Source organism: Pseudomonas sp. FSL R10-1339, from assembly GCF_009600545.1.
Taxonomy (GTDB): domain Bacteria; phylum Pseudomonadota; class Gammaproteobacteria; order Pseudomonadales; family Pseudomonadaceae; genus Aquipseudomonas; species Aquipseudomonas bubulae.
Genome location: NZ_WIVQ01000021.1, coordinates 1 through 54,652 on the forward strand (window position 1 = coordinate 1; position 54,652 = coordinate 54,652).

The 54,652-nt window shown below is 58.3% G+C and carries 54 protein-coding genes and 1 pseudogene (1 of these 55 cut by a window edge); 28 read left to right on the forward strand and 27 right to left on the reverse strand.

Translation table 11 applies throughout. The features are described from left to right. Nucleotides 1-209 precede the first annotated feature (209 nt). Nucleotides 210-860, reverse strand: a complete 651-nt coding sequence (gene yihA / locus GHO03_RS09065; protein ID WP_094999674.1) for a ribosome biogenesis GTP-binding protein YihA/YsxC — start codon at nucleotides 858-860, stop codon at nucleotides 210-212. 190 nt (nucleotides 861-1,050) lie between these two features. On the opposite strand from yihA, the pseudogene GHO03_RS25525 reads away from it, so the two are divergent. The 7 genes and pseudogenes from GHO03_RS25525 (at nucleotide 1,051) to GHO03_RS09100 (ending at nucleotide 7,262) form a co-directional block, all read left to right on the forward strand. Then, nucleotides 1,051-1,298: pseudogene (locus GHO03_RS25525) on the forward strand (cytochrome c5 family protein). 46 nt (nucleotides 1,299-1,344) lie between these two features. Further along, entirely contained in the window at nucleotides 1,345-1,965 is a 621-nt protein-coding gene (locus tag GHO03_RS09075) for a cytochrome c (protein ID WP_094999673.1), read from the forward strand. A 200-nt stretch (nucleotides 1,966-2,165) separates the two neighbouring features. Then, the gene (locus GHO03_RS09080; protein WP_016782754.1) at nucleotides 2,166-2,804 is read left to right on the forward strand and encodes a thiol:disulfide interchange protein DsbA/DsbL; all 639 of its coding nucleotides are present in this window, start codon (nucleotides 2,166-2,168) and stop codon (nucleotides 2,802-2,804) included. Between the two features lie 15 nt (nucleotides 2,805-2,819). Further along, nucleotides 2,820-3,698: an endonuclease/exonuclease/phosphatase family protein gene (locus GHO03_RS09085; RefSeq protein WP_094999672.1), complete on the forward strand. Its 879-nt coding sequence runs from the start codon at nucleotides 2,820-2,822 to the stop codon at nucleotides 3,696-3,698. Continuing rightward, nucleotides 3,695-5,677 (forward strand): diguanylate cyclase, encoded by a 1,983-nt coding sequence (locus GHO03_RS09090; RefSeq protein ID WP_153399662.1) that lies wholly within the window; start codon nucleotides 3,695-3,697, stop codon nucleotides 5,675-5,677. Before GHO03_RS09085 ends, GHO03_RS09090 begins: the two co-directional genes overlap by 4 nt. Nucleotides 5,678-5,948: 271 nt before the next feature. Continuing rightward, the gene (locus GHO03_RS09095) at nucleotides 5,949-6,350 is read left to right on the forward strand and encodes a hypothetical protein (protein WP_094999670.1); all 402 of its coding nucleotides are present in this window, start codon (nucleotides 5,949-5,951) and stop codon (nucleotides 6,348-6,350) included. Between the two features lie 132 nt (nucleotides 6,351-6,482). Next, nucleotides 6,483-7,262, forward strand: coding sequence for an N-acetylmuramoyl-L-alanine amidase (locus GHO03_RS09100; protein WP_095026808.1), 780 nt, complete (start codon nucleotides 6,483-6,485; stop codon nucleotides 7,260-7,262). Nucleotides 7,263-7,266: 4 nt separating this feature from the next. Here GHO03_RS09100 and GHO03_RS09105 read toward each other — a convergent pair whose 3' ends face one another. After that, on the reverse strand, nucleotides 7,267-9,057 hold the full coding sequence (locus tag GHO03_RS09105; RefSeq protein WP_094999668.1) for an ATP-binding protein: 1,791 nt from the start codon (nucleotides 9,055-9,057) through the stop codon (nucleotides 7,267-7,269). A 7-nt stretch (nucleotides 9,058-9,064) separates the two neighbouring features. Next, a complete protein-coding gene (algB, locus tag GHO03_RS09110; RefSeq protein WP_094999667.1) occupies nucleotides 9,065-10,411 on the reverse strand; it encodes a sigma-54-dependent response regulator transcription factor AlgB in 1,347 nt (448 codons plus the stop codon). A gap of 537 nt (nucleotides 10,412-10,948) precedes the next feature. Here algB and GHO03_RS09115 point away from each other — a divergent pair. The 4 genes from GHO03_RS09115 to GHO03_RS09130 all read left to right on the forward strand — a co-directional run bounded on the left by GHO03_RS09115 (nucleotide 10,949) and on the right by GHO03_RS09130 (nucleotide 14,744). Further along, nucleotides 10,949-11,233 carry a hypothetical protein gene (locus tag GHO03_RS09115; RefSeq protein WP_094999666.1) on the forward strand — a complete coding sequence of 95 codons (285 nt, stop codon included), beginning with the start codon at nucleotides 10,949-10,951 and terminating at the stop codon, nucleotides 11,231-11,233. Nucleotides 11,234-11,315: 82 nt separating this feature from the next. Next, nucleotides 11,316-11,480 carry a DUF1328 domain-containing protein gene (locus GHO03_RS09120; protein ID WP_019828122.1) on the forward strand — a complete coding sequence of 55 codons (165 nt, stop codon included), beginning with the start codon at nucleotides 11,316-11,318 and terminating at the stop codon, nucleotides 11,478-11,480. Between the two features lie 610 nt (nucleotides 11,481-12,090). Next, nucleotides 12,091-13,410, forward strand: coding sequence for a glutamate/aspartate:proton symporter GltP (gene gltP / locus GHO03_RS09125; protein WP_094999665.1), 1,320 nt, complete (start codon nucleotides 12,091-12,093; stop codon nucleotides 13,408-13,410). Between the two features lie 104 nt (nucleotides 13,411-13,514). Further along, nucleotides 13,515-14,744, forward strand: a complete 1,230-nt coding sequence (locus GHO03_RS09130; protein WP_094999664.1) for a nucleoside recognition domain-containing protein — start codon at nucleotides 13,515-13,517, stop codon at nucleotides 14,742-14,744. Between the two features lie 102 nt (nucleotides 14,745-14,846). Here the strand turns inward: GHO03_RS09130 and GHO03_RS09135 are convergent, their stop codons facing one another. The 8 genes from GHO03_RS09135 to GHO03_RS09170 all read right to left on the reverse strand — a co-directional run bounded on the left by GHO03_RS09135 (nucleotide 14,847) and on the right by GHO03_RS09170 (nucleotide 22,977). Next, complete coding sequence (locus GHO03_RS09135) at nucleotides 14,847-15,476, reverse strand: bifunctional 2-polyprenyl-6-hydroxyphenol methylase/3-demethylubiquinol 3-O-methyltransferase UbiG (RefSeq protein WP_095017892.1); 630 nt, start codon at nucleotides 15,474-15,476, stop codon at nucleotides 14,847-14,849. A gap of 41 nt (nucleotides 15,477-15,517) precedes the next feature. Next, nucleotides 15,518-16,162 carry a methionine ABC transporter permease gene (locus GHO03_RS09140; protein WP_094999662.1) on the reverse strand — a complete coding sequence of 215 codons (645 nt, stop codon included), beginning with the start codon at nucleotides 16,160-16,162 and terminating at the stop codon, nucleotides 15,518-15,520. Further along, nucleotides 16,152-17,273, reverse strand: a complete 1,122-nt coding sequence (locus GHO03_RS09145; protein ID WP_153399663.1) for a methionine ABC transporter ATP-binding protein — start codon at nucleotides 17,271-17,273, stop codon at nucleotides 16,152-16,154. The genes GHO03_RS09140 and GHO03_RS09145 overlap by 11 nt, the downstream gene beginning before the upstream one ends. Nucleotides 17,274-17,275: 2 nt before the next feature. Continuing rightward, the gene (locus GHO03_RS09150) at nucleotides 17,276-18,067 is read right to left on the reverse strand and encodes a MetQ/NlpA family ABC transporter substrate-binding protein (protein ID WP_094999660.1); all 792 of its coding nucleotides are present in this window, start codon (nucleotides 18,065-18,067) and stop codon (nucleotides 17,276-17,278) included. A gap of 113 nt (nucleotides 18,068-18,180) precedes the next feature. Then, nucleotides 18,181-19,542, reverse strand: coding sequence for an LLM class flavin-dependent oxidoreductase (locus GHO03_RS09155; RefSeq protein WP_153399671.1), 1,362 nt, complete (start codon nucleotides 19,540-19,542; stop codon nucleotides 18,181-18,183). Then, entirely contained in the window at nucleotides 19,542-20,738 is a 1,197-nt protein-coding gene (locus tag GHO03_RS09160; protein WP_094999658.1) for an SfnB family sulfur acquisition oxidoreductase, read from the reverse strand. Before GHO03_RS09160 ends, GHO03_RS09155 begins: the two co-directional genes overlap by 1 nt. A 14-nt stretch (nucleotides 20,739-20,752) precedes the next feature. Then, a complete protein-coding gene (locus GHO03_RS09165; RefSeq protein ID WP_095023164.1) occupies nucleotides 20,753-21,994 on the reverse strand; it encodes an SfnB family sulfur acquisition oxidoreductase in 1,242 nt (413 codons plus the stop codon). Between the two features lie 173 nt (nucleotides 21,995-22,167). Beyond that, nucleotides 22,168-22,977 carry a hypothetical protein gene (locus tag GHO03_RS09170; RefSeq protein WP_095024835.1) on the reverse strand — a complete coding sequence of 270 codons (810 nt, stop codon included), beginning with the start codon at nucleotides 22,975-22,977 and terminating at the stop codon, nucleotides 22,168-22,170. A 488-nt stretch (nucleotides 22,978-23,465) separates the two neighbouring features. Between GHO03_RS09170 and GHO03_RS09175 the strand changes: the two genes are divergently transcribed. Both GHO03_RS09175 and GHO03_RS09180 read left to right on the forward strand, forming a co-directional pair. After that, nucleotides 23,466-24,398, forward strand: coding sequence for an SdiA-regulated domain-containing protein (locus tag GHO03_RS09175; protein ID WP_094999655.1), 933 nt, complete (start codon nucleotides 23,466-23,468; stop codon nucleotides 24,396-24,398). A gap of 98 nt (nucleotides 24,399-24,496) precedes the next feature. Further along, entirely contained in the window at nucleotides 24,497-25,411 is a 915-nt protein-coding gene (locus GHO03_RS09180) for an SdiA-regulated domain-containing protein (protein WP_153399673.1), read from the forward strand. 103 nt (nucleotides 25,412-25,514) lie between these two features. On the opposite strand, the gene rpiA is transcribed toward GHO03_RS09180, so the two are convergent. Next, nucleotides 25,515-26,186, reverse strand: coding sequence for a ribose-5-phosphate isomerase RpiA (gene rpiA / locus GHO03_RS09185; protein ID WP_048361307.1), 672 nt, complete (start codon nucleotides 26,184-26,186; stop codon nucleotides 25,515-25,517). Nucleotides 26,187-26,329: 143 nt separating this feature from the next. Here rpiA and ilvA point away from each other — a divergent pair, with 143 nt between their 5' ends. Both ilvA and GHO03_RS09195 read left to right on the forward strand, forming a co-directional pair. Then, nucleotides 26,330-27,844 (forward strand): threonine ammonia-lyase, biosynthetic, encoded by a 1,515-nt coding sequence (ilvA, locus tag GHO03_RS09190; protein WP_153399675.1) that lies wholly within the window; start codon nucleotides 26,330-26,332, stop codon nucleotides 27,842-27,844. Between the two features lie 40 nt (nucleotides 27,845-27,884). Beyond that, nucleotides 27,885-28,313 (forward strand): DUF2269 family protein, encoded by a 429-nt coding sequence (locus tag GHO03_RS09195; RefSeq protein ID WP_095017898.1) that lies wholly within the window; start codon nucleotides 27,885-27,887, stop codon nucleotides 28,311-28,313. A 109-nt stretch (nucleotides 28,314-28,422) separates the two neighbouring features. Here the strand turns inward: GHO03_RS09195 and GHO03_RS09200 are convergent, their stop codons facing one another. After that, nucleotides 28,423-29,079 (reverse strand): HAD family phosphatase, encoded by a 657-nt coding sequence (locus tag GHO03_RS09200; protein WP_094999651.1) that lies wholly within the window; start codon nucleotides 29,077-29,079, stop codon nucleotides 28,423-28,425. A 143-nt stretch (nucleotides 29,080-29,222) separates the two neighbouring features. On the opposite strand from GHO03_RS09200, the gene GHO03_RS09205 reads away from it, so the two are divergent. Then, nucleotides 29,223-29,702, forward strand: a complete 480-nt coding sequence (locus GHO03_RS09205; protein WP_019828104.1) for an RNA pyrophosphohydrolase — start codon at nucleotides 29,223-29,225, stop codon at nucleotides 29,700-29,702. A gap of 21 nt (nucleotides 29,703-29,723) precedes the next feature. After that, a complete protein-coding gene (gene ptsP / locus GHO03_RS09210; RefSeq protein WP_094999650.1) occupies nucleotides 29,724-32,003 on the forward strand; it encodes a phosphoenolpyruvate--protein phosphotransferase in 2,280 nt (759 codons plus the stop codon). 57 nt (nucleotides 32,004-32,060) lie between these two features. Here ptsP and GHO03_RS09215 read toward each other — a convergent pair whose 3' ends face one another. Beyond that, nucleotides 32,061-32,807 (reverse strand): NRDE family protein, encoded by a 747-nt coding sequence (locus tag GHO03_RS09215; protein WP_095017900.1) that lies wholly within the window; start codon nucleotides 32,805-32,807, stop codon nucleotides 32,061-32,063. A gap of 129 nt (nucleotides 32,808-32,936) precedes the next feature. Here GHO03_RS09215 and GHO03_RS09220 point away from each other — a divergent pair, with 129 nt between their 5' ends. Genes GHO03_RS09220 through GHO03_RS09230 form a run of 3 tightly spaced genes read left to right on the forward strand, consistent with a single transcriptional unit; the run spans nucleotide 32,937 to nucleotide 35,560 of the window. Next, entirely contained in the window at nucleotides 32,937-33,719 is a 783-nt protein-coding gene (locus tag GHO03_RS09220; RefSeq protein ID WP_095020617.1) for a sulfite exporter TauE/SafE family protein, read from the forward strand. A gap of 12 nt (nucleotides 33,720-33,731) precedes the next feature. Then, nucleotides 33,732-34,535, forward strand: a complete 804-nt coding sequence (gene lgt / locus GHO03_RS09225) for a prolipoprotein diacylglyceryl transferase (RefSeq protein WP_094999647.1) — start codon at nucleotides 33,732-33,734, stop codon at nucleotides 34,533-34,535. Nucleotides 34,536-34,588: 53 nt separating this feature from the next. Further along, on the forward strand, nucleotides 34,589-35,560 hold the full coding sequence (locus GHO03_RS09230) for a thymidylate synthase (RefSeq protein WP_095020616.1): 972 nt from the start codon (nucleotides 34,589-34,591) through the stop codon (nucleotides 35,558-35,560). A 51-nt stretch (nucleotides 35,561-35,611) separates the two neighbouring features. On the opposite strand, the gene GHO03_RS09235 is transcribed toward GHO03_RS09230, so the two are convergent. Both GHO03_RS09235 and GHO03_RS09240 read right to left on the reverse strand, forming a co-directional pair. Beyond that, nucleotides 35,612-36,277 (reverse strand): fumarylacetoacetate hydrolase family protein, encoded by a 666-nt coding sequence (locus GHO03_RS09235; RefSeq protein WP_094999645.1) that lies wholly within the window; start codon nucleotides 36,275-36,277, stop codon nucleotides 35,612-35,614. A 31-nt stretch (nucleotides 36,278-36,308) separates the two neighbouring features. Then, nucleotides 36,309-37,703 (reverse strand): FAD-binding oxidoreductase, encoded by a 1,395-nt coding sequence (locus GHO03_RS09240; RefSeq protein ID WP_094999644.1) that lies wholly within the window; start codon nucleotides 37,701-37,703, stop codon nucleotides 36,309-36,311. A gap of 206 nt (nucleotides 37,704-37,909) precedes the next feature. Here GHO03_RS09240 and serA point away from each other — a divergent pair, with 206 nt between their 5' ends. Continuing rightward, nucleotides 37,910-39,139, forward strand: coding sequence for a phosphoglycerate dehydrogenase (serA, locus tag GHO03_RS09245; RefSeq protein WP_083369705.1), 1,230 nt, complete (start codon nucleotides 37,910-37,912; stop codon nucleotides 39,137-39,139). A gap of 58 nt (nucleotides 39,140-39,197) precedes the next feature. Here the strand turns inward: serA and GHO03_RS09250 are convergent, their stop codons facing one another. Continuing rightward, the gene (locus GHO03_RS09250) at nucleotides 39,198-39,635 is read right to left on the reverse strand and encodes a DUF4399 domain-containing protein (protein WP_094999643.1); all 438 of its coding nucleotides are present in this window, start codon (nucleotides 39,633-39,635) and stop codon (nucleotides 39,198-39,200) included. A gap of 139 nt (nucleotides 39,636-39,774) precedes the next feature. Here GHO03_RS09250 and GHO03_RS09255 point away from each other — a divergent pair, with 139 nt between their 5' ends. Continuing rightward, the gene (locus tag GHO03_RS09255) at nucleotides 39,775-40,416 is read left to right on the forward strand and encodes a transporter substrate-binding domain-containing protein (RefSeq protein WP_094999642.1); all 642 of its coding nucleotides are present in this window, start codon (nucleotides 39,775-39,777) and stop codon (nucleotides 40,414-40,416) included. A 107-nt stretch (nucleotides 40,417-40,523) separates the two neighbouring features. Here the strand turns inward: GHO03_RS09255 and GHO03_RS09260 are convergent, their stop codons facing one another. From GHO03_RS09260 to GHO03_RS09270, 3 genes are read right to left on the reverse strand one after another with little or no spacing between them, the layout of a single operon-like run. Further along, a complete protein-coding gene (locus GHO03_RS09260; protein ID WP_095026757.1) occupies nucleotides 40,524-41,774 on the reverse strand; it encodes a cytochrome c in 1,251 nt (416 codons plus the stop codon). A 12-nt stretch (nucleotides 41,775-41,786) separates the two neighbouring features. Next, on the reverse strand, nucleotides 41,787-43,571 hold the full coding sequence (locus GHO03_RS09265) for a GMC family oxidoreductase (protein WP_094999640.1): 1,785 nt from the start codon (nucleotides 43,569-43,571) through the stop codon (nucleotides 41,787-41,789). A gap of 2 nt (nucleotides 43,572-43,573) precedes the next feature. Then, complete coding sequence (locus GHO03_RS09270) at nucleotides 43,574-44,314, reverse strand: gluconate 2-dehydrogenase subunit 3 family protein (protein WP_094999975.1); 741 nt, start codon at nucleotides 44,312-44,314, stop codon at nucleotides 43,574-43,576. A 300-nt stretch (nucleotides 44,315-44,614) separates the two neighbouring features. Between GHO03_RS09270 and GHO03_RS09275 the strand changes: the two genes are divergently transcribed. Then, nucleotides 44,615-45,247, forward strand: a complete 633-nt coding sequence (locus GHO03_RS09275; protein ID WP_150629116.1) for a dual specificity protein phosphatase family protein — start codon at nucleotides 44,615-44,617, stop codon at nucleotides 45,245-45,247. Between the two features lie 6 nt (nucleotides 45,248-45,253). Here GHO03_RS09275 and GHO03_RS09280 read toward each other — a convergent pair whose 3' ends face one another. Further along, on the reverse strand, nucleotides 45,254-47,260 hold the full coding sequence (locus GHO03_RS09280; RefSeq protein ID WP_153399677.1) for a M3 family metallopeptidase: 2,007 nt from the start codon (nucleotides 47,258-47,260) through the stop codon (nucleotides 45,254-45,256). Nucleotides 47,261-47,372: 112 nt separating this feature from the next. After that, nucleotides 47,373-48,419: an aminopeptidase gene (locus tag GHO03_RS09285; protein WP_153399679.1), complete on the reverse strand. Its 1,047-nt coding sequence runs from the start codon at nucleotides 48,417-48,419 to the stop codon at nucleotides 47,373-47,375. 74 nt (nucleotides 48,420-48,493) lie between these two features. On the opposite strand from GHO03_RS09285, the gene GHO03_RS09290 reads away from it, so the two are divergent. After that, nucleotides 48,494-48,910, forward strand: a complete 417-nt coding sequence (locus tag GHO03_RS09290; RefSeq protein WP_153399681.1) for a hypothetical protein — start codon at nucleotides 48,494-48,496, stop codon at nucleotides 48,908-48,910. On the opposite strand, the gene GHO03_RS09295 is transcribed toward GHO03_RS09290, so the two are convergent. Together GHO03_RS09295 and GHO03_RS09300 are read right to left on the reverse strand one after the other, a co-directional pair. Beyond that, nucleotides 48,902-49,147, reverse strand: a complete 246-nt coding sequence (locus tag GHO03_RS09295) for a DUF1161 domain-containing protein (RefSeq protein ID WP_094999635.1) — start codon at nucleotides 49,145-49,147, stop codon at nucleotides 48,902-48,904. The genes GHO03_RS09290 and GHO03_RS09295 overlap by 9 nt on opposite strands. A 147-nt stretch (nucleotides 49,148-49,294) precedes the next feature. Beyond that, entirely contained in the window at nucleotides 49,295-49,726 is a 432-nt protein-coding gene (locus GHO03_RS09300; RefSeq protein WP_094999634.1) for an OsmC family protein, read from the reverse strand. A gap of 215 nt (nucleotides 49,727-49,941) precedes the next feature. Between GHO03_RS09300 and GHO03_RS09305 the strand changes: the two genes are divergently transcribed. After that, nucleotides 49,942-50,946 (forward strand): LLM class flavin-dependent oxidoreductase, encoded by a 1,005-nt coding sequence (locus tag GHO03_RS09305; protein WP_095020613.1) that lies wholly within the window; start codon nucleotides 49,942-49,944, stop codon nucleotides 50,944-50,946. A 120-nt stretch (nucleotides 50,947-51,066) separates the two neighbouring features. Here the strand turns inward: GHO03_RS09305 and GHO03_RS09310 are convergent, their stop codons facing one another. Together GHO03_RS09310 and GHO03_RS09315 are read right to left on the reverse strand one after the other, a co-directional pair. Next, nucleotides 51,067-51,291 (reverse strand): DUF1161 domain-containing protein, encoded by a 225-nt coding sequence (locus GHO03_RS09310; protein ID WP_094999632.1) that lies wholly within the window; start codon nucleotides 51,289-51,291, stop codon nucleotides 51,067-51,069. A gap of 119 nt (nucleotides 51,292-51,410) precedes the next feature. Then, on the reverse strand, nucleotides 51,411-51,626 hold the full coding sequence (locus GHO03_RS09315; RefSeq protein ID WP_094999631.1) for a dodecin: 216 nt from the start codon (nucleotides 51,624-51,626) through the stop codon (nucleotides 51,411-51,413). 154 nt (nucleotides 51,627-51,780) lie between these two features. On the opposite strand from GHO03_RS09315, the gene GHO03_RS09320 reads away from it, so the two are divergent. After that, complete coding sequence (locus GHO03_RS09320; RefSeq protein WP_016782799.1) at nucleotides 51,781-52,107, forward strand: YqjD family protein; 327 nt, start codon at nucleotides 51,781-51,783, stop codon at nucleotides 52,105-52,107. Here the strand turns inward: GHO03_RS09320 and GHO03_RS09325 are convergent. Further along, the gene (locus GHO03_RS09325) at nucleotides 52,104-53,000 is read right to left on the reverse strand and encodes a LysR family transcriptional regulator (protein ID WP_095038472.1); all 897 of its coding nucleotides are present in this window, start codon (nucleotides 52,998-53,000) and stop codon (nucleotides 52,104-52,106) included. The genes GHO03_RS09320 and GHO03_RS09325 overlap by 4 nt on opposite strands. A gap of 113 nt (nucleotides 53,001-53,113) precedes the next feature. On the opposite strand from GHO03_RS09325, the gene trpB reads away from it, so the two are divergent. Together trpB and trpA are read left to right on the forward strand one after the other, a co-directional pair. Next, on the forward strand, nucleotides 53,114-54,334 hold the full coding sequence (trpB, locus tag GHO03_RS09330) for a tryptophan synthase subunit beta (RefSeq protein ID WP_095020612.1): 1,221 nt from the start codon (nucleotides 53,114-53,116) through the stop codon (nucleotides 54,332-54,334). Then, nucleotides 54,334-54,652, forward strand: the 5' portion of a protein-coding gene (gene trpA, locus GHO03_RS09335; RefSeq protein ID WP_133144126.1) for a tryptophan synthase subunit alpha. It continues 488 nt past the right edge of the window; 319 of the gene's 807 nt are visible here — the first part of the coding sequence; the start codon lies at nucleotides 54,334-54,336; its stop codon lies beyond the right edge, outside the window. The genes trpB and trpA overlap by 1 nt, the downstream gene beginning before the upstream one ends.

Here is a 54,652-nt window from a genome sequence, read left to right on the forward strand (position 1 = left end):
CGGGCTTATTCCAAAGAGTTTTTAAGCTCCCGGAACTAAATCTGCCAACACCACTCAGATTTATTGAATGGGTGGTGAAGCCCTTCAAAGCTCCTAATGTTGTGTTAAGTGTTGGCAGATACCTGAACCCCGCCCTAGCGGTTCAGTACTTGAACCCCGGACCTCCTTCCCCCCATGCGAAGTCCGGGGGTTTTTTTGCCTGCGATTTGTTACTCGTCAGCTTCAACCAGTTCTTCGCCTTTGTTCGGCAATTCCATCCAGCGTGCCAGCACGGTGTACGCCTCTTCCAGGCCCATGCGCTTTGGCGTGGAGAACAACTGGATGGTGACGGCATCGCCCCATTGCTTGCGAATGTCCGACTGGATTTTAAGCAGCGTATTTTTTGCAGCGCCGTACGTCAGTTTGTCGGCTTTGGTCAGCAAAATGTGCATAGGCATGCCGCTGGACACGGTCCAATCCAGCATCAAAAGGTCGAAATCGGTCATTGGATGACGGATATCCATCATCAAGATCACGCCCTTGAGGCTTTCACGGCTGCCGAAATATGCTTCAAGGTGGCGCTGCCAGTGCAATTTCAGCGGGATCGGCACCTTGGCATAACCGTAACCCGGCAAGTCGACCAGGCGACGTTCTTCGTCCAGTTGGAAGAAGTTCAGCAACTGAGTGCGGCCCGGAGTTTTCGACGTGCGCGCCAGGCTGGCGTGGGTCAAAGTGTTGAGTGCACTGGACTTGCCGGCGTTGGAGCGCCCGGCAAACGCGACTTCGTAGCCTTCGTCATCGGGGCATTGATCGACTTTGGCAGCGCTGAGCATGAAGGTGGCCTGTTGGCACAGACCGAGAATGGGGTTCTTGAGTTGCATGGGATTTCCGATGTGAGCGGCGTCAGGAATGGACGCGGCGAGCGTGTCGTTTCCGTTTCAGTGACGCCAGTATATAATGCCGCAGATTTTGTGTGCGCTTTGTCCCAGCGTAGGATGAAGAACACGGGAGCAAAAAACCCAGGTTGCGCATTAGAACGCAGCAGGCTCCCAACCCTGAAAAGGTCGTTTTATGACTGCTGGTGACGGTGTCTTGATGCCACGTTACAGCATTCAGGCTACACAGGATCCGGAAGCCGTGTACAACCGCGTTTGTATTGTCTGCCATGCTGGTCAGCTAATAGGCCAAGGTAAGAGCAAGGTATGTAGGCGCTGGTACGACATGTGACCCAGGGTTTCAAGGCGATGCCGCCGCGTGGTTTGTGCATGGACTGCAGTGTCGAGGATTACCGAACTGTCCTACAGTGGATAAGCGAGTGAGCCCGGCCCATAACTCTTTAACCCTTAGCCGTAGTTGGATTAGCTGATGAACAAATTACTCGTGAGTCTGCTGTTGACCTTGGGCGTCAGCGGTATTGCCCAGGCTGCTAGCACCGCTGTGGTAGGTGATGCTGCTGCAGGTCAGGCAAAAACCGCTGTATGTGGCGCTTGTCACGGTCCGGACGGCAATAGCATGGCCCCAAACTTCCCCAAGCTGGCCGGGCAAGGTGATCGCTACCTGCTCAAGCAGTTGCATGAAATCAAGGACGGCAAGCGTCAGGTGCTGGAAATGACCGGCCTGCTGGCGAACCTGAACGATCAGGACCTTGCCGACATCGCTGCCTACTACTCAAGCCAGAAAGGTTCGGTTGGCGCTGCTGACCCGGCCCTGGTAGCCCAGGGTGAAGCCCTGTTCCGTGGTGGCAACCTTGAGAAAGGCATGCCAGCGTGCATCGGCTGCCACTCACCAGACGGCCAGGGCCTTGCCGCTGCCGGTTTCCCGCACCTGGGCGGCCAGCACGCCAGCTATATCGAGAAACAGCTGACAGACTTCCGTGAAGGCGACCGCACCAACGATGGTGACTCGATGATCATGCGCGGCATCGCGGCCAAAATGAGCAACAAGGACATCAAGGCGCTGGCCAGCTATATTCAAGGCCTGCACTAAGGTCTGTACGGTCGGCGGGGCCAGGTCTTGATACCAGAGGTCACGTTAACGATCGTTTAATCCTTGAATGTGAACCTCAAAGGGCAGCTTCGGCTGCCCTTTTGCATCGCGTCTACAGTTACACTATCGAACTCAAGCCAGCATGGACCTGTCTGAATACAGGTCACGTTGATATGACCTTATCTGTCCAGGAGTAAAGCATGCGTAATCTGATTCTCAGCGCCGCTCTCGTCAGTGCCAGCCTGTTTGGCATGACCGCTCAAGCTGCCGAGCCGCTTGAAGCGGGCAAACAATATGTAGAGCTGAGCAGCGCCGTTCCGGTTGCCGTGCCTGGCAAGATCGAAGTGGTCGAGCTGTTCTGGTATGGCTGCCCGCATTGCTTTGCATTCGAGCCAACCATCAATCCCTGGGCAGAAAAACTGCCCGCCGACGTGAGCTTCGTGCGTATCCCTGCCATGTTTGGCGGGATCTGGAATGTTCATGGCCAATTGTTCATCACCCTTGAAGCCATGGGCGTTGAAAACAAGGTTCACAAAGCCGTGTTCCAGGCCATCCACGACGGCAAGAAGCTGGCAACCCCAGAAGAAATGGCTGATTTCCTGGCCGGTGAAGGCATCGATAAAGACAAGTTCCTGAGCACTTACAACTCGTTCGCCGTCAAAGGCAAAGTTGAAGACGCCAAGAAGAAGGCACAGGCCTATCAAATCTCCGGCGTACCGACCATGGTCGTCAACGGCAAGTACCGCTTCGACCTGGGCACTGCCGGTGGCCCTGAAGGCGCTTTGAGCGTGGCTGACCAGCTGATCGCCAAAGAGCGCGCAGCGGGCGCAAAAAACTAAGCGGCGCCCTCGCCCATGCTCCGCTGGAAAGGCGAGCGAAGTGTTGGTCTGCATGAGCCGCAGATCAACGAAGATCATCTGGCGTCCTGCGGGATGCCGGATGATCGACGTTTACGACTGCTCAGTTTCAATATCCAGGTGGGTAACAGCACCCAGGGTTACCGGCATTACCTGACCCGCAGTTGGCAGCATGTGCTCCCCCATAAGGGGCGGGCCGGTAACCTGGAGCGTATTGGTGACCTGCTCGGCGACTTCGACCTGGTCGCCCTGCAAGAGGCCGACGGTGGTAGCCATCGTTCTGGCTACATCAATCAGGTCAAGTATCTTGCCCAGCAGGGCGAATTTCCCTACTGGTATCAACAACTCAATCGCAATCTCGGGCGTCTGGCCCAGCACAGTAATGGTGTGCTCAGCCGGTTGCGCCCTGCCGCGATTGAAGATCATCCCTTGCCCGGCCCTGCGGGGCGTGGTGCGATTCTGGTGCGCTTTGGTGAAGGCCCCGACGCTTTGGTGGTCGTGGTCATGCACCTGGCGCTGGGAACCAAAACCCGCACCCGGCAGCTGGCCTATATTCGCGAGTTGATTGGCGACTATCAGCACCAGGTGTTGATGGGCGACATGAACACCCATGCCAACGACCTGCTGCACACCTCGCCACTGCGGGACCTCGGGCTGCTGGCGCCGCAAATGGAGGCCACCTTCCCCAGTTGGCGCCCGCAACGTTGCCTGGATCATATTTTGCTCAGCCCAAGCCTGACCCTTGAGCGCGTCCAGGTACTGGATCAGCCTATCTCGGACCATCTGCCGGTAGCCGTCGATATCCGTCTGCCAGGCTCTGTCGGCGTCGACTCCCAGATCGCGCTGCGCCCGCCTGACAACGGGGCGAAGGCATGAGGGACGAGGCCGCGCGCTGGAAAGAGAAATACCTTAAAAGCGTGGAGCTGCAAGACAAGCTTGAGCGCCGCTGGAATGCCCGCCTCGACTTGCTGCGCCGTGGCCTGGTGCGTAGCACCCTGGCCGCTGAGGGCACGGACCGCACGGTCGACCAATGCATGAAAGAAATGCGCGAAGCGGTGCGCACCAATGAGATGGACGCCGCCCTTGCCGCCTTGCTCCCGCGCCTTGAAAAAGCCGTGCTCGACTCCGAGCAGCGACGTGAAACCCGGGTTGAGCAAGTCAGCGCAGCGCTCAATACGCTGGTCACCCAACTGCAGGCCCTGCCACTGCCCCGTGAGGTCAGCAAGCCGCTCAAGGCCTATGCCAAACAGCTCGAAAACCGGGTGACGCACGCCCGAGAAATACCGCTGCTGCTTGGTGAGCTGAGTCACTTGCAAGGGCAGGCACTGGCGCCGCAACTCAATGACGCCCAGCCGCCCAAGCCGGGCTTGTTACAGCGATTATTTGGTGCACAAGACGCTGAAAAGGCACTTGGCGAAGCGATTGTGGTTCCGATTCCGGTTGAGACTCAGGCGCCGCGACCGGCTGCGCCGAACAGTGTGGTCCCAGCGCATGTTGCCGAACCGCCGGCAGTACCCACGCCTCAGCCTGAACCGGTAATTGTTGAAGCACAGCCCTCGCCGCCCGTTGCTACGGCTGACGATGACGCCCAGGCGCTTGCCGAGCCGTCCCCTTCGGTACCTCAAGAGGCTCAAGAGCATGCATCCAGCGGTGCACTTGAGTCAGTGGTCGCGATGGTTGAGGCCGAAAATGATCAAGCCCGGGATTTCGTTGAGCAGTCGCCGCTCGACGAACAGACTGAGCTGGCCGAAGTCGATGCTGTCTATGCCTTGCCTGATGCCCCCGAGCCAACCTACAGCAGCGTGGCCGAGCACATTGAGTCCACACTGCTCGGGTTGTTGAGCGGCCTGTCGCTGCCTGAACACCACAGGCCACAGGCCGAGGCCATGTGCCGGCGTCTGGAAAAAGGGCTCAACTGGTACGAATTACTGCCGATCCTCGACGATCTTGCGGTTTTGATGCTGGCCATTACTGACAGCGGCCAGCATGAGTTCGAGGCTTACCTCAAACAGCTCAATGAACGCCTGGAGTCATTTCAGAACAACCTGCAGGCGGCCAGCGAGGGTCATGCCGAGGGTCGATCCGCCGCCGACGACTTGCACAGCCAGCTGCGCGAACATGTGGACGGTTTGCAAAACAGCGTGCAGGACGCCGTTGACCTTAACAGCCTCAAGCACCTGCTGGAGAATCGTCTTGAAGGACTGCTGGGCACGATGGACCAGCACCAGCAGCAGCGTATCGCCCGTGAACAGGAGGTCTCGGCCCACCTCCAGGGGCTGGCCGAGCGTATCGCGAGCATGGAACAGCAGGCCCAGGGCTATCGCGAGCATCTTGAAGAACAGCGCCAAAAAGCACTGATAGACCCCCTGACCGATCTGCCTAACCGGGCGGCATGGGGCGAACGCCTGCAATATGAAGTCGATCAGTGGCAAAAAAACGGTAATCCTCTACTGATTGCCATGCTCGACCTCGATCATTTCAAGCGTATCAATGATGGTTATGGCCACCTGGCGGGCGACAAGGTGCTCAAGATCATTGCCACCCAATTGCGCAAGCATCTGCGGCCGATCGACTTTATTGCCCGCTTTGGTGGCGAAGAGTTTGTGCTACTGATGCCCGATACGCCGTTGAGCGCAGGTTTGCATCTGATCGAGAAGCTGCGGGCAGCAATCCAGGCCTGTCCGTTCCACTTCAAGGGCGAACCCGTGACCATCACCACGTCTATCGGTGTATCCGCGTTCAGGCCGGGTGATCGCAGTGACCATGTGCTTAAACGGGCTGATGAAGCACTGTATCGGGCCAAACGGCGTGGACGTAACTGCGTGGAGCCTCAAGCAGCGACTATTGAAACTTGATATTTATTTGTCGCTTTATGTAGTTACTTTCTAGACAGCAAGTAGTCCCTGTCGGTATTTAAAATTAATTAACGGATTCCCTCGCGGCTTTCTTGACGGGTTGTGAGTGGGCGACTTATATAAAATAACAGACCGGTTTGGTTACCCGACAAGTAACGACGGCACTGTAGACATCTCATTATCAAACCCCCATCGACAATGCCGCCGGGCACTGCAGGCTCTAGCCCGCCGGTATAAAGCCAGTACGGTGTACGGCCGTAAAAGGTAGTGTATGAAAATATTGATTTACTTGTTACCTGTGTTCTTTTTGATCACGGGCTCTGTTTCGGTAAGTGCAGCCACTAAAACCCCGATCTATTCGGCCTCTATTAACAAGGATGGAACACTGGCCGCACAATCGCCGCACTGGATTGAAAGTATTGAATACTCCAGCCAACCCGATTATGCAGCCAGTTATAAAGTTAATCTGATGCCCGATGCCTTTCAAAAGGAGCCAAAATTTTGTGTGGCATCGACTTACGACAATTCAAGCTATGAACATACCCTTTATGGCATCGCCAAATTGTCGAGCAAACCGACCCGATCCGAAGTGAATGTTATAGGCTTGATGCTGGGTGCCAACGGGCCATCCGGGGATTCATCGATGAGTTTTTACCTGGTGTGCGGCAAATAAATCACCTTACGAAGGCTGCGACCCTGTTGGTGTTTACAAGGTCGCAGCCCTTGTCTTCATCCGGTACAGCTGCACGACACGGGCGGTAAGGTATGCTTGCCTATTAATTGCTCAGTCGTGTTGTTCTCGCCCATGAAATTCTCCGCCCTGATCTTGTCCCTTGCCCTGCTGGCCGGTTGCAGCAACGGTCTGCGCATGGACACCAGTCATCCTTCGATCAACCACGACAGCCGCGTGCAGTTTGTGGTGCTTCACTACACCTCAACCTCGCTGGAGCGCTCCCTGGAGCTGTTAACCCGCGGTCCGGTCAGCAGCCATTACCTGGTCGGGGATACTCCGCCGACCATTTACAAACTGGTGGATGAAAACCAGCGCGCCTGGCACGCCGGTGAAAGCCAATGGAAGGGCCGCACCTGGCTGAACTCCAGCTCCATCGGCATTGAAATCGTCAACAAGGGTTTTCGCGATACGCCCGAAGGTCGAGTCTGGTACCCCTATACAGAGGGTCAGGTCCAGTCGGTTATCGCACTGCTCAAAGATATTTCAACCCGCTATCAGATCGACCCGCGCAACATTATTGGCCATAGCGATATCGCGCCCTTGCGCAAGCTGGATCCAGGCCCGCTGTTTCCCTGGAAGCGCCTGGCCGACGCAGGCTTTGGCATCTGGCCGAACGCCCGGGCCGTAGCCCGGGAGCAAGCACTGTACGCCAGCAACTTGCCAAGCATCACCTGGTTCCAGCAGCAACTGGCGCTTCTGGGCTACGAAACCCCGCAAACTGGAGAGCTGGATGTCGCCACTCGCCACGTTATGGCCGCCTTCCAGATGCATTTCAGGCCTTCGCGATACGATGGCACTCCGGATGCTGAAAGTGCGGCCATTTTGAAAGTGCTGAACACGCAAAAGCACTGATGAGCTAGAGCAATGGCAGGGCCATGTAAAATTGTGTGCCTTGCCCTGGACGCGAATACACCCCAATGCGCCCGCCATGCAGTTGCACAATCTCTTTGCACAGTGCCAGCCCAAGGCCGGCGCCACCCTTTTTGCGCCCCACTTGCACAAAGGGCTCAAAAATCCGCCCTTGTTGGCTATAGGCAATGCCTTCGCCATTGTCTTCGATGCTGATAATCACCCGTTCCCCATGGCGCCTGGCCTGCAGGCAGATCTGCCCGCCACTGGCGGTGTGGCGCAAGGCGTTGTCCAGCAGGTTGTCCAGCACCCGCTCCAACTGGGCCTGATCGGCCCGCAACTCAGGTAGCGGTTGTTGCAGCTGCACCAGCAGCTCGACATTTTTTACCCGCGCACGGTCGGCGAAACGGACACGGGCGTCCTCGAGCATGTGTTCGACACTGCAGGGGGCCAGCGTCAGCTTCTGCATGCCGTTTTGATAGCGGGAGAAGTTCAGCAGGTCATTGATCAACTGCATCAGGCGCTGCATTTCTTCGTTGACGGTGTTGAGCAGGTCGGTTTCCCGTGACTGGGGATCAAAGCGTGATCGCTCCAGAAACAACCCGAACGCCATATGCATGCCGGTGACGGGGGTGCGCAACTCATGGGAGGCCCGCAACACGAACTCGCTGCGTACCCGCTCAAAGGCACGCTGCTCGGTGACGTCGTGCAGCACCATGACGGCGCCGAGGATAGGCCCCTTGGGCTGGCTCACCGGGGTCAAGCTGTAGGTCAGGAGTCGGGTTTCGCCTTCAATGTCGACGCTCAAGTCTTCCGGCAAGCGCTCAAGACTGCCTCCGCGCAGTACTGTTTGCAGTTGCTGGTCGAGTTCCGGACGTTGCAAGGCCTCACCCAGCGACTGCCCCAATCGCCCTTCATCCCAACCCAGCTGGCGCTGTGCGACGGGGTTCAAGTGCTCCAGCCGGCCTTGCTGATCGATCATCAACAACCCGTCATCGATACTGTCGAGTACCGCTTGCAGCCGCTGCTGGCCCGCCAGCAGCTCATCGATGTTGGTTGCCTGATGCTGGCGCAATGCCTCGGCCATAATCCCAAAGCGCCGCGTCAGCAGGTTCATCTCTGTGGCCGAGGAGAGCGGCAACACCACTTCGAAATTACCTTTGCCAATGTTATCCGCGGCCTTGGCCAGCGCCTCGATCGGGGCACCAAAACGCCTGGCAATACCGTGGGCGGTGATAAAGCCGATGATCAGCACGGCAATGCCGACCAGGCCGAGCAAGGCGGCGACGACCAAGGCGCGATCCCGGGCTGCGGCCTGGGCGGCATATATGGTGTCGAGCGCACGACGGTGTTCGGTAATCAGACCGTTGCGCAGTTGATTGAAGCGGCTGGTCAGATCCTTGTCATTGCTCAGGTTCAGTTGCGCGTCGCTGGCCTTGTTGAAGGCCAGCAAAAAACTGCTGTAATCCTCCCGGGCCTGGGCAAAACCGCTATGCAGATTGTTTTTACGCTCATGCTCGATGCCCTCGTCGAGCAGCTTCAAATACTCCCGGGCTGATGACTTCAGCGCTTCGGGATCTGGCTGGTTATGCAGCATCATCACCAACTGATCGCCCAGCGACTGACGCAGTTTCAGACCCAGATCGAGGGTAATGAAGTTGTTACGAATCAGCGCTTCCTGGGTTTTCGCCATTTGCATCACGCTGACGACGCCAAGCAACAGGCCAAGCAGCGCCACCGTGATTAACGCGGAAATGCTCAGGAACAGGCGGGTGCGCAGCTTGATCGCAAGTTTCATCGCGGGCTCACAGGTTGTACTGCTTACGTTTGCGGTACAGCGTCGAGGCATCGATACCCAGGGTTTTTGCTGCCTGATCCAGGGTTTCACTGGTGGCCAGGACGGCGCCGATATGGGCTTTCTCCAGTTGATCGAGGCTCAGAGCAGCGCCAATGCGCGGGGCGTTGGGTACCGTTTGTTCGGCCATGCCCAGATGGCTGACTTCAACCACTTCCTGCGGGCAAATAATACTCGCGCGCTCAACCACATTGCGCAACTCGCGGATATTGCCCGGCCAACGGTAATTGGCCAGGGCCCGGCGGGCTTCCTCACTGAAGCCGCGGGCAGGGCGAGCATATTCCTTGACGAAACGGGCCAGGAAACGGTCGGCCAGGGTCAGGATATCCTCACTGCGCTCGCGCAGCGGCGGCAAATGCAGGGTGATCACGTTGAGACGGTAGAGCAGGTCTTCACGGAAGCGGCCATCGCGCACCATGTCCTCAAGGTGGAGGTTGGTGGCGGCCAGAATCCGTACATCGGCGCGGCGGGTAACGGGGTCGCCGACGCGCTCGTATTCTTTGTCCTGAATAAAGCGCAGCAGTTTTGGCTGTAGGGCCAGCGGGAAATCGCCGATTTCATCGAGGAACAAGGTACCGCCATCGGCCTGATTCACCCGGCCCAGGGTGCTTTCGCTGGCACCGGTAAAGGCTCCACGGGTATGGCCAAACAGTTCGCTTTCCATCAGCTCGGCCGTCAGTGACGGACAATTGATCGTGACACAGGACTTTTTCGCCCGTTTGCTCCAGCCGTGGATTGCGCGTGCCAGTTCCCCCTTACCGGTACCCGACTCGCCCAGAATAAGAATATTGGCATCCGTACCGGCCACCTGGCGGGCGGTTTCGAGCACCGCCATCATGGCCGGGCTATGGGAGTCGAGGCCTTCTTTGGGCTTGCGTACTTCACCCTCCAGGGCTTCAAGCCGGGCCGCCAACTGGCGCACTTCCAGTTGCTTGGCCGTGGCCAGCCTTAGCTGGTCGGGGCTGCACGGCTTGACCAGATAATCGGCGGCACCTGCCTGGATCGCATCAACGGCTGTATCGACGGCCGAGTGGGCAGTGACTATCACAACACGCATCCACGGCGCCTGGATACGCATTTGAGCCAGCACATCCAGACCGTTGTCTTCGCCCAGGCGCAGATCGAGAAAACACAGATCAAACACCTGTCGTTGCAGCAGTGCGTCGGCCTGCGCTGCGCTGTTAGCGGTGGCGACAGTGTAGCCCTCGTCTTCGAGGCAATAGCGGAATGTACGCAGGATGGCGGACTCATCGTCGACCAGCAGAATGCGGCCCTGTTGCTCTTTGGCTGAATCCATTTCCTACGTTCCTTTATATGTGGTCTTGGTTAGTGTCGGAATAATCGGGCAAGTTGCATGATTTTTCTGATTGATTCCGAGGCTAGCACCGAAGGCTCTGGCCTGCATAAGGTAACTGGCTGATTTTGCGGCTTTTTGCGTTGAGTCGCAGGTCGAAATTAATCCCTCTCGCAGCAGCTGACTCGCGGAGCAAGGCTGCGTCCGACGGCAAAGCCGTCGTAAACCCTGAAAACCGGATTTTACTGGCACACCGTGGTGTCTGATTTGCGACGGCTGTGCCGCCGCACGCAGCCTCGCTCCGCGAGTCAGCTGCTACGCGACGTGTGGTATCCCCTGATCGTGCAGAACGCCCGACCCGCAGGCCGGGCATCGTGCAGGTTGCGCGTCAAATCCATCCGAACAAATAGATAACATATTGATTTATAACGGTTTTTTATTGTGCCAAAAGCTGGCACGGCCCCTGCAATTACCCTTGTACAGAGCGTCGCACAGAGCGGCTCAACCTCACATTGACCACCGGGTGGCAGGAGTTTGAACATGAATATTCACGAATTCTCCAACTTGCGTGTTTCGTCATTGCATCTGCAACAAGGTCTGTTCGCCAGCCTTGCGTTGTCGGTGACCCTGATCGGTGGTCAGCAGTTGGGCCGGTTGGAGCAAGCACCGCAGCCGGTTGCCGCTGCACAGCACTACATCGCTCCCCAGCAGCACTTCAAGGCATTTGGCCCAGTGTCTGATACCACTGGCCGTTACGAACTCGCAGCCTCGGACGAAACCCAAATCGCCCGCTCGCAACCAGCACCTGAACGTTGGGTGTTTTAAGTGTTCACAACCTTGAGGCCCTGATCGGGCGTCGAGACACACCCTCATCACCCTGTTTCGCACAGTAATAAGGAGAATCACCATGTTGAGTTGGGCCATTACCTTCCTGATTATCGCCATCATCGCTGCTGTCCTGGGCTTCGGTGGTATTGCGGGCACCGCTACCGGCATCGCCAAGATTCTCTTTGTCGTGTTCCTGGTGATGTTTGTGGTGTCCTTTATCTTTGGTCGCCGCGGTCGAGGCTAGAGATGACCGCCCCCTCCTTTAAGGCTACGGTCGCTGTCCTGGTAACGGGTGGCGGCCGAGGGGCATGAAACCGGTTACATGGATGCAGGCAGCCAAGGTTCTACCTTGGTTTTTTTGTGCCCGGAGAAAATCTTTCGGCGGCTGTAATGCCTTATCAGGGTTCATTTTTTTGAAAACAAATGTGGCCTGAACAGCACTTCGAAACGTCGACCGTATATCGACTTGTAGAAAAATAGCCCGGACTTATATCTGATTTGTGTTGTCGGATATTTCTTGGATATAAGCGGCTTAATGCCACCCCCTCCTTAGCCAAAAAGACCTTGAAACAGCCGGTCTACGGCACTTATGTCGTCTATTCTGTGGATTCTCAGGAGGGGCGATTTGAGGTCTTGTCGGACAAAACCCATGCCGATTCGGCATAGGGTAGGCGTTTACGGCATTAGACGGCCACCTCATGCATGGGAATAGTTGCGCCTTTTTTCGCCTGCCAAAGAGCCTTTCGGGCTCGGTTTGGGCGACCTTCTACGGGGGTGGCGGTTTCTGCTTTTTGCGCTTTCAAGCGCTCTATTCAGAGCCTCTGCCCGAGTCCACTTGAAGTAAGGGTAATGACATGAAGAAGGCAAAACTTAGCCTCGCCTGGCAGATCCTGATTGGTCTGGTCCTCGGGATTGCAATCGGCGCGCTGCTTAACCATTTCAGTGCTGAAAAGGCCTGGTGGATCAGTAACGTTCTGCAACCTGCCGGCGATATCTTTATCCGTCTGATCAAGATGATCGTAATCCCAATCGTGATTTCTTCACTGGTTGTCGGGATTGCAGGCGTGGGAGATGCGAAGAAACTCGGTCGTATCGGTTTTAAAACCATCATTTACTTCGAGGTGGTCACCACCATCGCGATCCTGGTCGGCCTGGTGCTGGCCAACGTGTTCCAACCCGGTGCCGGTATCGACATGAGCACCCTGGGCACGGTCGATATTTCCAAGTACGCAGCCACGGCAGCTGAAGTCACGCATGAACATGCGTTTATCGAGACCATCCTCAACCTGATTCCATCGAATATCTTCGCGGCCATGGCTCGCGGTGAGATGTTGCCGATCATCTTCTTCTCGGTGCTCTTCGGTCTCGGTTTGTCGAGCCTGAACGCCGAACTGCGCGACCCGCTGGTGAAAACCTTCCAGGGCGTGTCCGAGTCGATGTTCAAAGTCACTCACATGATCATGAACTACGCGCCAATCGGTGTGTTCGCCCTGATCGCCGTGACCGTCGCCAACTTCGGTTTCGCCTCGCTGGTGCCTCTGGCCAAGCTGGTGCTGCTGGTTTACGGCGCCATCCTGTTCTTCGCCGTTGCGGTGCTGGGCCTGATTGCCAAGCTGTTCGGCTTCTCGGTGTTCAAGCTGATCCGTATCTTCAAGGATGAACTGGTTCTGGCTTACTCCACCGCCAGCTCCGAAACCGTGCTGCCACGCGTGATCGAGAAGATGGAAGCCTACGGCTGCCCGAAAGCGATCTGCAGCTTTGTGGTACCGACCGGCTACTCGTTCAACCTTGACGGCTCGACCCTGTACCAGAGCATCGCGGCAATCTTTATCGCCCAGCTGTATGGCATCGACTTGTCGATCAGCCAGCAACTGCTGCTGGTACTGACCCTGATGGTGACCTCCAAAGGCATCGCCGGTGTACCAGGCGTATCCTTCGTGGTACTGCTGGCGACCCTGGGCAGCGTGGGTATCCCGCTGGAAGGCCTGGCCTTTATCGCCGGTGTTGACCGTGTGATGGACATGGCCCGTACGGCCCTGAACGTGATCGGTAACGCCCTGGCGGTACTGGTAATCTCCCGTTGGGAAGGCATGTACGACAACGCCAAGGGCGAGCGCTACTGGAACTCGCTGCCGCACTGGCGCAGCAAGGAAGCCCTGCCAAAAGGTGAGTAACCTCGCCTGGTAGTGCAACTCCCACAAACCCCGGCCCTGGCCGGGGTTTGTTGTTTCTGGGGGTAGGCCGCTATCATTCGCATCATCTTCCAGGAGTTTTCTTGATGCTCAACGGCCTATGGCTCAGCTTTTTCGTCGTCGCTACGGTGTCGGCGCTCGCCCAATGGCTGGTGGGGGGCAACGCGGGGATCTTCTCGGCGATCGTGGAAAGCATCTTCGCCATGGCCAAGTTGTCCGTCGAGGTGATGATCTTGCTCTTCGGCACCCTGACGTTATGGCTCGGCTTCCTGCGCATTGCCGAAAAAGCCGGCATCGTCGATTGGCTGGGCAGGGCCCTGGGGCCTCTGTTCAAGCGCCTGATGCCGGAAGTCCCGCCTGGGCATCCGGCGCTGGGCTTTATCACCCTGAACTTCGCCGCCAACGGCCTGGGGCTGGATAACGCGGCCACGCCCATCGGCCTCAAGGCCATGCGTGCCCTGCAAGAGCTCAACCCGAGCCCGACCAGTGCGAGTAATGCACAGATCCTGTTTCTGGTGCTCAACGCCTCGTCCCTGACCCTGCTGCCGGTCACTATCTTCATGTACCGTGCCCAGCAAGGGGCGCCGGACCCGACACTGGTATTCCTGCCGATCCTGCTGGCCACCAGCGCCTCGACCCTGGTCGGCTTGCTGTCGGTGGCCATTGTCCAGCGCCTGCGTCTGTGGGACCCGGTGGTGCTGGCGTACCTGGTGCCTGGCGCGCTGATCCTGGGCGGTTTCATGGCATTGCTGGCGACCCTGTCAGCCACGGCGCTGGCCAGCTTGTCGTCGATCCTGGGCAACCTTACGCTGTTCGGCCTGATCATGCTGTTTCTGGTGATCGGGGCGCTGCGCAAGGTCAAGGTCTACGAAGCGTTTGTGGAAGGGGCCAAGGAAGGCTTCGACGTCGCGAAAAACCTGTTGCCGTATCTGGTGGCGATGCTGTGCGCGGTGGGTGTGCTGCGTGCTTCCGGGGCACTGGATTTTGGCCTGGACGGTATTCGCCATGTGGTTGAGTGGCTGGGTTGGGATACGCGCTTTGTCGATGCGCTGCCAACGGCCATGGTCAAACCCTTTTCGGGCAGTGCGGCGCGGGCCTTGCTGATCGAGACCATGCAGACCCAGGGTGTGGACAGCTTCCCGGCGCTGGTGGCGGCCACGGTGCAGGGCAGCACGGAAACCACGTTCTATGTGCTGGCGGTGTACTTCGGCGCCGTGGGCATCCAGCGTGCCCGACATGCGGTGGGTTGCGCCCTGCTGGCCGAGTTTGCCGGCGTGGTGGCGGCGATTGCGGTGTGCTACTGGTTCTTCGGCTAACCCAGGCCACCTTGTGGGAGCGGGCTTGCTCGCGATGGCATCACCGCGGCCACGCAGGTAAACCGTGTTGCCTGCATCGCGAGCAAGCCCGCTCCCACAGGTTTACAGGGTTTTACGCCACACACTCACCAGCCACGGTTGCTGGTCACGGGGCAAGCCCGCCGGGCGGTAGTAGTGCTCCAGCTCGGCAAACCCTGCAGCCGTCAGCATCGTCCGCCAGTTCTGCAGATCGTGATAAGCCCCGTAACGCTCACCGTTCCAGCCTTCGCGGTTGTCGCCGCGCGGGTTGGAACTGAGCAGTACGCCGCCGGATTTCAGGGCTGCATGCAGCTTGCCCAGCACCTGACCCAGTTCCTGGGTCGGCACATGGAACAACGAAGCATTGGCGAAGATGCCGTCGAAGCGTTCAGCGGGCAAGTCGAGCTTGAGGAAGTCCTGGTGCCACACTTCACAGCCGCTGTCTTCGCGGGCCATTTGGGTGAAGCGTTCGGTGCCGTCCAGCCCGATTGCCACATGCCCGAGGCGGGTGAAAGCCTGCAGGTCGCGACCCGGCCCGCAGCCGAAATCCAGGACAGTGAAGGGCGCCGAACCTTGAATATGACGCAACAGGGCGTCGATGTTCTGGCTCACGTCATGGTCGCGGGTGCCTTCACGGAAGCCCTCGGCGCTCTGTTGATAGTGGCTCAGGGTCGTGGCGGCAATCTGTTCGAGAGTTTTTGCATCGAGGGTCATCGCAGGCTCGGTCGGCGGCAGGGCTGGCCGCCGACTATACCTCAGCGTTTGTTCAGTGCCAGGGCCAGGCGGTCACCACCCAGCTGAATCACGGCCACCAGAATCACCAGCAATACGATCACGGTCAGCATCACCTGCGAGTCGAAGCGCTGGTAACCATAGCGGTACGCGATGTCACCCAGCCCGCCAGCACCAATCGCACCGGCCATGGCCGACGAATTGATCATCGTCACCAGGGTGATGGTAAAACCGCCGACGATGCCGGGTAAGGCTTCGGGCAGCAGTACGTGCCAGATAATGTGATGGCGCTTACAGCCCATGGCTTGGGCGGCTTCAATCAAACCGTGATCCACCTCACGCAGGCTGACTTCAGCTATGCGTGCAAAAAACGGTGTGGCGGCGATGGTCAGCGGTACGACCGCCGCCCATACGCCGTAGGTAGTGCCCACAATCAGGCGGGTGAACGGGATCAATGCCACCATCAAAATCAGAAACGGGATTGAACGGAACAGATTGACGAACGCACCCAGTGCCTTGTTCAGTGTGGGGGCTTGATAAATCCCGCCTTTGCCACTGGTGACCAGGATCACCGCCAGCGGTATGCCCAGAACCAGCGCGATCAGCGACGACACACCGACCATCAGGAAGGTGTCGATCACCCCCTGCCATAAACGATCAAATCCCATAGCCCACTACCTCGACCTGTTGTGCCCATTGCCCGGCCCGTTTGCGCAGCTCTTCGGCGCCCAGCGAAGTGCTGGTTACGCTGAGCAGCAGTTGCCCCAGGGCATGCCCCTGGATGTGTTCGATGCCGCCGTGGAGCAGCCGCACTTGCCCTCCCAGCGCGCTGAACAGCGCGCCCAGGTCAGGCTCTTGGGCCTGCCGGCCGGTAAAACGCAGGCGCAAGATCACGCTGGCTTGTGCGGACTGTGCCTGCGCCGAAATACGGTTACGCAGCGCTTCAGGCAGGGTCGCCTGCAAGGGCGCCAGCAGGGTCTTGCTGACGTCATGCTGAGGATCGCCGAAGACCTGCCACACAGGGCCTTGCTCGACCACGCGACCTTGCTCCAGTACCACTACGCGGTGACAGATATCACGAATCACGGCCATTTCATGGGTAATGAGGATGATGGTCAGGCCCAGGCGCTGGTTGATTTCGCGCAGCAGACCGAGGATCGACTGAGTGGTTTCGGGGTCCAGGGCCGAGGTGGCTTCGTCGCACAGCAAAATCGCCGGATCGTGCACCAGCGCACGGGCAATGCCCACACGCTGTTTTTGCCCGCCCGACAGTTGCGCCGGGTAAGCCGTGTGCTTGCCTTGCAGGCCAACCAGCTCCAGCAGCTCACGCACCTTCTGCTCCCGTTGCAGCTTGGGCACGCCCGCCACCTTGAGTGGCAACTCGACGTTCTGCCATACGGTTTTGGCCGACATCAGGTTGAAGTGCTGGAAGATCATGCCGATCTTGCGCCGCAGCGCCACCAGCTTGTCTTCGTCAAAGCTGGCGATATCGACCTGATCGATCAGCACGCGGCCGCGGGTAGGCTGTTCGAGGCGGTTGATGGTGCGAATCAACGACGACTTGCCAGCACCGCTGCGCCCGATGATGCCGAAGATCTCCCCGCGCTGGATTGCCAGATCAATACCCGTGAGGGCATCCACAGGGCCCTGGCGGCCGTCATATGTTTTGCCGATACCGATAAAACGCACATGGGCGTGGCTCAACTCAGGGTGCAGCTCGGTGTGGTTGGCGCCGGGCTGCGGCTGATCGAGCCGCTCGCGAGCAATGGCCACATTCATGGTCAGCCTCCCCAGCCGGGCTGGTACAGAGTGCCGTAGGTCTTATCCAGCGCAGCTTTGACCACTGGCGAGTGCTGATAGATATCAATAAATTTGGCCAGACGCGGGTCGTCTTTGTTCTTGGGCTGGATCACGAACTGAATCACATACTCGGGGTGGTCGATGCCGTCGAACAGTAAGGCCGACTCGGCATCGAAGGTTTTCGACAGGCGAATGTAGGCTGGATAACCCTGCACCAGGTCGGCATCGTCGTAGGCTCGTACCAGTTGCACGGCCTCAACCTGCAGGATCTTGATCTTTTTCGGGTTGGCGATGATGTCCTCTTCCGTCGCCTTGTAACCAACGCCCGGCTTGAGTGTAATCAGCCCGGCCTTGGCCAGCAGTTGCAGGCCACGCCCGCTATTGATCGGGTCATTGGCAATGGCAACAGTTGCGCCTTCAGGCAGGGCGTCGAGGCTTTTGTATTTTTTCGAGTACAGGCCCACGTTGTTGATGATGCCTTTGGCGTAGGGTGCCAAATCGAACCCGGCGGCGGCCTTGGCGTTTTCCAGGAACGGGATGTGCTGGAAGTAATTCACATCGATATCGCCGCTGGCCAGGCTGACGTTGGGTGCGATCCAGTCGGTGAACTCCACCAGCTCGACCTTGAGCCCTTGCTTGTCGGCCTCGGCCACTGCGGTTTCCAGGGGAATGGCGAACGCGGCGGTGGTGCCGACCTTGAGCGGCTTGTCGGCCGCGTGGAGCAAACCGCTAAACAGCCCGAGGGCCAGAACCAGTGCGTGTTTTTTGTTCATGATAATTGCCCAGTCAAAGAGTCGGAATTCGAACCCTGTGGGAGCGAGCCTGCTCGCGAAAGTTTGGCAGTCCTGCAAGCTTCGCGAGCAGGCTCGCTCCCACAAAAAAACAGTTATGCGCTGTGCCTGAAGGCCGCACCTGTATGGCGTTGCGGCAAGTGCGCATCGCCTTCCACAAACAGCTTCTGACGCAGGCTGCCAGTGTCATAAGCGGTTTTATAAGAGCCCCGGCGCTGCAGTTCGGGGACCACCAAGTCGATAAAATCGACGTAGCTTTCAGGGGTGACGATGCGGGTCAGGTTGAACCCGTCCAGGCCGGTTTCTGCAATCCAGGATTCCAGCTCGTCGGCCACTTGCGCAGGCGAACCCACCAGCGTGATGTAACGCCCGCCCAGGGCGTGCTGTTCGAGCAGCTTGCGCCGGGTCCAGTCGTTGTTTTGCAGCACTTTGGTGGCGGACTGGATCGCGTTGCTCTTCACGTACTGGATCGGCTCGTCCAGTTCGTAATCGGCAAAGTCGATACCCGTGGAGCTGGAAAAGTGCGCCACGCCGGCTTCGGCACTGGCATAGCTCAGGTACTCGTCACGCTTGGCCAATGCCTGGGCCTCGGTCGGCGCCACGATCACGTTGATCCCCATAAACAGCTTGATGTCGTCCGGGTTGCGGCCCGCAGTCACAGCGCTGGCGCGCACCTTGTCGACCTGGGCTCTGGTCGCTGCCTTGGTCTGCCCGCTGATAAACACGCACTCGGCATGGCGACCGGCAAACACCAGGCCGCGATCCGAGCTGCCCGCCTGAAACAGCACCGGGGTGCGTTGCGGCGACGGTGCGCAAAGGTGATAACCCTCCACCTGATAGAACTCACCTTCGTGTTTGATCTTGTGCACCTTGTCGGGCCGGGCATAGATGCGCCGGGCCGGGTCATTGAGCACGGCGTCGTTTTCCCAGCTGCCTTCCCATAGCTTGTAGAGCACTTGCAGGTACTCATCGGCCTGATCGTAGCGCCGGTCATGCTCGACCTGTTCGGTCAGGCCCATGGCTTTGGCTGCACTGTCGAGGTAGCCGGTAACAATATTCCAGCCCACGCGACCGCGGGTCAGGTGGTCCAGGGTCGACATGCGACGCGCGAATAAATACGGCATTTCGTAGGTCAGGTTGGCGGTCAGGCCAAAACCGAGGTTCTTGGTGACGGCAGCCATCGCCGAAACCAGCAGCAGGGGATCATTGACCGGTAGCTGGATCGCCTCTTTGAGTGGCATATCAACCGATTGTTGATAAACGTCGTACACCCCCACGATATCGGCGATAAACAGCCCGTCGAACAGCCCGCGTTCCAGCAGCTGCGCCAACTCAGTCCAGTATTCAAGGGTGTTGAAGGTGGTCGAGTTGTCACGTGGATGAGTCCACAGACCGTGGTTGATATGACCAATGCAGTTCATGTTGAAGGCATTGATCAGAATCTTCTTTTTGCTCATCAGATGGTCCCCCGCAATGGCGGGTTGGCATCATTTAGGTAGTAATTGCCTACCGCGTGGTACTTCCAGCGCACCGGGTCATGCAGGGTGTGCACGCGGGCGTTGCGCCAGTGACGGTCAAGGCCGTGCTCGGCCAGGGTGGCCTGGCTGCCCGCCAGCTCGAACAGGGTGCTGCCGGCGGCCAGGGAAATTTCTGTACTCAGGGCCCGGGCTTCTGCGATGGCAATCGAGGCTGCGGCGACGGTGCTGGCGCTGGTGTTGCTCTGAGCAATATCCAGAAACGCTCCGGCACGTTCCAGCAGGGCTTCGGCGGCATGCAGACGTACGCTCAAATGGCCGAAGCTTTTGAGGGTCAGCGGGTCTTCGCTGGCGATATCCGTAGTGGCATCAATCCAGGGCCGGGTTTTGCTGCGCACAAAATGCAGGGCGTCTTCAAAGGCGGCGCGGGCGATACCGGTATCGATGGCCGCGTGAAGGATCTGCGCCAGCGGGCCAACCGGGGTCGGACGCTCGAAGGCGCTTTGAAACGGGATCACGTCTTGTGCTGCGACCAGTACGTTGTCGAAAACCACCGAACCGCTGCCCGTAGTGCGCTGGCCAAAACCGCTCCAGTCGTCGATCACGCTTAGGCCATCGCTGTCGCGGCGCACGAATGCAAGATGCTGGATGCCGTTATCGTCCACAACCGAGGTAGGTATCCGCTGTGCATACAGTGCGCCAGTGGCGTAGAACTTGCGGCCGGTGATGCGGTAGCCGTGTTCGGCCTGGGCCAGATGGGTGGTGCGATCGTGTGCAGTCTTGGTGCCGATTTCAGCCAGGGCATTGCCGAAGCGCTCTCCGGCCAGCACCTCGGCATAGAGCCGCTGCTTTTGCTCGTGTGTGCCATTGACCCGTAAAACTTCGAGTGCATAAAAGTGGTTTTGCGGGATTTGCCCCAGAGAGGCATCGGCCGCAGCGATCAGCGCGATCACTTGCGCCAGGGTGACGCTGGACACGCCTGCGCCGCCGTAGGCCTTGGGCACGGTGATGCCCCACAGGCCGGTATGGGAAAACAGCTCAAGCTCATCAAACGGCAAACGCCGCTCACGGTCGCGCAGGGCACTGTCGCGTTTGAAAAACGCCGCCAGTTCACGGGCTACGCTCAGGGCCTCGGCATCGCTGTGGATAACCGGGACCTGTTTGGATATCAGTGACATGGGTGTCTCCAGGGTCAGATCCAGGAATGCCGGGCAGGCAGGGTGCCGTTGAGGCGATACGCGCCGATGGCGTGGTATTTCCAGCGCACCGGGTCGTGCAGGGTGTGCACCCGGGCGTTGCGCCAGTGGCGGTCGAGGTTGAACTCGGCAAGGCTGGCGCGGCTGCCGGCCAGTTCGAACAATTTTTCGCTGGCCAGCAGCGACAGCTCGGTGCTCAGCACCTTGGCTTCGGCCACCGCAATCGATGCGCGGGCAGCGCCAGGGGCGTCGATCGCTGCCGCGCTGACTTCGTCCAGAACGCGTCCGGCTTTGCGCAACAAGGCTTCGGCTGCGTGCAGCTCAATGTGCAGTTTGCCGATATCGGCAATCACATAAGGATCATCGCTGTTGCGTTCGACCTTGGCGTCGATCCACGGGCGTGAGCGCTCGCGGACAAAACTCAGGGTGTCGGCAATGGCACCGCGGGCAATGCCCAGGTCAATGGCGGCCTGGATCAATTGCGACACGGCGCCTTGAATGTTCGGAGCATCGTTGAGGCGCGAACTGTCGACCACCTGTTCGGCTTCCACCCGCACGTTGTTAAGTAATACGGTGCCACTGGCGGTGGTGCGCTGACCAAAACCGGACCAGTCATCCACGACGCGCAAGCCTGGTGTACCGCGACGAACGAAGGCCATGACCTGTCTGCCTTCATCGTTGACGGCTTTTACCGCAATCCAGTGGGCGAACAGGGCGCCGGTGGAGTAAAACTTCTGACCGTTAATGGCGAAGTCGTCGCCATCGGCGATGATCCGGGCCTTAATGTCCAAGGTGTTTTTGCTGCCGCGTTCCGGGCCCGCATTGCCGATGCGCCAGCCTTGCAGCACGCTGGAGAACAGTTGTTCTTTTTGCGCCTGGGTGGCCGTGGCAGCGATCAGGCTGAGAATGCCAACCTGATTTTGCGGGATTTGCCCCAGCGCCGGATCGGCAGCCGAGATGATCGCGAACACTTCAGCCAGGGTCACAAATGACACCTGGGGGCCGCCAAATTCGCGGGCAATGGAAATACTGCCCAGGCCGCTGCGGGTGAAGGCTTCTATGAGCGACCACGGCAGCTTGCGTTGCTGGTCGCGTTTGCCCGCGTGTTCGCGTGCACTGGCTGCCAGTGTGTGTGCGGCTTCAAGGGCTTCGTTGTCGGTGCGCAGAACCTGCGCTGCCAGCAACAGAGGCGCGACATCCTGGTCGCTTTGCAGGTGTGCATTGGCCAAGCTGGACATTAGTTGCGCTCCTTGGCTGCACTCAATGCCCTGGCGTTATGCACAAGGGTGATTGTGTTACGGACCATACCTACCTCACGTTTCATGGGAGCGCCGCTCGTGCGGCGCGGATAAAAGCTGAGAGTCCGGTGGTCCGGTTCATATACCCTAATCGAGTATAAAAATTTTAAGAACTAACTTTTAGGAATATGAATAGACGATTCCCTGGCTCCCTGCTCCTGGTTACGCCAGTTGGAACGGGGCTCTGCGGCGTGCAGTACCTCCCTCGGGGCAGGGTTGAGATAGAGCTTGGGAGCACCTACCTTGAGCACTCGCGCCGGTGCCCAGCGCGAATTGTTGCCCACGCGGTCGATCACACAGTAGGTGACTTCCAGCTTGGCGTCTTCGCCAGCCTCCTGGATGATGTGGGGGGGCACGAACACGCTGACGGGTTTGTCGATATCCACTTTGCGCAGTTTGGGCAAATCCAGGCGTACATCCCCCCAGAGCAGGGTGATGGCGTCATTGTTGGCCATGTTGCGATAGGGTTCGATACTCACCGGGACACCGCGTTTCATCTGGCTTGGGTTAACCCCGTAGCGCTGGATGGGCTGCGGAATTACAAGCGGGGCCAGGCCCTGGTTTTCGTCGCCAATGGCTTCGCCGCCAGGGCAGTCAAGTTTGACCAATATTTTAAGTTGCGCAGAAAGAACCGGGCTGCTGCCGATATGCATCACCCGGTAGTAAAGGCGCGCCGTACCATTTTGAATAAAACTCTCTGGCACTCTTAACATGACAGGCTGGCCAATACCGGCTTTGAAAATCTGCCGCGAGGCGACATAGCAACCATCCCAGAACAACTCTACAAGGTCACCTTCTTCCATGTTCTTGTAAGGGTTTATTGTAATAAGCAAGTGCTCGGCCGCGCGCGCGCACACAGTATGCCTTGCGGAGTTTGAAAGTACGGGCGGAGGGAGTTTGTTGAAACATGAGGTAAAGGGCATATTTAAAGATTCCTTTCCAGTATGTAAGGGAACGGTACACGTCTGCGCAGACCGGCCCTCGCTTTCAGCACCGAGTACTGGCCGCACATGGTTAACGCGATAAATATTTGCTTTTTGACAAGTGGCTGGGCTCGATTATTTTTATTAGATAAGAGTCTGTGGGTATGAGTGTCAAGGGCGAACAGAAGTAATATAAATGTCTCTGAATTATTCAGAATGTTCCTACTGAAAGAGTACTTTAAAGTTGCATGACAAGTAGTTCTGGCGATGAGCGATGAGTCATCAGTCTAAGTTTACAGGCTGTTTAATAGTCCTCTCTCACCAGGCCTTTGCACGCGCCCAATCACTCGGGACCTCAGCCAGCATGATTTTTTTGCGTTTTTGCCATTTATTTCACACTCCGTCTGCATAATCGCCATGCACGAGGCAGCTGGTTAGCCCGCTTTGTGATATTTAGATCTGGCCCAACATTTCGGAAGCCCACTCAAATGGCAACAAACCCACAGTTGATACCGCCTGTTCCCCGGTCCTCACGTTTCAGCATGCGCTGGTATTCCTGGGTATTACTGGTGGGGGTATTGGTCTACGGGCTCGCGTGGATCATGCATTGGGATGACCGCGGTGCGTTGTGGGTACTGGAGCGGTTTGAGAGCCCGTCCGAGCAGAACGAAAGCATATGGCTACCTGACTACAGGGCGGTGATTGATGCCAAGGTGTTGCCGGGAATGGAAAAGGACGAGGCATCGGACCTGGCCTATAACCCGCTGACCAAAACACTGTTCTCGGTGATGGGTAAAAACCCTTTTCTCGTGGAACTGACTCTGGATGGCGACGTACTGCGCAAAATCCCGCTGGTGGGCTGGAGCAACCCGGAGGGCCTGACAGTCATGGAGAACGGCCTGCTGGCCATTGTCGATGAGCGTGAGCATATGCTGAGCATCATCAACATCGACGCGGACACCAAGTCCCTGAATATTGCCGACTTCCCCAAGTACGACCTGGGGCCTTCGAAAAACCAGAACAAGGCCTTCGAAGCCATTGCCTGGGACCCTCGCCGCCAACAACTGCTGCTGGGTGAAGAGCGTCCGCCGCAGTTGTTTGTATGGAAGAGCGACGGTAGCCAGGTGCTAACCGGCAGCAAGCAGAAAGTGCCAAGCGATGAGCTGGATCTACGTAACCTGTCGGCCCTGAGCATCGATCCGCGTACAGGCCATACACTCGTACTGTCGGCCGATTCGCATATGCTGCTGGAGCTCGATGAGCTGGGTGAGCAGGTCAGCTTCATCACCTTGCTCGGTGGCTTCAATGGCCTGAAGAACACCATTCCCCGGGCCGAAGGTGTCGCGATTGATGAACACGGCACGCTGTATATGGTGAGCGAACCGAACCTGTTTTATCGCTTCGAGAAGGTGGCCAAATAAATCCCGCGCTCGCGCAAGACATGTTGCCCGTTGAGGTTTAAGGTTCAATTCAGACAGCCGTGGTATTTCATTGGCCTGATCTGTTTAGAGTTCGACCCATGCGCCGTGTCAACCGCACTACCGTTTTTACTCTCTGTATAACGCTGGTGGCCTTGCTGGCCGCCGGCTTTGCCGCGCAACATTTTCGCCTGTTTGAACGGACCTGGTTCCAGATCAGCCAGATGTGGCACCCCGCCAATCCTGATGCAATCAACCTGGGAGACTACCGCGCCGTACTGCAGGGCAAGGTCATCGAAGGGCTTGAGGATGATGTCTCGGCACTGACCTTCGATCCATTGCGTAAAAGCCTGTTTACCGTGACCAACAAGAAAGCCGAGCTGATCGAGCTGTCCCTTGATGGCCGGGTCTTGCGCCGCATTGCACTGGTCGGGTTCGGCGATGCCGAGGCAGTCGAATTTATTGGCGAGAATACCTACGTCATTACCGATGAACGTCAACAGCGCCTGATCAAGGTCAAGGTCGACGACAATACCCGGGTTCTGGATGCCCGGGATGCCGAGCAATTGACGCTGGGGATCAATCAGTCGGGCAACAAGGGCTTTGAAGGTTTGGCCTATGACTCGGTGGGCAAGCGCCTGTTTGTAGCCAAGGAGCGCGACCCCATGCTGATTTATGAAGTGCGCGGCTTCCCTCAAGCCAACCCCCAGCAACCTTATGCCACCCATGTTGTGAGCAATCCGCGACGGGATGCACGGTTGTTTGTAAGGGATTTGTCGAGCTTGCAGTTTGACGAACGCACCGGGCATTTGCTGGCACTGTCAGATGAGTCGAAATTGCTACTTGAACTGGGCCTGGACGGGCAACCGATCAGCACACTGTCGCTGAAGAAGGGCAAGCACGGTCTGACCCGCTCAGTGCCACAGGCAGAAGGCGTCGCGATGGACGATGAAGGGACTGTCTATGTGGTGAGCGAGCCGAATCTGTTTTACGTGTTCAAAAAACCGGCTTTGTAGATGAGAAATGGCCGATCATTTTCTCTTGTGGGAGCGAGCCTGCTCGCGAAGTTCGTTCGCGAGCAGGCTCGCTCCCACAGTTGAAATTTTCCTGCTGGCGCAGTTACTTGCTCAGGGTTTTCACGCCCTCAGGCGTGCCCAGTAACAGCAGGTCGGCCGGGCGGGCGGCGAACAGACCGTTGGTCACAACACCGACGATGGCGTTGATCTGACGCTCCAGCTCAACCGGGTTGGTGATCTGCATGTTGAACACGTCAATGATGATATTGCCGTTGTCCGTAACCACACCTTCGCGGTACACCGGATCGCCGCCCAGTTTTACCAGCTCGCGAGCCACGTGGCTGCGGGCCATCGGGATAACTTCGACTGGCAGCGGGAATGCGCCCAGCACCGGAACCAGCTTGCTGGCATCGGCGATGCAGATAAAGGTCTTGGCCACGGCAGCGACGATTTTTTCGCGGGTCAGGGCTGCGCCACCGCCCTTGATCAGGTTGAGGTTTTCGTCACTTTCATCGGCGCCATCAACGTAGAACTCAAGATCACTGACCGTGTTCAGTTCGTACACCGGAATGCCGTGGCCCTTGAGACGCGCGGCGGTGGCTTCGGAGCTCGCAACCGCGCCGTCGAATGCGCCCTTGTGCTGGGCCAGGGCATCGATAAAGCAGTTGGCAGTGGAGCCGGTACCGACCCCGACGATGCTCTTGTCATCCAGTTTTGGAAGGATGAAGTCGACAGCAGCCTGGGCTACGGCCTGTTTGAGTTGATCCTGGGTCATGCGGGCTCCGGGGCGGGAAGGGGGAAAAAGAAAGGAGCTGAGTATAACCCAAGGCTTTAAAACCTTTGGATTCGTATGGTCGCCTGCGCAAACGCTGGGGTAGACTCCTTGGTCCCTGCCAACCCGCCCAGTGAAGCTTTCCGATGCTCGAACAGTACGTTAAGAAGATCCTCACCTCGCGCGTTTATGACGTTGCCGTAGAAACCCCACTGCAAGCTGCCAACCAGCTTACCCAGCGGTTGGGCAACCAGATTTTGCTCAAGCGCGAAGATTTGCAGCCGGTGTACTCGTTCAAGATTCGTGGCGCTTACAACAAACTGATTCACCTGACCGACGCCGAGCGCGCGTGCGGCGTGGTGACGGCGTCAGCGGGCAATCACGCCCAGGGCCTGGCCCTGGCGGCCAAGGTGCTGGGGGTCAAAGCGACCATCGTGATGCCCAAGACCACCCCCGAGATCAAGGTCGAAGGCGTGCGCTCCCGTGGTGGCATTGTGGTGCTGCATGGCGACACGTTCCCCGAGGCGCTGGCCTACTCGCTGCAACTGGTCGAGAAAGAAGGCTACGTCTACGTTCACCCCTACGATGACCCGCACACCATTGCCGGGCAGGGCACCGTGGCGATGGAAATTCTGCGCCAGCACCCGGCGCCGCTGGATGCGATCTTCGTACCGGTGGGCGGCGGCGGGCTGATTGCCGGTATTGCGGCGTATGTGAAGTACCTGCGCCCGGACATCAAGATCATTGGTGTCGAGCCCGATGACTCCAACTGCCTGCAAGCCGCGATGGCGGCGGGCGAGCGCGTGGTGCTGCCAACCGTGGGGATTTTCGCCGACGGCGTGGCCGTGGCGCAGATTGGCCAGCACACGTTCGATATCTGCAAGGACTATGTGGATGAAGTGATCACCGTCAGCACTGACGAGATCTGCGCAGCCATCAAGGATATCTTCGACGATACCCGCTCGATCACCGAACCTGCCGGTGCGCTGGGCGTGGCCGGAATCAAGAAGTACGTCGAGCAGCGCGGCGTGCGCGGCCAGACCCTGGTGGCAATCGACTCCGGTGCCAACGTCAACTTTGACCGACTGCGTCATGTGGCCGAGCGGGCCGAGCTGGGTGAAGGCCGTGAAGCCATCATTGCGGTGACCATTCCTGAGGTGCCGGGTAGCTTCAAGGCGTTCTGCCAGGCCGTGGGCAAGCGTCAGATCACCGAGTTCAACTACCGCTACCACACTGGCAGCGAAGCGCACATTTTCGTTGGCGTGCAGACCCACCCCGAGAACGATCCCCGCAGCGCGCTGCTGGCCAGTCTGACTGAGCAGGGCTTCCCGGTGGTCGACCTGACCGAGAACGAGCTGGCCAAGTTGCATATCCGTCATATGGTTGGCGGCCATGCTGCGAAGGTCAGCGATGAGTTGCTGTTCCGTTTCGAGTTCCCGGAGCGGCCGGGGGCGCTGTTCAACTTCCTCAACAAGCTGGGCGGGCGCTGGAACATCTCGATGTTCCATTACCGCAACCACGGCGCGGCGGATGGCCGGGTCATGGCCGGCCTGCAGGTACCGGCGGACGAGCGCCACCTGGTGCCGGCGGCGCTGGAAGAAATCGGCTACCCGTACTGGGATGAGAGCGATAACCCTGCCTACCAGCTGTTTCTTGGCTGATAGGCGCTACGCTGATTGAACGGCTCAAGGGATTAATCAAATGGAAACGTTCACAGCGTTAAAACTGCTGCATGGCGTGTCGACACTGCTGCTGTTTGTCAGCGCCATTGCCTTGCTGGTTGTGGTAATTCGCCGCTGGCGGGCAGGGGATAAAAACCTGTCAGGCGGAGTGGTGCAGCGGCCCTGGAGTTATGTTTGGGCGCTGATGGGCCTGTGTCTGCTGGCGTTGCCCGTCAGTGGCTGGTTTCTGGTGCATCTGGCCGGTTGGCCGTTGAGCCAGATATGGCTGCTGGCGGGCAGTTGTTTGTACCTGCTCGGCAGCCTGAGCTGGCTGTGGCTGGTGGTGCGCCTTAACCGTCTGCGCTTGGGGCGAATGGCCAGATACCCGTGGTTTACCCTGGTGCTGGCCATTTTTTGTGCAGTCTGCTTTATCGCCATCGCGGGATTGATGGGCGCCAAGCCGGTTTAAGCACACGTGCTTGTGTGGGAGCGGGCTTGCTCGCGATGGCATCACTGAGGTCTTGCAGAAAAACCGCGGCGATCTTATCGCGAGCAAGCCCGCTCCCACAGGTTGTGTGTCAGTCGCGCAGCGAGATGACTTCCCAGCCACGCTTGATGGCCTCCGCCCGCAAGTTCGGATCCGGGTCTACCGCCACCGGATGATCAACCTGCTCCAGCAGCGGCAAGTCGTTCATCGAGTCGCTGTAGAAGTAGCTGTCTTCCAGGCTGTAGCCGTTTTCTTCGATCCAGCGGTTCAGGCGTGTCACCTTGCCTTCACGGAAGCACGGTACGTCTGTGCTGCGACCGGTGTAACGGCCATCGATGATTTCGCATTCGGTGGCAATCAAATGTTCCACGCCGAGTTTTTCGGCAATGGGGGCCGTGATCACGCGGTTGGTGGCAGTGATGATCACCAGGGTGTCGCCGGCTTCACGGTGTTTGGCCAGCAGGGCATGGGCCTTGGGCAGCATCAGGCCATCAATGCAGTCGCGCATGAATTCGCGGTGCCATTGATCCAGTTGCGCCATGTCATGGCGGCCAAAGATTTCCATGCTGAAATTAAGGTAGGCGGCGTTGTCCAGCTTGCCGGCCAGGTAGTCCTGGTAGAACGCGTCGTTGCGCGCCTTGTAGGCGTCACCGTCGAGAATGCCCCGGCGGCACAGGTAATCGCCCCAGGCGTGATCGCTGTCACCGCCCAGAAGGGTGTTGTCCAAGTCGAATAAAGCCAGACGCATTGAGGTTACCCGTTGAGTTGCCTGAGAAATGGCCACAAGAATACGGTCTTTTAACAAGAGTGCACATAAGGCAGGAAGGCGCGTTGCTGCTTTCACAACCTTTGTGGAACAATGCGGCGACATGCGTTTGCGAGGTTGTTGCCGTGATCGACCCCGATGGTTTCCGCCCTAATGTCGGGATTATTCTGACAAATGACGCTGGTCAGGTACTTTGGGCTCGCCGTATCAATCAAGACGCCTGGCAGTTTCCACAGGGTGGCATCAACCCTGACGAAACGCCGGAAGACGCCTTGTACCGTGAGCTGAACGAAGAAGTTGGCCTTGAACGCGAAGATGTAGAAATACTCGCCTGCACGCGAGGCTGGTTGCGTTATCGTTTGCCGCAACGCCTGGTACGTACCCACAGCCAACCGCTGTGCATCGGCCAGAAGCAAAAGTGGTTTTTGCTGCGCCTGGTCTCCAACGAGCAACGGGTGCGGATGGATTTGACCGGTAAACCGGAGTTCGATGGCTGGCGTTGGGTCAGTTATTGGTACCCGTTGGGCCAGGTGGTGACATTCAAGCGCGAGGTCTACCGTCGCGCTCTCAAAGAGCTTGCCCCGCGCCTTTTAACGCGCGCCTGACACGGAGTTCGACCCCGAGCCATGCTCAATACGCTGCGCAAGATCGTCCAGGAAGTTAACTCCGCCAAGGATCTCAAGGCGGCGTTGGGGATTATTGTGTTGCGCGTCAAAGAGGCCATGAGCAGCCAGGTCTGCTCGGTCTATTTGCTTGATCCAGAGACCAACCGCTTTGTCCTGATGGCCACCGAGGGCTTGAACAAGCGCTCGATCGGCAAAGTCAGCATGGCGCCCAACGAAGGCCTTGTCGGCCTTGTGGGCACCCGTGAAGAGCCTCTGAACCTCGAAAACGCCGCCGATCACCCGCGCTATCGCTACTTTGCCGAAACCGGAGAGGAGCGCTATGCCTCCTTCCTGGGTGCGCCGATCATCCACCACCGGCGCGTGGTCGGGGTCCTGGTCATTCAGCAAAAGGAGCGCCGTCAGTTCGACGAAGGTGAAGAAGCCTTCCTGGTGACCATGAGCGCCCAGTTGGCCGGGGTTATTGCCCACGCCGAAGCCACGGGTTCGATTCGTGGCCTGGGCCGTCAGGGCAAGGGCATCCAGGAAGCCAAGTTCGTCGGCGTACCGGGTTCGCCGGGCGCTGCCGTGGGTACCGCCGTGGTGATGCTGCCACCCGCGGATCTGGATGTGGTGCCCGACAAGACCATCACCGATATCCCCGCCGAAATTGCGTTGTTCAAGACCGCCCTGGAAGGCGTGCGCAACGATATGCGCGCGGTGTCCAAGAAACTCGCCACCCAGTTGCGCCCCGAAGAACAGGCATTGTTCGACGTGTACCTGATGATGCTCGACGATGCGTCGCTGGGCAGCGAAGTCAAAAATGTCATCAAGACCGGTCAATGGGCCCAGGGCGCGCTGCGCCAGGTCGTGACCGATCACGTCAACCGTTTCGAACTGATGGACGACGACTACCTGCGTGAGCGGGCGTCGGATGTGCGTGACCTTGGCCGTCGTCTGCTGGCCTATTTGCAGCATGATCGCCAGCAAACCATGGTCTACCCGGACAACACCATTCTGGTCAGCGAAGAGCTGACGGCCACCATGCTCGGTGAAGTGCCCGAAGGCAAGCTGGCAGGCCTGGTGTCGGTACTGGGTTCGGGCAACTCCCACGTTGCCATCCTGGCCCGCGCCATGGGTATCCCGACGGCGATGGGCGTGGTCGACCTGCCGTACTCCAGGGTCGACGGCATCCAGATGATCGTCGACGGCTACCACGGCGAGGTCTATACCAACCCCAGCGAAGTGCTGCGCAAGCAATACGCCGAGGTGGTCGAGGAAGAGCGCCAGCTGTCCCTGGGGCTTGATGCCCTGCGCGAGCTACCCTGCATCACCCCTGACGGGCATCGCATGCCGCTGTGGGTCAATACCGGCCTGCTGGCCGATGTGGCGCGAGCACAACAGCGTGGCGCTGAAGGCGTAGGTCTGTACCGCACCGAAGTGCCGTTCATGATCAACCAGCGCTTTCCCAGCGAAAAGGAGCAGCTGGCGATTTATCGCGAGCAATTATCTGCCTTCCATCCGCAACCGGTGACCATGCGCAGCCTGGACATCGGCGGCGACAAGTCACTGTCTTACTTCCCGATCAAGGAAGAAAACCCGTTCCTGGGCTGGCGCGGGATTCGCGTGACCCTCGACCACCCTGAAATCTTTCTGGTGCAGGCCCGGGCCATGCTCAAGGCCAGTGAAGGCCTGAACAACCTGCGTATCTTGCTGCCGATGATCTCGGGCACCCACGAACTCGAAGAAGCCCTGCACCTGTTGCACCGCGCCTGGGGTGAAGTGCGCGACGAAGGCACCGACGTGCCGATGCCGCCTATTGGGGTGATGATCGAAATCCCGGCTGCGGTTTATCAGACCAAGGAGCTGGCCCGTCAGGTCGACTTTCTGTCGGTGGGTTCCAACGATTTGACCCAGTATCTGCTGGCTGTGGACCGCAACAACCCACGCGTGGCGGACTTGTACGACTATCTGCACCCGGCGGTGCTGCAGGCCCTGCAGTCGGTGGTGCGTGACGCCCATGCCGAAGGCAAGCCGGCGAGCATCTGTGGAGAAATGGCCGGTGACCCAGCGGCGGCGATCTTGTTGATGGCGATGGGCTTTGACAGCCTGTCGATGAACGCCACCAACTTGCCGAAAGTGAAATGGATGCTGCGTCAGGTCAGCCTGAGTCGCGCCAAGGAACTGCTGGCCGAAGTGATGACCATCGACAACCCGCAGGTCATTCGCAGCACCATTCAACTGGCGCTGAAAAACATGGGCCTGACCCGCATGATGAACCCGGCGGCGATCAAGCCTTACTGAAAAGCGCCCTCACCCCAACCCTCTCCCTCGGGGAGAGGGTTGGGGTGAGGGCTAGCGTCACACCGCCAGCCTTACCTCTCCCAACCGCCCCCCATGCGGCCCGAAGCTGTGTTCCACCATCACCCTTGACCCGTCTGCATTCACAATAAGCGCGGTACTGGCACGGGTGCCATAGCTGGGGCTGGTGATAAACACACTCGACAGCAGACTCTCCGTGGCCAGACCTACGCCTGTGTCCGGCAGTTCGCTGAACGGGGCCGTCTGCGGGTCCTTGAGCAACGCCAGCAGCGCTTGTGGCTGCGGGTTGTCCAGCACCTCGGCCAGCGCGGCCTTGGCTTTGAGCAGTTTGGGCCACGGCGTATCCAGCCCGCCGTTGGACAAACCATAAATCCCCGCGCTCAGCGGTTGCGGCGCCAGGTCCCCGGAATTGAAATGCCAGAGCTGATCTGCGGTGCCCAACAGCAGATTAAAACCGGCATAGTCGACAGAACGTCGGCCTACCTGGGTGAAATACTCGGCAATTGACTGGTGGCCGGTGAGAAAGTCTGCCACCAGCTCGCCCCGTGAGCGCCGTGAAGGCGGCTTGTGCGGTTCGCGGATATTGGTCAGGGCCGCAAAGCGTCCATCGGCGCCGATGCCCAGCCAGGTTCCTCCCGCTTCAAGGTCGCGCCCGGCATATACCTGTGGCGCATTGGCCCACTGCGCCAGGGGTTTGGCGGGGCGGGCATAGAATTCATCGCGGTTGGCCGCAACGACCAAAGGCTGTGCATGGCCGGGGCGCCAGGCGAAGACAATCAGACACATGGGCAGTCCTTAATGTTTTTTTAACCACACTACTTATAGATTGCTCGGGCGGCTCGCGCCATACCGTGCAGCGCAGTGGAGCCAAAGCCCTTGCTCCGTTACCATGCGGATCAAATTTGGGGGGGCGTCATGGAATTTCTGCTCTATCTGGTACTGGGAGGTTTTGCGGGGGTGCTGGCCGGGCTGTTCGGGGTCGGCGGCGGGTTGATCATCGTGCCGGTGCTGGTGTTCAGCTTCACCTTGCAGGGTTTTGACAGCGAGGTGCTGACCCATCTGGCCGTTGGCACGTCACTGGCCACGATCATTTTTACCTCGATCAACTCGATTCGCGAGCACCATCGAAAAGGCGCCGTGCGCTGGCCTCTGGTGCTCTGGATGACGCTGGGCATCCTGATCGGTGCGGGCATCGGTGCGTTGACCGCAGAAGCCATTGCCGGCCCCCACTTGCAGAAAATCATCGGTGTGTTCGCCGTGGTGATCGCCATTCAGATGGCCCTGGGCTTGCAACCCAAGGCCACTGGCACGGTACCTGGCAAGGTCGGGCTGACCCTGGCCGGTACGGTGATTGGCTGGGCTTCGGCGATTTTCGGCATCGGCGGCGGCTCGCTGACCGTGCCATTTCTGAGCTGGCGTAGCGTGCCGATGCAGCAGGCCGTGGCCACGTCGTCAGCCTGCGGGCTGCCGATTGCACTGGCAGGTGCAGCAAGTTTCATGATCATTGGCTGGCACAACCCCGACCTGCCCGCGCATAGTCTCGGTTTTGTCTACCTGCCCGCGCTGCTCGGGATCGCCCTGACCAGCATGTTTTTCGCCCGTTTCGGTGCGCGACTGGCCCACAAGCTCTCGCCACGCCTGCTGAAACGGCTGTTTGCCGCACTGTTGTTCTGTGTCGGCTTGAGTTTCCTGATCTAACAAGGAGTCGCAATGCTGCCTTACCCGCAGATTGATCCGGTGGCACTGGCCATCGGCCCGCTGAAAATCCATTGGTACGGCTTGATGTACCTGATCGGCATTGGCGCTGCCTGGCTGATCCTGTCACGCCGCCTCAACCGCTTCGACCCGACCTGGACCAAGGAGAAACTCTCCGACCTGGTGTTCTGGGTGGCCATGGGCGTGATTGTCGGCGGGCGCCTGGGCTATGTGCTGTTTTACGACCTGAGTGCCTATATCGCCAACCCGCTGCTGATTTTTGAAGTGTGGAAAGGCGGCATGGCGTTCCACGGCGGCCTGATCGGCGTGATGCTGGCGGTGTGGGGTTTTGGCAAGCGCAACGGCAAGTCATTCTTCCAGATCATGGACTTTATCGCCCCTGTAGTGCCCATTGGCCTGGGTGCAGGGCGCATCGGCAACTTTATCAACGCCGAACTGTGGGGCAAGGCCAGCGATGTGCCGTGGGCGATGATCTTCCCTACCGACCCACAACAACTGGCGCGTCATCCGTCGCAGCTTTACCAGTTCGCCCTCGAAGGTGTGGCACTCTTCCTGATTCTTTGGCTGTACTCGCGCAAACCCCGTCCAACCATGGCGGTTTCCGGGATGTTCGCCCTGTTCTACGGCATCTTCCGCTTTATCGTCGAATTCGTCCGTGTGCCGGATGCCCAATTGGGTTATCTCGCGTTCGGCTGGGTGACGATGGGGCAAATTCTCTGTATCCCGATGATCGCGGGCGGCCTGTTCCTGATCTGGTGGGCTTACCACCGCGATCCAGCGGCTCAAAAAGCTGCGTAATACATTCGGATGGCGGGGCTTATAGAGCCCCGCATTCAAACGGTAGGAAAACCATGAAGCAATATCTCGACCTCGTTGCCAACGTCATTAAAAACGGCACCCTGCAAGCCAACCGTACCGGCGTAAAAACCATCAGTCTGCCGGGCGCCATGCTGCGCTATGACCTCAAGGAAGGCTTCCCGGCCATCACCACCCGGCGCATGGCGTTCAAATCGGCTATTGGCGAGATGTGCGGTTTCTTGCGCCCGGTCAATAGCGCTGCAGACTTCCGCGCATTGGGCTGCAAGGTGTGGGACCAGAACGCCAACGAAAACGCCCAGTGGCTGGCCAACCCGTTCCGTCAGGGCGAAGACGACCTTGGCGAGATCTACGGTGTGCAATGGCGCAAATGGCCGGCCTACAAGCAAGTTGATCGCAGCAATGTGGCCGCTATCGAGTTGTGCCTGAGCCAGGGCTATCGTCAGATTGCCGAAGGCGAAGAAGACGGCCAGGCCTATGTGGTGCTGTACAAGGCCATCGACCAGGTACGCCAGTGCGTCGACACCATCATCAATGACCCGGGCAGCCGCCGTATCCTGTTCCACGGCTGGAACTGCGCCCAGCTCGACGAAATGGCCCTGCCACCGTGCCACCTGCTGTACCAGTTCCACCCGAATGTCGAGACCAGGGAGATTTCCCTGACCCTCTACATCCGCTCCAACGACCTGGGCCTGGGGACACCGTTCAACCTGACCGAAGGCGCTGCGCTGCTGAGCCTGATCGGCCGCCTGACCGGCTATACACCACGCTGGTTCACCTACTTTATCGGCGATGCCCACGTGTACGAAAACCACCTGGACATGCTTAACGAGCAGCTAACCCGCGAGCCGTTCCCGATGCCCAAACTGGTAATCTCGGACCGCGTACCGGAATTCGCCAAGACCGGCGTGTACCAGCCGGAGTGGCTGGGCATGATCGAGCCGGGCGACTTCAGCCTCGAAGGCTACCAGCACCACGCACCAATGACCGCGCCGATGGCGGTGTAATGCCAAAGCCTGTGGCCGTTGCCACAGGCTGTTTCAATTGCCAGGCCCGGACTAACGAACGCGGCTCTCGAAGCGGCTAACGCCCGTCAGCTCCAGCACCAGCTCATCGCCCACATTCAGTGGGCCGACGCCCACCGGTGTGCCAGTCATGATCACATCACCGGCTTGTAGCGAGAAGCACGCAGCCATGTGCTGGATCATCGGTACGATCGGGTTGAGCATCAGGGCGCTATTACCGTCCTGACGCACTTCGCCATTGATGGTCAAACGAATGCCGATATCGGCCAGGTCAGCAAAAGTGCTGCTCTGTACGAAAGGAGCCAGCACACAGGCGCCATCGAACGACTTGGCAATTTCCCACGGCAGGCCTTTGCCTTTGAGCTCGGCCTGTTTGTCGCGCAGGGTCAGGTCCAGGCCAGGGGCAAAACCGGAGATCGCATCCAGCACTTCTTCGGCGCTCGGGTTGTTCGACAGGGGCTTGCCGATCAGTACCGAAATTTCGGCTTCGTAATGCACCGAACCGCGCTCGGTGGGGATCGCAAAGCCGCCTTCCAGTGGCACGACACAACTGCCCGGTTTGATGAAGAGCAGGGGCTCGGTCGGGATCGGGTTGTCCAGCTCTTTGGCGTGCTCGGCATAGTTGCGGCCGATGCACACCACTTTACCGATGGGAAAGTGGATCCGGGTACCGTCGACATACTGGTGCTGATAGCTCATTGACCGACTCCGCTATTGAATACCGTTAACTTTAAACCGCAAAAATCTTGCCGGGGTTCATGATGCCTTTAGGGTCGAACACGGCCTTGAGCGCTTTCATGTACTCGATCTCAACCGGCGAACGGCTGTAGGTCAGATAGTCACGCTTGGTCATGCCCACGCCATGCTCGGCAGAGATCGAGCCGTTGTATTTCTCAACGGTTTCAAACACCCACTTGTTCACCGTCGCGCACTTGGCGAAGAACTCATCCTTGCTCAGGTTTTCGGGCTTGAGGATGTTTAGATGCAGGTTGCCGTCGCCAATGTGGCCGAACCAGACAATTTCGAAATCCGGGTAGTGTTCGCCGACGATCGCGTCAATTTCTTTCAAAAATGCCGGGACTTTCGACACGGTGACCGAAATGTCGTTTTTGTATGGCGTCCAGTGGGAAATGGTCTCCGAGATGTACTCGCGCAGTTTCCACAGGTTCTGCAGTTGGGTTTCGCTCTGGCTCATCACGCCATCAAGTACCCAGCCTTCTTCCATGCAGTGCTCGAAGGTTTCCAGGGCCGCATTGGCAACCTCTTCAGTGGTCGCCTCGAATTCCAGCAGCGCATAGAACGGACAGTCGGTTTCAAACGGGGAAGGCACGTCGCCACGCCCCATGACCTTGGCCAGCGCCTTGTCGGAGAAGAACTCGAAAGCCGTCAGATCGAGCTTGTTCTGGAAGGCGTGCAGTACCGGCATGATCGAATCGAAATCTGCCGTGCCCAACACCATCGCCGTCAGATTTTTCGGCGCACGGTCCAGGCGCATGGTGGCTTCCACCACAAAGCCCAGGGTGCCTTCGGCACCGATAAACAGCTGGCGCATGTCATAGCCGGTGGCGTTCTTGATCAGGTCCTTGTTGAGCTCCAGCACATCGCCCTTGCCGGTGACCACTTTCATGCCGGCCACCCAGTTACGGGTCATGCCGTAGCGAATCACCTTGATTCCGCCGGCATTGGTGCCGATATTGCCGCCAATCTGGCTGGAGCCAGCCGAAGCGAAGTCCACCGGGTAGTACAGACCGTTTTCTTCGGCCAGGTTCTGCAGATGCTCGGTGACCACCCCAGGCTGGCAGACCACGGTGCGGTCGGTCAGGTTGATGTCCAGCACCTGATTCATGTAGTCGAACGACACCACTACTTCGCCATTGGCGGCCACTGCAGCAGCGGACAGGCCGGTACGGCCACCCGACGGCACCAGTGCCACGTCATGGGCGTTGGCCCACAGCACGATGGCCTGCACCTGCTCGGTGGTTTTCGGAAACACAATGGCCAACGGGGCGGGAGCGAAATGCTTGGTCCAGTCCTTGCCGTAAGCATTAAGGGAGTCAGCGTCGGTCAAAACCTTGCCAGGCTCTACCAGGGTCTTCAGCTCATCAATCAAGGCAGGATGGGTCATCAACAGAACTCTCGAACAATTCATGGTCATCCTGAGAACGCTTCACGTCGCAGGAATGGGTGTTTAGCGGGGCGCTTATGCTAGCATACGACCCCCTCGCAGAATCGAGCCACAGGACGATTCTCGGGGCCGGTTTTCACGCCGGCCAGGTCAGCTCTCGCTGTCCATTCCCTGCCATTTTTTCTCTGGGACACAGGTTTACGCAGATGAGCAAGACTTCTCTCGATAAGAGCAAGATCAAGTTCCTTCTTTTGGAAGGCGTCCACCAATCCGCTGTTGAAGTGCTCAAATCCGCCGGGTACACCAGCATTGAGTACATCACCAGTTCCTTGCCTGAAGCCCAGCTGAAGGAAAAGATCGCTGATGCCCACTTTATCGGCATCCGTTCTCGTACCCAGCTGACCGAAGAAGTGTTCGATTGCGCCAAGAAACTGGTCGCTGTTGGTTGTTTCTGCATCGGCACCAACCAGGTCGACCTCAACGCTGCTCGCGAACGCGGTATCGCTGTTTTCAACGCCCCTTACTCCAACACCCGTTCGGTGGCCGAGTTGGTGCTGGCTGAAGCGATCCTGTTGTTGCGTGGCATCCCTGAGAAAAACGCTTCCTGCCACCGTGGCGGCTGGATCAAAAGCGCAGCCAACTCCTTCGAAATCCGCGGCAAAAAGCTGGGTATCGTGGGTTACGGCTCGATCGGTACCCAGCTGTCGGTTCTGGCTGAAGGCCTGGGCATGCAGGTGTTCTTCTACGACACCGTGACCAAGCTGCCATTGGGCAACGCCACCCAGGTCGGCAATCTGCACGAACTGTTGGGCATGTCCGACATCGTCACCTTGCACGTACCGGAAACCGCAGCCACCCAGTGGATGATCGGCGAGAAAGAAATCCGTGCCATTAAAAAGGGCGGCATTCTGATCAACGCCGCTCGCGGCACCGTGGTTGAGCTGGACGCCCTGGCTGACGCAATCAAGGACAAGCACCTGATCGGCGCCGCCATCGACGTGTTCCCGGTTGAGCCGCGCTCCAACGACGACGTGTTCGAAAGCCCGCTGCGTGGCCTGGACAACGTGATCCTGACCCCGCACATCGGCGGTTCTACCGCTGAAGCGCAAGCCAACATCGGTCTGGAAGTGGCAGAAAAACTGGTCAAGTACAGCGACAACGGTACCTCGGTATCGTCCGTGAACTTCCCGGAAGTGGCCCTGCCGGCCCACCCTGGCAAGCACCGCCTGCTGCACATCCACCAGAACATCCCGGGCGTGATGAGCGAGATCAACAAGATCTTCGCCGAAAACGGGATCAACATCTCCGGCCAATTCCTGCAAACCAACGAGAAAGTTGGCTATGTAGTGATCGACGTCGACGCCGAGTCTTCGGACCTGGCGCAAGAGAAGCTGCAGACCATCAACGGCACTATTCGCTGCCGCGTGTTGTTCTAAACGCCTCTCACTAAAAAGGGAGACCCTCGGGTCTCCCTTTTTTATGCGTCGAAAAAGCTTATTTCACATTAACCGTGATTTTTTCCGACACGATGCTTGGCTTGAACGGCACATGAACCTGGTTACCCAGCACCAGTTGCAGGGTGTGCTTGCCAGGTGGCAGGGTGACCTGGGTTTCGGTCTGGGCCTTGCCGAAATGGATATGGTTGGCATCGGCCGGGATCGGTGCGTTCTCGGCCGGCAACTGGTCGACATCGATCAGCAGGTGGTGATGGCCCGCATGCGGCGTGGCCTCGGTGATAGGCGCCAGAGGCATGCCTTCAATACCGAATTTAACGGTGAAAGTTTGATCAACCGTGGCACCGTCTTTAGGTTCGACGATAAACACTTTGGCGCCTTTTGGTGCAGGCTCCGATTCCAGGCCAGCCGCTGTGGCCATGACCGAAGCGCCCATCAATACAGAAGCCAGCGCAACACGAGACAGTAGAGCTTTCATTTTTTTCTCCGGTTTTTTGCAAAATTCTTCGGTGCCTGACAACTTAGAGCCAAACCGTTGTCCAACCCCGCAAGTGACCAACATAAAGCAAAGCGAACGTTAAATGCGATTCGCTTGCATCCCAACCAAAGGAGTGACCATGCGTTTATTGCCGGGCCTGATGCTTTTACTGCCACTGGCGAGCCCTTTTGCTCAGGCCGAACTGATCGACGACATCAATGACCGTGGTGAACTGCGCATAGCCCTGGAAGCCGACATGGCACCGTTCAGCTTCAAGCAGGACGGGCGTCTGACCGGCTTTGACGTTGAACTGGCCGAGTTGCTGGCTCAGGAACTGGAAGTACATTCCTCCATTCTGGTCACCGATAACGCTGACTTGCTGTCAGGGGTTGAGAGCGGCAAATACGATGTCGCGATCAATCATGTGGCTTTGACCCAGGAACTCCAGGATCGGTTCGATTTCAGCGAACCTTACAGCCATCTGCCAGCGCAGACGATTGCCCGGCAAGAGCAGCCGCGCTCACTCAACAGCCTTGCAATGTTTCAAGGCCAGACTTTAGGCGTAGCTCAGGGCAATGGGTTTGTCGAACGTGGGCCATTGGTCACGGTGGCGCAGAAAACGCCGGTCACAGATGAGGAAGTTGCCCTGGTAATCCCCTTCCAGAAAGGCAACCCGGCGTTCCAGGCCAGCCTGGACAAGGCCTTGCAGCGGATCAAGGCAGACGGGAGGCTGGAGGCGTTGTCGCAGAAGTGGTTCGGGATGTCTGCAAGACAGCCCTGAATACCCAATGTGGGAGCAGGCTTGCCCGCGATGGGAGCGACTCGGTAAGTCAGGCATACCGAGTTGTCTGCATCGCGAGCAAGCCCGCTCCCACCGAATACTCAGGGTTAACGAATCGCCTTCACATCCCCGGCCTTCACCTCAGCCGCCTGGTTGCCCCAACTGGTGCGGATGAAATTGACCACATCGGCCACTTCCTGATCCGACAAACGCCAGTCGAAAGCGGGCATGGTGAACGTTGATGGCGCTGTATGCGTTGCAGGCAACGTCCCCCCCTTAAGCACGATATGTATCAACGACGTCGGGTCGGCCGACTGCAATACCGGGTTGCCCGCCAGGGCAGGGAACACACGGGTATAGCCGTGACCGTCGGTACGATGGCAAGCCGCACAGTTGTCGATGTACACCGCAGCGCCACGCTTGCTGTCATCACCGTTCCACAGGGCATCCGCCACTGCCGGGTTGTACTGATGCGGTTTGTCAGCCGGATTCACCGCTGGCAACGACTTCAGGTAACGGGCAATGGCCGTCAGATCAGCGTCGGACATGTACTGCATGCTGTGTACGATCACATCGCTCATGCCGCCAAATACCGCACTGCGATCACTGCGACCGGTCTTGAGGAACTGCACCAGCTGGTCTTCGCTCCAGCTGCCCAGACCGTCCTTGTGATCACCGCGCAGGTTCTTCGCGATCCAGCCTTCCAGCGGTGCACTGCCTGACAGAAATGCCGGGCTATCACTGGCACTCAAGGCTTTTTCCTGCATGGTCAGGGCCCGTGGCGTATGGCATGCACCGCAGTGGCCCAAGCCTTCCACCAGATACGCCCCACGACTAACTACCGCGTCCTGCCCGGCTTGCGGCTTGAAATCTTCAACCGCAGGGGCAAACAGCCAGCGCCAGATCGCCAGCGGCCAGCGCATGCTCAACGGCCACGGGATATCGGCTTCCTGGTTCGCTTGCTCGACAGGTTTAACGCCCTTCATGAAGTAGGCATACAACGCCCGCATATCGGCCTCGTTGACCCGTGCATAGGACGGATACGGCATGGCCGGATACAAGGTGCTGCCGTTCTGAGCAACACCGTGACGCACGGCTTTGTCGAAATCTTCAAAGCTGTAAGTGCCAATGCCGTTTTTGTCTGGCGTGATGTTAGTCGAATAAATGGTGCCGATCGGCGTCTCCATCGCCAGGCCACCGGCGAACGGCTTGCCGCCCTTGGCCGTATGGCACGCCACGCAGTCACCGGCACGGGCGAGATATTCACCTTGTTTGATCAACGCCTGCGGGTCGCTTTCAGCGGCCACCGCCGAAAAGCTGGCGAGCAGGCTCAGGGTTGCGATAACAAGTGCTTTCATGGTCATCGCTCCTTATGCCTGAACCAGTGGGCCGGGGTTCTTCAGATACTGCTCGCGGATTGCCCGCGCCGACCAATAGGTCAATGCAGCCACCAGTCCCGTAGGGTTGTAGCCCAAACCTTGTGGGAAAGCCGATGCACCCGGCACAAACACATTGTGCACGTCCCAGCTTTGCAGGTAACGGTTCAGTGCACTGGTTTTCGGGTTGGTCCCCATGATCGCTCCACCGTTAAGGTGGGTGGTCTGGTACGACGACGTATTGAAGTGGTCACCCACTTGTTTGCCGATACGCGCAATGGCCTTGGGGTTCATCGCTTCGGCGATCTTGCCCATTTTTTCCATCATGAAACGGTTCATCTTGATGTCGTTTTCTTGCCAGTCGAACGTCATGCGTAGCAACGGCTGGCCGTAGGCATCGCGATACACCGGGTCCAGATCGAGGTAGTTGCCACGGTAGGACTGATGCGCACCGTGGGCGTCCATCGACACTTGGTGAGTGTAGTAATCGGCGGTTGCACGCTTCCACGCGCTGCCCCAGGCCGGCGTACCCGGCGGGTTGGACGTGCCTGCAATCGGCCGGCTACCGGCCTGGTTGACCCACATCGGCGAGCCACCGACAAAACCGTGCGGCCCGTGGTCGAAGTTGTCGGCGTTGAAATCATCAATTGCCACGCCATTGCCGCCTGCACCGATAAAGTTATTGGTGTGCACGTCTTTGTCGAAGTAGGCCTTGATGGTGCCCATGTTCTGGTAAGCAAAGTTTTTACCGACAACACCTTCGCCGGTTTTCGGGTCATACGGCTTGCCAATGCCCGACAACAACATCAGACGCACATTGTGGAACTGGAACGCGCCCAGGATCACCAGATCGGCCTGCTGCTCGATTTCTCGGCCCAGGGCATCGATATAGGTCACGCCGGTAGCCTTGGTTTTGCTGCTGTCCAGGTTGACCCGGATCACATGGGCATTCGGGCGCAGCTCGAAGTTCGGCAACGGCTTCAGGGCAGGAAGAATGTTTACGTTGGGCGATGCCTTGGAATACATGTAGCAGACATAACCGCTGCAAAAACCGCAGAAGTTGCACGGACCCATCTGCGCGCCATAGGGGTTGGTGTATGGCCCGGAGGTGTTTGCCGACGGCAGGTTATAAGGCTTGTAGCCAACCTCATTGGCCGCTTTCTGAAACAGCTGTGCGGAGTAGGTGTTCTTCTGCGACACCAACGGAAAGTGGTCCGAACGGTCCGGCGCATAAGGGTTGCCGCCCTTGCCTTCACCGACCCGTTGGCCATTGACGGTCCAGGCCTGACCCGACGTACCAAAAACCTTTTCGGCATAGTCGAAGAACGGCTCCAGCTCTTCGTAGCTGACGCCGAAGTCCTGGATGGTCATGTCCTTGGGGATAAAGTTCTTGCCGTAACGCTCTTCGTAATGGCTGCGCATGCGCAGTTCGATCGGGTCGACCCGAAAGTGCACCCCCGACCAGTGCAAGCCTGCACCGCCCACACCGTTACCCGGCAGGAAAGCACCCAACTGGCGGTTGGGCAGGGCCACGTCATTGACGCTATGGCGAATGGTGACGGTTTCTTTGGAGACGTCCTGGAACAGCTTTTTGCGCACGCTGTAGGTAAGTTCGTCGATGACCTGTGGATAGTTGCCGTCTGGATAGGTGTCCTGCATCGGACCGCGCTCCAGGGCCACAACATTCAGGCCGGCTTCGGTCAGCTCTTTGGCCATGATCGCGCCGGTCCAACCGAAACCAACGATTACTGCATCAACTTTTTTCATAACGGTCGACATGCTCAAGCCCTCTCGCCGCGAATGGAAACTGCCGGGAAGGGGTATTGCTCGTTGCGTTCTACCCAGTCCATGAAATCAGCGCGCGCGCCGGGGAAGCCGATCATGGTCCAGCCGATCATGCCTTTGTTGCCACCGTGAATAGGGTCGCAAAAGAAGCCTTCCTTGGTGTTTTGCAGCAAAAAGCTGAAAAACATCTTGGCCGGGACGCTATCGAATTTAGGCGTGCCGGCTTCCAGCTGTTTGAGCACTTCGTCTCGGGTAGCGCTGTCTAGCCCAGCAAATGTTGAGTTATAGGCTTTTTTGCAGAGCTCCTCCGTGGCAGCAATGCCCAGGCGATAGATCTGTTTTGGCACCAGTTTGCTCTGCCAGCCCATTTCCGGCGCAGCGTCGGCATTGAACGGCCCCTGCATAAACCACAGCGCGCCGCTGGCGTAAGGCGTGTTCATCTGACGGTCGATATATTCCGGAACGCCAGCTTCGAGCGCCCCCGGGCCTTGCTCGTCAGCCGGGATCAGACGCGCGACGGCGGCGTTAACGAACGCCCACTCTTCAGCCGTGAAGTACGTTGGTTCATAGGCCGGGCCTGATGCGGCAACGGGCGGCGCAGCGACCGGTGCGGCTTGAGCGTCTGGCGTAGCCATCAGAACGGAACCACCCAGGCCCGTGCTCGCAACAGTGACCACTGGAATCAGGGTCAGGGTTTTGCGCAAAAACTCACGCCGGGGGTTGTCTTGCTCAGACATGCGGGGCACCTCATCAGGCATTCACGGATTACAGCCGCTCATGGGCAGCTTTTCGTTTTGGCAGCGATACGGGTCGAAATCGACCTGAGAAAAAAAACGCAGGCAAAGTTTGGTTACAAATACTAACAGGCCAGGCGACCAGATGAATCGTTTCATGCGTAAATTTGCCGCACCAATAGCATCAGGCCATCACTGGCTGCGCCCTCACGCTTTTTTGACAAATGCCTGACACAGTTTTGATAAGTCATCCCTCAATCTAGCGTTTCAACTTCCAAATTCTTTGTTAATGGTCGAACTGATATGCCCAAAGCCCGGTTATTTCCTGCTCTGTGCCTGACCTTGCTGGCAGCGTTTTCTGTGCCTCAGGCCCTGGCCGACGAAACAGCCCAGGCCCGGCCTGTACAGTGGGCACAGCCCATTGCCACGCAATACAACCTCTATCAAATGTCCCCGACCCTGTACCGCAGCGCACTGCCTGACAGTGCCGCGCAGCCGCTGCTGGAAAAATTACAGATAACCACCGTCATCAACTTCTTGCCTGATGCCGACAGTTCCTGGCTCAAGACTCCAGGCGTCGCTCAAGTCCAACTGCCTTATCGCACCAACCATGTAGATGACACCGATGTGCTGGCCGCGCTGCGTGCCATCCAGACGGCACAAGCACAGGGCCCTGTATTGATGCACTGCAAGCACGGTTCGGACCGTACCGGGCTGATGGCGGCGATGTATCGCGTGGTCGTGCAGGACTGGAGCAAGGAAGACGCCCTGAAAGAAATGACCCAGGGCGGCTTTGGCGAAAACTCGCACCACAAAGATGGCGAGAGCTACATGATGAAGGCGGATATCCCACAGTTGCGCGCAGCCCTGAGCAGCGGCGCATGCAGTACCAGCCCTTTTGCTTCATGCGTGGTGAAGAACTGGCTCAAGTCCTGAAGATACCTACACGCTCGCGGGCGGCTGGCCCATAAACACCTCGAAAGACTCATGCAGCGGGCGTTCGATGCCCGGTGCATGGAAGGCTTCGCGATAGGCCAAGCCCGTTTGCGGGTTAAACACACCTTGCTGTTCAAACCTTGCAAAAACCTGCTCAGCCATCGCTTCGGCCCATTCATTGACGAAATAAGCGCCATCATGGCCCGAGACGATCGCATCGAAAGTGTTGGCAGATCGGTCGTTCTGCGCCAACGGTAACGGCTGGAGTTCATTGTGTGCACTGCGCCAGATCTCTTCCACGCTGCGGCCATCGCCCCAGGTGCGGTGCAGTTCAAAATCAAACAGCGCAAGCCCAAGCTCGCGGGCCGTTTCAAGCCAACGCTCGGCACTGCGCGCTTCAAGTACTTGGTCTATCTGCTCATAGGTCAGCTCACTGTCATGCTGGGCATGCCTGGCCAACCAGCGCAGACCGTCCCGTGACCAGCACCACTTTTCAGCGCATTTGCCTGAAAACCCGGACGCCTCAGCATTCAGTACATCCACGCGGGAAAATGCACCGTAGGGACTGCGGGTCAGCAGTTGCTTCATGCAACAACCCAACTCATGGAAAAGCAGGGTTAACTGCTGCGGCGTCAGCAGTGATGGGGAGCCAGGGGATTCGGGTGAGAAGTTGCCATAGAGAATGGCCACCGGGGTGGTCAGGCCCCCTTGCTGATTGATTCTGCGGTTACGTGCCGACTGCATCCAGCACATATTCGGCTTGGATTCACGAAGGTAAGGATCGAGATAAAGATGCCCCACCCGAACACCTGACTCGACCACCTCAAACAAACGAACGTCCGGGTGCCAGGTATCAAACGATACCTGTTCGACCAGATCGACCGCGAAGAGGCGCTTGACGAGTAACACGATGCCTTCAAAAACACGTGTGAACGCAAAATATGATTTCAATTGATCGCCCGCCAGCGGGCTTAGTTGCAGAGCGCGTTTTTGCGCCAGAAACAACAGATCCCATGGTTTGAGTCCGTCGTATTGCATGGCCGACGCCAGGGCATGCAGCTCTGCGGTTTGAGTTGAAAAAAATGCCGACTTGCGTTCAATTCGAGTGCGCAGAAAACTCAGCACCTCATCAACCGAGGTTGCCGTCTTGCCCTGCAGGCTCAGCTCGGCATGGCTGTCATACCCCAGCAGGCGCGCCTTCTGCTGACGCAGCCTGAGCAGATCATGGAGCACCGGGCCATTGCCATATTGCCCGCCTGCGGGGCCCTGCTCGGAAGCCCGCGTGTTGTAGGCCGTGAACAGCTCCTCGCGCAGCGCCCTGTTTTCGCATGAGCGCATGATCGCGGTGTAGGTAGCGCGCTCCTGAAGAGTTATCAGCCAGCCTTGCAGGTCGGCGTCCGTGGCAATGTCTGCCAACTGCCCCTTGAGTTCACTCGCAAGCCCCGCAAGCAAGGACTCATCGGTAACCAGCTTGCTCCAGGATTTTCTGGATTGTCGTGCGTTTTCGTAAAAAACCCATTCCTGTCGGGATATCTCGTGGTTGAGCTCGATGAGTTCGCCTCTGCCAGAGGCTGACAGCTCACTCCCAGCCAACCGGTAGTCGCGCAGTATCTTGCCCAATAGAGCCTGCTGCGAGCGATCAAATTGCATGGCTTCAGGGCTTTCTGCCAAAGCCTTGCAGGCCAGATAAAGCTCGCGATTTTGCAAGACTTGCGCCTTGTAATTGTAGGCAGCCAGAAAGCATTGGCCGATGTCTGTTTCCCATGACACTTCTCTTGGTACCTGCCCCAGTGTCGTGATGACGGCAATGGCTTCATCCAGCCGCGCCGTCAGGGCTTCCATCGGCAACACCAGGCCCGACCATGTGGGTTGGGACTGGGCACTGACGATTCGGCTGATTGACTGCAGGTTGTCGGCAACAATGTGTTCGATTGCCGGCTTGAGATGTTCTAGACGTACCTTGCTGTAAAGGGGCAGAAGGGTCGCGCTCAACAGCGGGTTGGTTGGCTCCATGGCAGCATTCCTTGAAAGTTCTGCTTCATTTCGGGCTGAGTATCGGTGGGTTCTCAGCCTATTGAGACAGGGATTTCAGGGGGGCTATCTATGTAGTGCAGCCTCAAAAAGCTCAGCGTTCTGCCCATTTATACAAGGCAGCCTTGCGCTGTTCGGGGGGCAATTTACCCAGATGTTCAACTTCGGCATAAAAACTCGGCCAGTCGCCGCCCACGTGCTTGAACAGGGCTGAGAAGGCAGGCACCCATTGATCGTAAAGACCGAAGGGCAACAATTTGGCGTTATTGAGAGGGCCATTGACCCACGCGTCATAGCGCGGATTTCCCGCCCATTGCTCATCCCGTAACTGACGATAATCACGGCGCATTCGTTCGAATGCAGCGGTTTTACGCTGCTGCATTTCGGCTGCAGGCAACGGCTGTGCATAAAGGGTCTTCAAGCGCTGGCGAGTGTCGAGCACCAGGGTGATAAATTGTTCACGTTGCTGCACATGGCTGCCGTCGGAGGGTGGCAAGCCTTGTTCGACGCGCCATTGGCGGGTGCCTTCCTGTTCCACGAAACTGGCAAAAGACTCATTGAATTCAGTGTCGTCCTTCACATAAAACTGCTGATGGGCCAGCTCGTGAAAGATCAGTGTGGCCAAGCGCTCATCACCCCAATTGAGCATGCCATTGAGGATCGGGTCATCAAACCATCCCAGGGTGGAATAGGCTTCAACGCCGCTGACAAACACGTCCATGCCCTGCTGGCGTTGCAGGGCCGCCTCGCCTCGCGCCGCTCCCTGGCTGTAATAACCCCGGTAGGCCACGCACCCGGCTATGGGAAAGCAATGGGTGACGGGGTCGAGGGAATACGCCGGGGTGGCAAAGACATTCCACACCACGTACTGCCGTTTCAGGTCGGCATACAGACGATAGCTCTGGTTGTCCGGCAGGTGTAAATGCTCGCTGGCGAAGGAGCGCGCAGCCTGGGCTTTTACCAATTGCTCACGCAACGCTGTCGGGCGCCGGGGATCAACAATCACCTTGCTCACGGGTTCACGGGCCTGCAATAAATTCCATTGGCCGGCGGCCAATTGCGAGTAGTAGCCCGCACTGGAGCAACCGCTGAGCAGAAGCGGCAAGGCAAGGCCCAACAAGCCGCGAACACGCGAGGTCATAAAGCGATCCAGTAGGCGAGTGATGTGACCATAATGCACGCTATGCTTGCGTAACACTTTTTTTGGACATCATCATGCGCACGCTATTGTGGTTGCTGGCTGCTTGTCTGCTCAGCGCCTGTACCAGCACGCCAATCCCCCCGGCTGATCCCGCCATGGCCTGGGTCGAGCTTGAAACCCAAACCGGCAAGCTGGTAATGGCCGAGCGTCTGGATAACAAGCGACAGGCCGATGGCCGCTATTTTCAAGTAACGCCAGGTAGCCACGAGTTGATGGTGCGCTTCGATTTCGAGGTGTTTGTCGGCGGCATGGGTATGTTCAGTGACCCACAGGAACGCCTGTGTTACGTCACCGTCGATTACGACAACTTCCAGCCCGGCCAGCGTTACCGGCTACAGGCCCGCTCACTGGGCTTCAACGCCTACGCCCGGCTGTACGACGCAACGGGCAAGGTGGTCGCCGAGGAGCTGCTGGTCAACTGCTTACCTTGAAGGCTGACGGTCGTTGTTCTGGTAGATGATTTTCTTGGTGCCGCTTTCACACGAACCAACCACCATGTTCTCGTCATGAACTTCTTCATTGCTCACGATTTCGAGGGTGTAGGACGACACATTGTTCGCCTGGATCTTGGCTTCGATTTCGGCTTTCAGTTCTTCGCACGGCTTGGGCGCCGCCAGAGCCGAGGTGGCCAAGGCGCAGCAAACTACAGCTAGAGCAAAACGTTTCATGGTGAGACTCCCTTGAGGCAGAACGCAAAGTCATGATCTGACGCGAGTAACGACCATTCGATCACATATCGCACAGCGCAGGACTGATCTGTCGCAGCCGGGTAGCGATTGTGCCCCGCTAGCGGTTAGCGGGGCACACAGGTGGTGTCAGCTCACCAGCGTAGCGTCGAGGGTGATTTTGGCGTTCAGTACCTTGGACACCGGGCAGCCCTCTTTGGCTTTGGTGGTCAGTTCGTCGAATTGCGCCTGGGTGGCGCCGGGCACCTTGGCTTTGAGCACCAGATGCACGGCCGTAATTGCAAAGCCGCCGTCCACTTGATCCAGGGTTACTTCAGCAGTGGTATCGATACTGTCGGCCTTGAGGCCGGCATCACCGAGAATCATCGACAAGGCCATCGAGAAACAGCCTGCATGGGCTGCGCCGATCAGCTCTTCGGGGTTGGTGCCCTTACCGCCTTCGAACCTCGCCTTGAAGCCATAAGGCGCTTCGCGCAGCACGCCGGTTTCTGTGGAGATGGAGCCAATGCCGGTTTTAAGGTCGCCTGCCCAATGAGCCGATGCTTTCTTTTTAATACTCATGCGTGCCTCCTGAAGAACGGCGCGAAGGTTTCACGCCTTGAATGAACTAGTGAGGGTAGTTCGCCCCACAAAGTTCACCCTGTCGGACCAATCTTCATTTTTAGTAGCTCAATTCCCAGTCGACCATTGAAACTCGGGTATATGCCCATATTGCTGTAAGTACTGGCAGGTTATGCGAGCACCCTGACCTGCATCCCACCTGGAGTAGCCGGCTGATGAAACGACTGTCTGACATCAAATTCTCGACCCTCGACCTGGTCCCTGTCCGCGAAAACGGCAGTGCAGCCCAGTCGTTGCGTAATTCGCTGGATCTGGCACAGCATGTGGAAAAATTCGGCTACAACCGTTTCTGGGTAGCGGAACACCACAACATGGATGGTATTGCCAGTTCGGCGACCTCGGTGTTGATCGGTTATCTCGCCGGCGGTACGTCAACCATCCGTGTCGGATCGGGCGGCGTGATGCTGCCCAACCATGCGCCGCTGGTTATCGCCGAGCAGTTCGGCACCCTCGAAAGCCTGTACCCGGGACGCATTGACCTGGGCCTTGGCCGCGCGCCCGGCTCGGATCAGATGACCGCCCGCGCCCTGCGTCGTGAGCGTTCGGGCAGTGCCGATGATTTCCCGCAGGATGTGGCCGAGCTGATGCGCTATCTGGGCCCACGTACTCCCGACCAACGGATCATCGCCATGCCGGGCACTGGCACCAATGTGCCGGTCTGGCTGCTGGGCTCCAGTCTGTTCAGTGCACAATTGGCCGGTGAACTGGGTTTGCCTTACGCCTTTGCATCACATTTCGCACCACGGTTGATGCATGAAGCGATTCGCGTTTATCGCAACCACTTCAAGCCTTCTGCCGTGCTGGACAAGCCCTACGTGATGCTGGGCGTGCCGCTGGTGGCTGCTGACACCGACGAGCAGGCCGAGTACCTGGCCACCTCGGTGTACCAGCGAATCCTGGCGCTGATGCGCGGGCAGAGTCTGGTGCAGCGCGCGCCGGTGGCGACGATGGACGGTTTGTGGCTGCCCCACGAAAAAGAGGCGGTGATGAGTTTCCTGGGCCTGGCGATGGTCGGCAGCCCGCAGAAGATCAAGGCCAAGCTGGACGTGCTGGTCGAGCAGACCCAGGCCGATGAGTTGATTTTTACCTGTGATCTGTACGAACACGCAGACCGCATTCACTCGTATGAATTGCTGTCGCAGGTGATGAAAGGGGCCTGACGCAAAGGGAAGTGTGGGAGCGGGCTTGCTCGCGATGGTATCGACGCGATTGATCTGAAACACCGCAGCGTGCGCATCGCGAGCAAGCCCGCTCCCACAAGATCTACTACTGCGCTGGACTTACCCGCGCTTGTAGACAATTTCTTTGGTGCCGGCTTCGCAAGAGCCCACTACCTTGCCGTCAGCGGCAGCACCTTTTTCCACAACCGTCAGCGAATAATGTCTGGCGCCGTTAGCTTCAATCTTCGCCGCGATTTCGCTTTTCAGTTCTTCGCACGGCTTGCCCGCCGCGAACGCCGTTCCTGCCAGACTCAGCAAACCTACAGCCAATAAAAGCTTTTTCATCGGTCACATTCCCCGGTCAAAACAAAAAGGGTGCAATGCGAACATGCCGCATTGCACCCAGACTGTGTAGCGGACTTTATGGCAAACGGCCAGTCCACGGGGCAAAACCTTGCCTCAAATCAACTGCTGGCAATCCTGAAGCCGATTTTGAGCGTTACCTGATAGTGCGCCACCTTGCCGTCCTTGATATGGCCGCGGGTGTCGATCACCTCGAACCATTCAAGGTGCTTGATGCTTTTGTTGGCTTCGGCCAGTGCATTACCGATGGCGTCTTCTATGCTGGTCGGGGACGAGCCTACCAATTCGACTTTCTTGTAGGTGTGATGGTCAGACATAACGTTCTCCTTTGTCGTAAATCAAAGCCTAGCAGCGAATGTGCTTAATACTTTGTAGGCAATCTAAAAGGAAAAGTTCAGGTTAACTGCACTTTCTCACGCCCCTGTAGTCCGACTTAACAAGCACCTCACTCATCAATGCAGGAGAGCCCTAATGGCTAGCAACTCTTTACGTAAAGCCTCATTGCAAAGCATGGAAGCAGAGATCGAGAGCCTGCTCAAGTCTCTTGAAAGCCTCAAGCACGACGCTTCGGACGAGTCCAAAAAGACCCTTGGCATCCTCAAGAACAACGCCGAGAACGCGCTGAAGCATTCACGTCATCTGCTCAGCGATGCGCTGGAAGAAGTGAAGGACAAAACCCGCGAAACCGCGATCGCTACCCGTGAATACGCCCAAGAGCATCCGTATGCCACCGCTGGCGTTGCCATCGGCGCACTGGGTCTGCTGGCAGCCTTCCTGTTGTGCAAGCGCGGCAATTAATCTGCGCTGCGCGCAAGCTCTGCCTTGAGCCATTGCGCAAGTTGCCTGGCGCGTCCGTCTGCGGCGCGCTTGGGCAACCATAACGTCAGTTGCCCCGGGGTTTCATTGAAGCCCCAGGGCGCAGCCAGCCGTCCTGCTTGCAGGTCCTGGGCCACCAGCGGCTCGGGAGCAATCGCTACACCCAGCCCCGCAACGGCGGCTTCCAGCAAGTAATACAAGTGTTCAAACCCCTGCCCGTATTTTAAATCCTTCGTCTCAATTGCGTTTTTTTGCGCCCAGCTCGGCCATGCCTGCGGCCGCGAAGTGGTGTGCAGCAACGGTTCGTCGAGCAAGGCGCTGGCCGGGGCATGGCGCAGTTGTTCGTACCGCGCATATCGGGGACTGACCACCGGGCCAATGCGCTCGCTGGCTAATTCGTAAACCTGCATGTCTGCTGGCCAGGGTGGCTCGGCAAACACCAGCAAAGCATCCAGCCCGGGGCGACGCGGGTCTAGATCGCCTTCACCGGCCGACAGGTGCAGGCGCAAGTCAGGCAAGTCGGCATTCAATCGGCCCAGGCGCGGAATAAACCAGCGCGCCAGCAAACTGCCTGAACAGCCGAGCACGAACGGAGCGTCAACCTGGCTTTGCGTGAGTTCAGCGCATACATTTCTCAAGCGCTCAAAGGCTTCGCTACTGGCATCCCGCAAGCGGATACCGGCTTCGGTCAGCTTTAGCCCGCGCCCTTCCTTGACGAACAGGCTCACCCCCAGGTGCTCTTCCAGCACTTTCAATTGCCGACTGACGGCACCGTGGGTGACGTGTAGCTGCTCAGCCGCCTGGCTGACGCTGCTCAGGCGGGCGGTGGCTTCAAAGGCACGCAGGGCATTAAGAGGGGGGAGATCGCGGCTCATGGTATCTGTGAGTTTTCCTGACAGGTTACGGCGATCTTATCGGTTTTCATCCCGGGCTGTCACGGGTACAGTCAGGCCCATAGACCTTCGCCATTTTTTATCTGGAGCGTCACATGACTCAATCCACTTTGCGTACCGGCCCTGATGCCAATGGCCTGTTTGGCTCATTTGGCGGCCGTTATGTGGCTGAAACCCTGATGCCGCTGATCCTTGACCTGGATCGCGAGTACGAGCTGGCGAAAAAAGACCCTGAGTTCATCAAGGAGCTGGCCTACTTCCAACGCGACTACGTGGGCCGCCCAAGCCCGCTGTACTTCGCCGAGCGGCTGACCGAGTTCTGTGGCGGCGCCAAGATCTACCTCAAGCGCGAAGAGCTGAACCACACCGGCGCCCACAAGATCAACAACTGCATCGGCCAGATCCTGCTGGCACGGCGCATGGGCAAAAAACGCATCATCGCCGAGACCGGCGCCGGCATGCACGGCGTGGCCACTGCCACCGTGGCTGCGCGCTTTGGCCTGCAGTGCGTGATCTACATGGGCACCACCGACATCGAGCGCCAGCAGGCCAACGTGTTCCGCATGAAGCTGCTGGGCGCCGAAGTGATCCCGGTGGTGGCCGGCACTGGCACCCTCAAAGATGCAATGAACGAAGCCTTGCGTGACTGGGTGACCAACGTTGACAGCACCTTTTACCTGATCGGCACCGTGGCTGGCCCGCATCCTTACCCGGCGATGGTGCGCGACTTCCAGGCCGTGATCGGCAAGGAAACCCGCGACCAGATGCAAGCACAGGAAGGCCGCCTGCCGGACAGCCTGGTGGCATGCATCGGCGGTGGCTCCAACGCCATGGGCCTGTTCCACCCGTTCCTGGATGACACCAGCGTTGAAATCATCGGCGTAGAAGCCGCCGGCTACGGTATCGAAACCGGCAAGCACGCGGCCAGCCTCAATGGCGGTGAGCCGGGCGTGTTGCACGGCAACCGCACCTTCCTGTTGCAGGACGACGATGGCCAGATCATCGACGCCCATTCGATTTCCGCAGGCCTGGACTACCCGGGCATCGGCCCTGAACACGCCTGGTTGCACGATATCGGTCGTGTCCAGTACACCTCGGTGACCGACGCTGAGGCGCTGGATGCCTTCCACAAATGCTGCCGCCTTGAAGGCATCATCCCGGCCCTGGAAAGCGCCCACGCGCTGGCCGAAGTGTTCAAGCGCGCACCGACCCTGCCGGCCGATCACCTGATGGTGGTCAACCTTTCGGGTCGCGGCGACAAAGACATGCAAACCGTGATGCACCACATGGAACAGTCTCAACAGGAGCAACACTGATGAGCCGCCTGCAAACGCGCTTTACCGCTCTCAAGGAACAAAACCGCGCGGCGCTGGTGACCTTTGTCACCGCCGGTGACCCGGATTACGACACCTCGCTGGCCATCCTCAAAGGCTTGCCGGCAGCAGGCGCCGATGTGATCGAACTGGGCATGCCCTTCACCGATCCGATGGCCGACGGCCCGGCGATCCAGCTGGCCAACATCCGTGCATTGGGCGCCAAGCAGAACCTGGCAAAAACCCTGCAGATGGTTCGTGAATTTCGTACCGGTAACAACGACACTCCGCTGGTGCTGATGGGCTATTTCAACCCGATCC

What these genes read in the sequence shown, in the direction of transcription:
- yihA (WP_094999674.1), bottom strand. Translation starts at nt 860, where the DNA reads ATGCAACTCAAGAACCCCATTCTCGGTCTGTGCCAACAGGCCACCTTC.
- GHO03_RS09075 (WP_094999673.1), top strand. Translation starts at nt 1,345, where the DNA reads ATGAACAAATTACTCGTGAGTCTGCTGTTGACCTTGGGCGTCAGCGGT.
- GHO03_RS09080 (WP_016782754.1), top strand. Translation starts at nt 2,166, where the DNA reads ATGCGTAATCTGATTCTCAGCGCCGCTCTCGTCAGTGCCAGCCTGTTT.
- GHO03_RS09085 (WP_094999672.1), top strand. Translation starts at nt 2,820, where the DNA reads ATGCTCCGCTGGAAAGGCGAGCGAAGTGTTGGTCTGCATGAGCCGCAG.
- GHO03_RS09090 (WP_153399662.1), top strand. Translation starts at nt 3,695, where the DNA reads ATGAGGGACGAGGCCGCGCGCTGGAAAGAGAAATACCTTAAAAGCGTG.
- GHO03_RS09095 (WP_094999670.1), top strand. Translation starts at nt 5,949, where the DNA reads ATGAAAATATTGATTTACTTGTTACCTGTGTTCTTTTTGATCACGGGC.
- GHO03_RS09100 (WP_095026808.1), top strand. Translation starts at nt 6,483, where the DNA reads ATGAAATTCTCCGCCCTGATCTTGTCCCTTGCCCTGCTGGCCGGTTGC.
- GHO03_RS09105 (WP_094999668.1), bottom strand. Translation starts at nt 9,057, where the DNA reads ATGAAACTTGCGATCAAGCTGCGCACCCGCCTGTTCCTGAGCATTTCC.
- algB (WP_094999667.1), bottom strand. Translation starts at nt 10,411, where the DNA reads ATGGATTCAGCCAAAGAGCAACAGGGCCGCATTCTGCTGGTCGACGAT.
- GHO03_RS09115 (WP_094999666.1), top strand. Translation starts at nt 10,949, where the DNA reads ATGAATATTCACGAATTCTCCAACTTGCGTGTTTCGTCATTGCATCTG.
- GHO03_RS09120 (WP_019828122.1), top strand. Translation starts at nt 11,316, where the DNA reads ATGTTGAGTTGGGCCATTACCTTCCTGATTATCGCCATCATCGCTGCT.
- gltP (WP_094999665.1), top strand. Translation starts at nt 12,091, where the DNA reads ATGAAGAAGGCAAAACTTAGCCTCGCCTGGCAGATCCTGATTGGTCTG.
- GHO03_RS09130 (WP_094999664.1), top strand. Translation starts at nt 13,515, where the DNA reads ATGCTCAACGGCCTATGGCTCAGCTTTTTCGTCGTCGCTACGGTGTCG.
- GHO03_RS09135 (WP_095017892.1), bottom strand. Translation starts at nt 15,476, where the DNA reads ATGACCCTCGATGCAAAAACTCTCGAACAGATTGCCGCCACGACCCTG.
- GHO03_RS09140 (WP_094999662.1), bottom strand. Translation starts at nt 16,162, where the DNA reads ATGGGATTTGATCGTTTATGGCAGGGGGTGATCGACACCTTCCTGATG.
- GHO03_RS09145 (WP_153399663.1), bottom strand. Translation starts at nt 17,273, where the DNA reads ATGAATGTGGCCATTGCTCGCGAGCGGCTCGATCAGCCGCAGCCCGGC.
- GHO03_RS09150 (WP_094999660.1), bottom strand. Translation starts at nt 18,067, where the DNA reads ATGAACAAAAAACACGCACTGGTTCTGGCCCTCGGGCTGTTTAGCGGT.
- GHO03_RS09155 (WP_153399671.1), bottom strand. Translation starts at nt 19,542, where the DNA reads ATGAGCAAAAAGAAGATTCTGATCAATGCCTTCAACATGAACTGCATT.
- GHO03_RS09160 (WP_094999658.1), bottom strand. Translation starts at nt 20,738, where the DNA reads ATGTCACTGATATCCAAACAGGTCCCGGTTATCCACAGCGATGCCGAG.
- GHO03_RS09165 (WP_095023164.1), bottom strand. Translation starts at nt 21,994, where the DNA reads ATGTCCAGCTTGGCCAATGCACACCTGCAAAGCGACCAGGATGTCGCG.
- GHO03_RS09170 (WP_095024835.1), bottom strand. Translation starts at nt 22,977, where the DNA reads ATGCCCTTTACCTCATGTTTCAACAAACTCCCTCCGCCCGTACTTTCA.
- GHO03_RS09175 (WP_094999655.1), top strand. Translation starts at nt 23,466, where the DNA reads ATGGCAACAAACCCACAGTTGATACCGCCTGTTCCCCGGTCCTCACGT.
- GHO03_RS09180 (WP_153399673.1), top strand. Translation starts at nt 24,497, where the DNA reads ATGCGCCGTGTCAACCGCACTACCGTTTTTACTCTCTGTATAACGCTG.
- rpiA (WP_048361307.1), bottom strand. Translation starts at nt 26,186, where the DNA reads ATGACCCAGGATCAACTCAAACAGGCCGTAGCCCAGGCTGCTGTCGAC.
- ilvA (WP_153399675.1), top strand. Translation starts at nt 26,330, where the DNA reads ATGCTCGAACAGTACGTTAAGAAGATCCTCACCTCGCGCGTTTATGAC.
- GHO03_RS09195 (WP_095017898.1), top strand. Translation starts at nt 27,885, where the DNA reads ATGGAAACGTTCACAGCGTTAAAACTGCTGCATGGCGTGTCGACACTG.
- GHO03_RS09200 (WP_094999651.1), bottom strand. Translation starts at nt 29,079, where the DNA reads ATGCGTCTGGCTTTATTCGACTTGGACAACACCCTTCTGGGCGGTGAC.
- ptsP (WP_094999650.1), top strand. Translation starts at nt 29,724, where the DNA reads ATGCTCAATACGCTGCGCAAGATCGTCCAGGAAGTTAACTCCGCCAAG.
- GHO03_RS09215 (WP_095017900.1), bottom strand. Translation starts at nt 32,807, where the DNA reads ATGTGTCTGATTGTCTTCGCCTGGCGCCCCGGCCATGCACAGCCTTTG.
- GHO03_RS09220 (WP_095020617.1), top strand. Translation starts at nt 32,937, where the DNA reads ATGGAATTTCTGCTCTATCTGGTACTGGGAGGTTTTGCGGGGGTGCTG.
- lgt (WP_094999647.1), top strand. Translation starts at nt 33,732, where the DNA reads ATGCTGCCTTACCCGCAGATTGATCCGGTGGCACTGGCCATCGGCCCG.
- GHO03_RS09230 (WP_095020616.1), top strand. Translation starts at nt 34,589, where the DNA reads ATGAAGCAATATCTCGACCTCGTTGCCAACGTCATTAAAAACGGCACC.
- GHO03_RS09235 (WP_094999645.1), bottom strand. Translation starts at nt 36,277, where the DNA reads ATGAGCTATCAGCACCAGTATGTCGACGGTACCCGGATCCACTTTCCC.
- GHO03_RS09240 (WP_094999644.1), bottom strand. Translation starts at nt 37,703, where the DNA reads ATGACCCATCCTGCCTTGATTGATGAGCTGAAGACCCTGGTAGAGCCT.
- serA (WP_083369705.1), top strand. Translation starts at nt 37,910, where the DNA reads ATGAGCAAGACTTCTCTCGATAAGAGCAAGATCAAGTTCCTTCTTTTG.
- GHO03_RS09250 (WP_094999643.1), bottom strand. Translation starts at nt 39,635, where the DNA reads ATGAAAGCTCTACTGTCTCGTGTTGCGCTGGCTTCTGTATTGATGGGC.
- GHO03_RS09255 (WP_094999642.1), top strand. Translation starts at nt 39,775, where the DNA reads ATGCGTTTATTGCCGGGCCTGATGCTTTTACTGCCACTGGCGAGCCCT.
- GHO03_RS09260 (WP_095026757.1), bottom strand. Translation starts at nt 41,774, where the DNA reads ATGAAAGCACTTGTTATCGCAACCCTGAGCCTGCTCGCCAGCTTTTCG.
- GHO03_RS09265 (WP_094999640.1), bottom strand. Translation starts at nt 43,571, where the DNA reads ATGTCGACCGTTATGAAAAAAGTTGATGCAGTAATCGTTGGTTTCGGT.
- GHO03_RS09270 (WP_094999975.1), bottom strand. Translation starts at nt 44,314, where the DNA reads ATGTCTGAGCAAGACAACCCCCGGCGTGAGTTTTTGCGCAAAACCCTG.
- GHO03_RS09275 (WP_150629116.1), top strand. Translation starts at nt 44,615, where the DNA reads ATGCCCAAAGCCCGGTTATTTCCTGCTCTGTGCCTGACCTTGCTGGCA.
- GHO03_RS09280 (WP_153399677.1), bottom strand. Translation starts at nt 47,260, where the DNA reads ATGGAGCCAACCAACCCGCTGTTGAGCGCGACCCTTCTGCCCCTTTAC.
- GHO03_RS09285 (WP_153399679.1), bottom strand. Translation starts at nt 48,419, where the DNA reads ATGACCTCGCGTGTTCGCGGCTTGTTGGGCCTTGCCTTGCCGCTTCTG.
- GHO03_RS09290 (WP_153399681.1), top strand. Translation starts at nt 48,494, where the DNA reads ATGCGCACGCTATTGTGGTTGCTGGCTGCTTGTCTGCTCAGCGCCTGT.
- GHO03_RS09295 (WP_094999635.1), bottom strand. Translation starts at nt 49,147, where the DNA reads ATGAAACGTTTTGCTCTAGCTGTAGTTTGCTGCGCCTTGGCCACCTCG.
- GHO03_RS09300 (WP_094999634.1), bottom strand. Translation starts at nt 49,726, where the DNA reads ATGAGTATTAAAAAGAAAGCATCGGCTCATTGGGCAGGCGACCTTAAA.
- GHO03_RS09305 (WP_095020613.1), top strand. Translation starts at nt 49,942, where the DNA reads ATGAAACGACTGTCTGACATCAAATTCTCGACCCTCGACCTGGTCCCT.
- GHO03_RS09310 (WP_094999632.1), bottom strand. Translation starts at nt 51,291, where the DNA reads ATGAAAAAGCTTTTATTGGCTGTAGGTTTGCTGAGTCTGGCAGGAACG.
- GHO03_RS09315 (WP_094999631.1), bottom strand. Translation starts at nt 51,626, where the DNA reads ATGTCTGACCATCACACCTACAAGAAAGTCGAATTGGTAGGCTCGTCC.
- GHO03_RS09320 (WP_016782799.1), top strand. Translation starts at nt 51,781, where the DNA reads ATGGCTAGCAACTCTTTACGTAAAGCCTCATTGCAAAGCATGGAAGCA.
- GHO03_RS09325 (WP_095038472.1), bottom strand. Translation starts at nt 53,000, where the DNA reads ATGAGCCGCGATCTCCCCCCTCTTAATGCCCTGCGTGCCTTTGAAGCC.
- trpB (WP_095020612.1), top strand. Translation starts at nt 53,114, where the DNA reads ATGACTCAATCCACTTTGCGTACCGGCCCTGATGCCAATGGCCTGTTT.